Annotated in this window: 53 protein-coding genes and 4 pseudogenes (2 of these 57 cut by a window edge); 28 read left to right on the forward strand and 29 right to left on the reverse strand. The window is 47.7% G+C overall.

Translation table 11 applies throughout. From position 1 onward, the window contains the following. Positions 1–88, reverse strand: partial view of a hypothetical protein gene (locus tag AC2FC2_RS06350; protein WP_490658963.1) — the 5' portion only. 227 nt of this gene lie to the left of the window's left edge; the window shows 88 of its 315 coding nt (coding positions 1–88); the start codon lies at positions 86–88; its stop codon lies beyond the left edge, outside the window. 258 nt (positions 89–346) lie between these two features. Here AC2FC2_RS06350 and AC2FC2_RS06355 point away from each other — a divergent pair, with 258 nt between their 5' ends. The 11 genes from AC2FC2_RS06355 to yjiA all read left to right on the forward strand — a co-directional run bounded on the left by AC2FC2_RS06355 (position 347) and on the right by yjiA (position 13,375). Next, positions 347–1,726 (forward strand): glutamine synthetase family protein, encoded by a 1,380-nt coding sequence (locus AC2FC2_RS06355; RefSeq protein WP_490658964.1) that lies wholly within the window; start codon positions 347–349, stop codon positions 1,724–1,726. A gap of 91 nt (positions 1,727–1,817) precedes the next feature. After that, positions 1,818–2,357, forward strand: coding sequence for a GNAT family N-acetyltransferase (locus AC2FC2_RS06360; protein WP_490658965.1), 540 nt, complete (start codon positions 1,818–1,820; stop codon positions 2,355–2,357). 14 nt (positions 2,358–2,371) lie between these two features. Beyond that, positions 2,372–3,082: a trehalose-6-phosphate synthase gene (locus AC2FC2_RS06365; protein WP_209634729.1), complete on the forward strand. Its 711-nt coding sequence runs from the start codon at positions 2,372–2,374 to the stop codon at positions 3,080–3,082. Between the two features lie 530 nt (positions 3,083–3,612). Further along, positions 3,613–5,334 carry an ABC transporter permease gene (locus tag AC2FC2_RS06370; RefSeq protein ID WP_265555853.1) on the forward strand — a complete coding sequence of 574 codons (1,722 nt, stop codon included), beginning with the start codon at positions 3,613–3,615 and terminating at the stop codon, positions 5,332–5,334. 11 nt (positions 5,335–5,345) lie between these two features. Beyond that, a complete protein-coding gene (locus AC2FC2_RS06375; protein WP_490658966.1) occupies positions 5,346–6,137 on the forward strand; it encodes an ABC transporter ATP-binding protein in 792 nt (263 codons plus the stop codon). Positions 6,138–6,814: 677 nt separating this feature from the next. Further along, positions 6,815–7,597: an ABC transporter ATP-binding protein gene (locus AC2FC2_RS06380; RefSeq protein WP_490658967.1), complete on the forward strand. Its 783-nt coding sequence runs from the start codon at positions 6,815–6,817 to the stop codon at positions 7,595–7,597. Positions 7,598–7,710: 113 nt separating this feature from the next. Continuing rightward, positions 7,711–8,403, forward strand: coding sequence for an MgtC/SapB family protein (locus AC2FC2_RS06385; RefSeq protein WP_209634702.1), 693 nt, complete (start codon positions 7,711–7,713; stop codon positions 8,401–8,403). 59 nt (positions 8,404–8,462) lie between these two features. Further along, complete coding sequence (locus AC2FC2_RS06390) at positions 8,463–9,347, forward strand: LysR family transcriptional regulator (protein WP_490658968.1); 885 nt, start codon at positions 8,463–8,465, stop codon at positions 9,345–9,347. Between the two features lie 379 nt (positions 9,348–9,726). Further along, a complete protein-coding gene (locus tag AC2FC2_RS06395; RefSeq protein WP_490658969.1) occupies positions 9,727–11,907 on the forward strand; it encodes a carbon starvation CstA family protein in 2,181 nt (726 codons plus the stop codon). Between the two features lie 286 nt (positions 11,908–12,193). Then, positions 12,194–12,397 (forward strand): YbdD/YjiX family protein, encoded by a 204-nt coding sequence (locus AC2FC2_RS06400; protein ID WP_004953088.1) that lies wholly within the window; start codon positions 12,194–12,196, stop codon positions 12,395–12,397. Between the two features lie 15 nt (positions 12,398–12,412). Then, positions 12,413–13,375: a GTPase gene (gene yjiA / locus AC2FC2_RS06405; RefSeq protein WP_490658970.1), complete on the forward strand. Its 963-nt coding sequence runs from the start codon at positions 12,413–12,415 to the stop codon at positions 13,373–13,375. Between the two features lie 50 nt (positions 13,376–13,425). Here the strand turns inward: yjiA and AC2FC2_RS06410 are convergent, their stop codons facing one another. Further along, a complete protein-coding gene (locus AC2FC2_RS06410) occupies positions 13,426–14,448 on the reverse strand; it encodes a LacI family DNA-binding transcriptional regulator (RefSeq protein WP_490658971.1) in 1,023 nt (340 codons plus the stop codon). A 285-nt stretch (positions 14,449–14,733) separates the two neighbouring features. Between AC2FC2_RS06410 and ascF the strand changes: the two genes are divergently transcribed. From ascF to AC2FC2_RS06435, 5 genes and pseudogenes are all read left to right on the forward strand, one after another. Beyond that, the gene (gene ascF / locus AC2FC2_RS06415; protein WP_490658972.1) at positions 14,734–16,179 is read left to right on the forward strand and encodes a PTS cellobiose/arbutin/salicin transporter subunit IIBC; all 1,446 of its coding nucleotides are present in this window, start codon (positions 14,734–14,736) and stop codon (positions 16,177–16,179) included. A gap of 223 nt (positions 16,180–16,402) precedes the next feature. Then, a complete protein-coding gene (locus AC2FC2_RS06420; protein WP_490658973.1) occupies positions 16,403–17,833 on the forward strand; it encodes a 6-phospho-beta-glucosidase in 1,431 nt (476 codons plus the stop codon). Positions 17,834–18,051: 218 nt separating this feature from the next. Then, a pseudogene (locus tag AC2FC2_RS06425) lies at positions 18,052–18,102 on the forward strand (hypothetical protein); the annotation flags it as partial. 84 nt (positions 18,103–18,186) lie between these two features. Next, positions 18,187–18,495 carry a hypothetical protein gene (locus AC2FC2_RS06430; protein WP_490659030.1) on the forward strand — a complete coding sequence of 103 codons (309 nt, stop codon included), beginning with the start codon at positions 18,187–18,189 and terminating at the stop codon, positions 18,493–18,495. A 254-nt stretch (positions 18,496–18,749) separates the two neighbouring features. Further along, positions 18,750–19,868, forward strand: a complete 1,119-nt coding sequence (locus AC2FC2_RS06435) for an HNH endonuclease (protein WP_490658974.1) — start codon at positions 18,750–18,752, stop codon at positions 19,866–19,868. Positions 19,869–19,928: 60 nt separating this feature from the next. On the opposite strand, the gene AC2FC2_RS06440 is transcribed toward AC2FC2_RS06435, so the two are convergent. The 19 genes and pseudogenes from AC2FC2_RS06440 to AC2FC2_RS06530 form a co-directional block, all read right to left on the reverse strand. Continuing rightward, positions 19,929–21,215 (reverse strand): McrC family protein, encoded by a 1,287-nt coding sequence (locus AC2FC2_RS06440; protein ID WP_490658975.1) that lies wholly within the window; start codon positions 21,213–21,215, stop codon positions 19,929–19,931. After that, entirely contained in the window at positions 21,208–23,283 is a 2,076-nt protein-coding gene (locus AC2FC2_RS06445) for an McrB family protein (protein ID WP_490659031.1), read from the reverse strand. Before AC2FC2_RS06445 ends, AC2FC2_RS06440 begins: the two co-directional genes overlap by 8 nt. Positions 23,284–23,398: 115 nt before the next feature. Beyond that, positions 23,399–23,625: pseudogene (locus AC2FC2_RS06450) on the reverse strand (hypothetical protein); the annotation flags it as partial. Continuing rightward, positions 23,580–23,876 (reverse strand): helix-turn-helix transcriptional regulator, encoded by a 297-nt coding sequence (locus tag AC2FC2_RS06455; protein WP_490658976.1) that lies wholly within the window; start codon positions 23,874–23,876, stop codon positions 23,580–23,582. The pseudogene AC2FC2_RS06450 and the gene AC2FC2_RS06455, both read right to left, overlap by 46 nt. A gap of 207 nt (positions 23,877–24,083) precedes the next feature. Next, entirely contained in the window at positions 24,084–24,719 is a 636-nt protein-coding gene (locus AC2FC2_RS06460; protein WP_012005022.1) for a carbonic anhydrase, read from the reverse strand. Between the two features lie 288 nt (positions 24,720–25,007). Beyond that, complete coding sequence (locus AC2FC2_RS06465; RefSeq protein WP_490658977.1) at positions 25,008–25,283, reverse strand: type II toxin-antitoxin system RelE/ParE family toxin; 276 nt, start codon at positions 25,281–25,283, stop codon at positions 25,008–25,010. A 3-nt stretch (positions 25,284–25,286) separates the two neighbouring features. Beyond that, positions 25,287–25,535: a CopG family ribbon-helix-helix protein gene (locus AC2FC2_RS06470; protein ID WP_490658978.1), complete on the reverse strand. Its 249-nt coding sequence runs from the start codon at positions 25,533–25,535 to the stop codon at positions 25,287–25,289. Between the two features lie 76 nt (positions 25,536–25,611). After that, a pseudogene (locus tag AC2FC2_RS06475) lies at positions 25,612–25,757 on the reverse strand (DUF4942 domain-containing protein); the annotation flags it as partial. Between the two features lie 410 nt (positions 25,758–26,167). Beyond that, positions 26,168–27,220 (reverse strand): hypothetical protein, encoded by a 1,053-nt coding sequence (locus tag AC2FC2_RS06480; protein WP_490658979.1) that lies wholly within the window; start codon positions 27,218–27,220, stop codon positions 26,168–26,170. Then, positions 27,217–28,923 carry an AAA family ATPase gene (locus tag AC2FC2_RS06485; protein ID WP_490658980.1) on the reverse strand — a complete coding sequence of 569 codons (1,707 nt, stop codon included), beginning with the start codon at positions 28,921–28,923 and terminating at the stop codon, positions 27,217–27,219. The genes AC2FC2_RS06480 and AC2FC2_RS06485 overlap by 4 nt, the downstream gene beginning before the upstream one ends. A 443-nt stretch (positions 28,924–29,366) precedes the next feature. Then, positions 29,367–29,686: pseudogene (locus AC2FC2_RS06490) on the reverse strand (TA system toxin CbtA family protein). A 35-nt stretch (positions 29,687–29,721) separates the two neighbouring features. After that, complete coding sequence (locus AC2FC2_RS06495) at positions 29,722–30,042, reverse strand: type IV toxin-antitoxin system YeeU family antitoxin (protein ID WP_490658981.1); 321 nt, start codon at positions 30,040–30,042, stop codon at positions 29,722–29,724. After that, on the reverse strand, positions 30,039–30,509 hold the full coding sequence (gene radC / locus AC2FC2_RS06500) for a RadC family protein (protein ID WP_490658982.1): 471 nt from the start codon (positions 30,507–30,509) through the stop codon (positions 30,039–30,041). Before radC ends, AC2FC2_RS06495 begins: the two co-directional genes overlap by 4 nt. Positions 30,510–30,574: 65 nt before the next feature. Continuing rightward, positions 30,575–31,393: a DUF932 domain-containing protein gene (locus AC2FC2_RS06505; protein WP_232959594.1), complete on the reverse strand. Its 819-nt coding sequence runs from the start codon at positions 31,391–31,393 to the stop codon at positions 30,575–30,577. Between the two features lie 88 nt (positions 31,394–31,481). Further along, positions 31,482–31,970: a hypothetical protein gene (locus tag AC2FC2_RS06510; RefSeq protein WP_232959596.1), complete on the reverse strand. Its 489-nt coding sequence runs from the start codon at positions 31,968–31,970 to the stop codon at positions 31,482–31,484. Positions 31,971–32,001: 31 nt separating this feature from the next. After that, positions 32,002–32,175, reverse strand: a complete 174-nt coding sequence (locus AC2FC2_RS06515) for a hypothetical protein (protein ID WP_196230737.1) — start codon at positions 32,173–32,175, stop codon at positions 32,002–32,004. A 16-nt stretch (positions 32,176–32,191) separates the two neighbouring features. Beyond that, on the reverse strand, positions 32,192–33,058 hold the full coding sequence (locus tag AC2FC2_RS06520; protein WP_232959597.1) for a hypothetical protein: 867 nt from the start codon (positions 33,056–33,058) through the stop codon (positions 32,192–32,194). Between the two features lie 139 nt (positions 33,059–33,197). After that, positions 33,198–33,632 (reverse strand): hypothetical protein, encoded by a 435-nt coding sequence (locus tag AC2FC2_RS06525; RefSeq protein ID WP_490658983.1) that lies wholly within the window; start codon positions 33,630–33,632, stop codon positions 33,198–33,200. Between the two features lie 348 nt (positions 33,633–33,980). Next, positions 33,981–35,288 (reverse strand): hypothetical protein, encoded by a 1,308-nt coding sequence (locus AC2FC2_RS06530; RefSeq protein ID WP_490658984.1) that lies wholly within the window; start codon positions 35,286–35,288, stop codon positions 33,981–33,983. A gap of 396 nt (positions 35,289–35,684) precedes the next feature. On the opposite strand from AC2FC2_RS06530, the gene AC2FC2_RS06535 reads away from it, so the two are divergent. The 9 genes from AC2FC2_RS06535 (at position 35,685) to AC2FC2_RS06575 (ending at position 43,198) form a co-directional block, all read left to right on the forward strand. Further along, positions 35,685–35,888 (forward strand): helix-turn-helix transcriptional regulator, encoded by a 204-nt coding sequence (locus AC2FC2_RS06535; RefSeq protein ID WP_490658985.1) that lies wholly within the window; start codon positions 35,685–35,687, stop codon positions 35,886–35,888. A gap of 456 nt (positions 35,889–36,344) precedes the next feature. After that, entirely contained in the window at positions 36,345–37,373 is a 1,029-nt protein-coding gene (locus AC2FC2_RS06540) for a YagK/YfjJ domain-containing protein (RefSeq protein WP_490658986.1), read from the forward strand. A gap of 318 nt (positions 37,374–37,691) precedes the next feature. Continuing rightward, positions 37,692–37,862 carry a putative zinc ribbon protein gene (locus AC2FC2_RS06545; protein WP_197759439.1) on the forward strand — a complete coding sequence of 57 codons (171 nt, stop codon included), beginning with the start codon at positions 37,692–37,694 and terminating at the stop codon, positions 37,860–37,862. Between the two features lie 186 nt (positions 37,863–38,048). After that, a complete protein-coding gene (locus tag AC2FC2_RS06550) occupies positions 38,049–38,882 on the forward strand; it encodes a TerY-P anti-phage system-associated VWA domain-containing protein (RefSeq protein ID WP_038421297.1) in 834 nt (277 codons plus the stop codon). A gap of 7 nt (positions 38,883–38,889) precedes the next feature. After that, complete coding sequence (locus AC2FC2_RS06555) at positions 38,890–39,609, forward strand: TerY-P anti-phage system serine/threonine phosphatase (RefSeq protein WP_105322969.1); 720 nt, start codon at positions 38,890–38,892, stop codon at positions 39,607–39,609. A gap of 14 nt (positions 39,610–39,623) precedes the next feature. Continuing rightward, on the forward strand, positions 39,624–41,327 hold the full coding sequence (locus AC2FC2_RS06560) for a TerY-P anti-phage system serine/threonine kinase (protein ID WP_029739294.1): 1,704 nt from the start codon (positions 39,624–39,626) through the stop codon (positions 41,325–41,327). 66 nt (positions 41,328–41,393) lie between these two features. Next, the gene (locus AC2FC2_RS06565; RefSeq protein WP_038421300.1) at positions 41,394–41,936 is read left to right on the forward strand and encodes a hypothetical protein; all 543 of its coding nucleotides are present in this window, start codon (positions 41,394–41,396) and stop codon (positions 41,934–41,936) included. Next, positions 41,933–42,205, forward strand: a complete 273-nt coding sequence (locus tag AC2FC2_RS06570; protein ID WP_167324790.1) for a hypothetical protein — start codon at positions 41,933–41,935, stop codon at positions 42,203–42,205. Before AC2FC2_RS06565 ends, AC2FC2_RS06570 begins: the two co-directional genes overlap by 4 nt. Positions 42,206–42,232: 27 nt before the next feature. Then, on the forward strand, positions 42,233–43,198 hold the full coding sequence (locus AC2FC2_RS06575) for a hypothetical protein (protein WP_490658987.1): 966 nt from the start codon (positions 42,233–42,235) through the stop codon (positions 43,196–43,198). 208 nt (positions 43,199–43,406) lie between these two features. Here AC2FC2_RS06575 and AC2FC2_RS06580 read toward each other — a convergent pair whose 3' ends face one another. The 8 genes from AC2FC2_RS06580 to AC2FC2_RS06615 all read right to left on the reverse strand — a co-directional run bounded on the left by AC2FC2_RS06580 (position 43,407) and on the right by AC2FC2_RS06615 (position 56,411). Continuing rightward, positions 43,407–44,657, reverse strand: a complete 1,251-nt coding sequence (locus tag AC2FC2_RS06580; protein ID WP_490658988.1) for a GIY-YIG nuclease family protein — start codon at positions 44,655–44,657, stop codon at positions 43,407–43,409. Between the two features lies 1 nt (position 44,658). Further along, positions 44,659–46,668 carry a DEAD/DEAH box helicase gene (locus tag AC2FC2_RS06585; protein WP_207391086.1) on the reverse strand — a complete coding sequence of 670 codons (2,010 nt, stop codon included), beginning with the start codon at positions 46,666–46,668 and terminating at the stop codon, positions 44,659–44,661. 66 nt (positions 46,669–46,734) lie between these two features. Continuing rightward, on the reverse strand, positions 46,735–49,407 hold the full coding sequence (locus AC2FC2_RS06590) for a DNA methyltransferase (protein ID WP_131693419.1): 2,673 nt from the start codon (positions 49,405–49,407) through the stop codon (positions 46,735–46,737). Positions 49,408–49,603: 196 nt separating this feature from the next. Beyond that, positions 49,604–51,541, reverse strand: a complete 1,938-nt coding sequence (locus tag AC2FC2_RS06595) for an ATP-binding protein (RefSeq protein ID WP_131693420.1) — start codon at positions 51,539–51,541, stop codon at positions 49,604–49,606. Beyond that, entirely contained in the window at positions 51,534–53,444 is a 1,911-nt protein-coding gene (locus AC2FC2_RS06600) for a DUF262 domain-containing protein (protein WP_490659032.1), read from the reverse strand. Before AC2FC2_RS06600 ends, AC2FC2_RS06595 begins: the two co-directional genes overlap by 8 nt. Positions 53,445–53,599: 155 nt before the next feature. After that, on the reverse strand, positions 53,600–54,859 hold the full coding sequence (locus AC2FC2_RS06605; protein WP_490658989.1) for a tyrosine-type recombinase/integrase: 1,260 nt from the start codon (positions 54,857–54,859) through the stop codon (positions 53,600–53,602). A 388-nt stretch (positions 54,860–55,247) separates the two neighbouring features. Continuing rightward, positions 55,248–55,589, reverse strand: coding sequence for a YecR family lipoprotein (gene yecR / locus AC2FC2_RS06610; RefSeq protein WP_209634526.1), 342 nt, complete (start codon positions 55,587–55,589; stop codon positions 55,248–55,250). A gap of 153 nt (positions 55,590–55,742) precedes the next feature. After that, a complete protein-coding gene (locus AC2FC2_RS06615) occupies positions 55,743–56,411 on the reverse strand; it encodes a recombinase family protein (RefSeq protein ID WP_209634524.1) in 669 nt (222 codons plus the stop codon). Between the two features lie 156 nt (positions 56,412–56,567). Here AC2FC2_RS06615 and AC2FC2_RS06620 point away from each other — a divergent pair, with 156 nt between their 5' ends. The 3 genes in view from AC2FC2_RS06620 to AC2FC2_RS06630 are tightly spaced (at most 12 nt apart) and all read left to right on the forward strand, a layout consistent with a single transcriptional unit that may run on beyond the window. After that, the gene (locus AC2FC2_RS06620; protein WP_245209811.1) at positions 56,568–57,050 is read left to right on the forward strand and encodes a hypothetical protein; all 483 of its coding nucleotides are present in this window, start codon (positions 56,568–56,570) and stop codon (positions 57,048–57,050) included. A 12-nt stretch (positions 57,051–57,062) separates the two neighbouring features. Next, the gene (locus AC2FC2_RS06625) at positions 57,063–57,392 is read left to right on the forward strand and encodes a hypothetical protein (RefSeq protein WP_129934102.1); all 330 of its coding nucleotides are present in this window, start codon (positions 57,063–57,065) and stop codon (positions 57,390–57,392) included. A 10-nt stretch (positions 57,393–57,402) separates the two neighbouring features. Continuing rightward, positions 57,403–57,671, forward strand: the beginning of a protein-coding gene (locus AC2FC2_RS06630) for a hypothetical protein (RefSeq protein WP_209634523.1). Its footprint extends 661 nt past the window's final position; only the first 269 of its 930 coding nucleotides appear in the window; it begins with the start codon at positions 57,403–57,405; its stop codon lies beyond the right edge, outside the window.

The raw sequence follows: 57,671 nt of genomic DNA on the forward strand, positions 1-57,671 counted from the left end.
TGTCGCCGTTGGCCCAGGCGGCTTCGGACGACGCCGTCGCGTTGAAGGCCGTAATGGCGGCGACAAACACAATAAAGACTCTGAACATGGATATCTCTCCTGAATAAGGGGGTCACCCGCAGTATATGCAGCCATTTATTATTCAGCCATCAGACCCAAGCCGATTATTTACAGCTTTTTTATTCCAGACATAAATAACGTTACGGCGTTTTTACAGACAGTTTTCAGGGGCACGGATAACATCATTACATCGCCGATATGGCCTCACGAGACGGATGCCTCATGTGTTTATCCCCTGCCCTGATGATGATTTCCCCCACTGTTTTTATTAAATCCGGGGGCCACCATGTATTCTAATATTATTGGCTTTAACCCGTTGCTGGCGGAAATACCTGCCTCGCAGGCGCGTTCATTCCGCAAAGACGTCGAGCAGTATTTACAGCGTTATCCAGATACCGAACACGTCGATATTTATCTTAACGATCTGAACGGCCAATTCCGTGGCAAGCGGCTGCCGGTCGCCGAATTGTTCGCGCTGGATAAGGGCTGTTATTTCCCGCTGTCGATCTACGCCATGGATCTTGCTGGCCAGATGATTGAAGAAAGCGGGCTGGGCCAGCAGGCGGGCGAACCCGACCGGCTGTGCCTGCCGGTACCCGGCACGCTACGGCCCTGTGCCCGCGATCCGCAGCACCACGCACAACTGCTGCTAACCATGAAAAATACCGACGGCGACGCCTGCGAACTTGAACCGCGCGTGGTGCTGCAACAGGTACTCAAACGTCTGCAGGCCAAGGGGTATTACCCTGTGGTCGCGGCAGAGTTGGAGTTTTATCTGCATGACCCGCTGCAACAGCCTGCCGGCGCCAGCCAGTGCCCAACGCAGAGTTTTTCTGTCGATGCACCAGAGCGCCACCATGCGCTGCTCAATGACATCGAACATCAGGCCCGATTACAAGCGCTGCCGCTAACCGGCATCGTCGCCGAGGCGGCCTCCGGCCAATATGAGCTGAACCTGCACCACAGCGCACGAGTGCTGGAAGCCTGCGACCAGGTGCTGGCGTTGAAGCGCCTCACCCGCCAGATAGCAGAGAAACACCACCAGCACGCCTGCTTTATGGCAAAACCCTGTGCGCAGGCAGCGGGCAGCGGTTTGCATTTTCATATCAGCCTGCAAGACGAACAGGGCAACAATCTGCTGGCCAGCGCGCCGGGCGCGCTGAGTACCACCATGACGCAGGTGATCGCCGGAATGCTAGCGCTAATGCCGGCTTCAATGGCGATACTCGCGCCAAACATCAACGCGTTTCGTCGTTTCCGTCCGGGCATGCATGTGCCATTACGCGCGTCATGGGGGCACAACAACCGCACGGTAGCGTTGCGCCTGCCCTGTGCCGACAGTGCCAACCAACGCATCGAATACCGGCTTGCCGGTGCCGACGCCAACCCTTATCTGGCGGTAGCGGTAATGCTGAGCGGCATGCTGTACGGGCTGGAACATGCGCTGCCACTGCCCCCGCCAGCCTGTGGCAACGGTTATGAAAATGACGACGCGGCAGTGCTGCCGCTCAGCCAGCAGGAAGCGTTGACCCTATTCCAACAATGTCCGGGGCTGCGCGACAGCCTTGGTCCGGCATTTACTGCGCTGTGGCACACCTGCAAGACCGCAGAACTGCGCCGCTTTGAAGGGCAGGTCACCGCAGCGGAAGTGAGCTGGATGCTTTAACGGCATGCTGCGCCCACGTTAGCCGGAATATCCCCAATGAACCACCATGCCGTCGGCCTAAACACGACGTGTACCGGGAAAGAGGACCACCATGAAATATCAGCAATATTCCGCATTGGCTGAAAATACCGAACAACCCATCGTGTTAGATCATGGGCACGTATTTATCTGGCATAAAGGCGCTTTTCATATCAGCACCGATCGCCAGCGGCTGGACATGGATTTTATTCATCGTTTTCTCAGCCATTCACATTGGGCGCAGGATATCGACCGCACTACGCTGGAAAACGCCCTTCGCCACAGCCTGTGTTTTGGCCTGTACCGCAAAAACCGTCAACTCGGCTTTGCCCGATTGATCACAGACCACGCCACCTTCGCCTACCTGAGCGATGTGTTCATCACCGCCGAATACCGCGGTAATGGGCTGGGCTTGTGGCTGGTGCAAAGCTGCCTGGACCACCCGCTGATGGCCGGATTGCGCCGCATCATGCTCTATACCAGCCAGGCGCCTTGGCTGTATGCCCGGGCGGGTCTTGAGCCTGTCAACCAGCCGGACCGGGTGTGGACGCTTACCCGGCCTGATATCTATCAGCAACCCGGCACGCTTCACACCGCCCCGTCCGTACACTAAACAAGGAACGCACCATGTCTCGTTTGGTTTTGATCTCGAATAAACAGTGTGACAGCAAGGATCTGGCCTGCGCCACCCAGGCCTTATCGCCTGACACCACCAGTGATGACAGTCAAGGGTTGTGGCTGGGCTGGAACGGCGACGTGCAAAATTTTGGCGCAGCAACGCGCCGCCCGATCAGCTATCAGCACCGCAGCGGCTATGAACAGGTGACCTTTCCGCTGTCTACCGAGGAGTTTCACTTTCACTATCAGGGCTACTATCACGATGGCCTGTGGCCGGTGTTCCACAACCGCCCGGAGAAAGCGCATTTCACGCCGGAGAACTACTGCGCGTACCGACAACTCAACCAGCATTTCGCCGATATAGCCTGCGAATATGTGTGCCCAAACGACATCATCTGCATTGATGATTACCAACTGCTGCCCTGCGGCCAGGCGCTGAAAGAACAGGGGTTGCTGAACCCCTGCGCATTTTTCTTCCATTTACCCTTCCCGTCGGCGACGTTGCTCAGGCAGATCCCCGAGCATCACGGTTTAATCGAGTCGCTGCTTTTCTATGATCTGATCGGCTTTCAGGCACTCGACGATCGCAACAACTTCCTCAATTATCTGGCCAACGACTATCCGGTAGAAATGCTGCCTGATGACCAGTGGCAGGTTAACGGGCACATCTTCACTGCTGGCATCTTCCCGGCCGGGATTAACACCCGAAAACTCTATTAATCTTTGCCTTCCGCGGCGTACTGACTTTTCGTGAAAGCCGCCTTCCATTCTGCGTATATACCGCTGAGATGAATATCAGCGGTATACCCGTCACTTATATTTAATTAATGAATACATCCGTTATAAAATGAATTTTCATCCTGTTACATATATATTATAAAAATATACGACACTCAATTGATTTCCATTAACTAAAAACCTTACCCTCTCCCTGTATTTTTCCATCAAGGGAGGGCCAATGGACGATGACATATTTAATGTCAGCCTAAGGCTATTGAGTATCTTTCAGTAATGCCCTCTACGCTGCATTCTGAAAGAAGCAGAATGCGGCAGACACTCGGTTTTTCATCGATGACATCCTACTATGCCAATGATTTAAAACTGATAAATTGCCCATCAAACGCCCCAAAAGCGGATCGTCCACGACTAAAAAAACACAATAAAAATGGCTACAGCCGTCTTTCTCTCCCAGCAATGGCGTATTCACCATGTCAAAAACCGGATTTTTGGGAAAATAAAGGGTCTGCATTATGCAAAATAACCAGGGTATATCTATTTTTAAGAAGTACTATTTAAACGACATTATCGTCATCGCCATCGGGATGTTATTTATAGCCTTCTTCATCCGAGCCTGGGGTGATATGCACAGTGGATTTAATGAGAAGAATACCCCGGCAATGAGTCTCGATGCCTGGAACCTTTTTTATTATTCGCTGAGAACCAGCATGCGTTTTATCATCGGCATGGCCTGGTCATTACTGTTTTCTATCGTCTTTGCGGTACTGGCAGCCCGCTATGTCCCCCTCCGCCGGGTGATCCTGCCCTTCGTCAACTTTATGGAGTCAGTCCCCCTGGTGGGTTTCTTAACCTTCACCACGGTGTATTTCCTCAATCTCTATCCGCACAGCGTAATGGGATTGGAATGTACCGCCATCTTTGCGGTATTCACCGGCCAGGCCTGGAACATGATGTTAACGCTGTATCAGACATTACGCATCATTCCGCATGAGTTGGATGAGGCCGCACGCAGCTTTAATTACAACCCATGGCAGCGCTTCTGGCGACTGGAGTTTATTTATTCGGTCCCAGGACTGCTATGGAATGCCATGGTCTCGCAATCCGCCGCTTGGTTTGCCTTGGTCGCGTCTGAAGCGATCCCGGTTGGCGATCGTTCTATTGCATTGCCCGGCGTAGGTTCCTATATCGCCGAGGCGCTGGCGCAACAGAACATTCAGGCCATCTTGTTTGCAGTGATCGCCTTGGCTGCCAACATTGTCGTATTGGATCAACTGATTTTCCGTCCGCTGGTACGTTATACCTCACGCTTCAAATACGAAGACGTTACCGCCACTCGGGCGGAAGGCGGCTCATGGTTTTACAACTGCCTGACTTTCTCTTATGTCGGAGCGGCATTCAGCGGAACGCTGCGTGTGCTGGCAGATCTCTGGCTGTTCAAATTACCGCGGGTTTGGTACGCGCTGGGTTTACATCATCTGTTTCGTATTGTCGCCAAAGGCAATTGGCTGTGGCGCAGTCTCTGGTATCTCGCGGTGGTGATGGCTTGCGTTTGGTTTGGCTATCAACTGTGGGAATACTTCCCTAAACAGTATTTCAGCATGCTGCCAGAGTGGATGCTGTTGACCACGGCCCGCGTCGTGACGGCCATGCTGTTAAGCATCGTCATTTTCACACCGCTGGGGGTGTGGATCGGCATGAATCCACGACGGGTGAAGTTCTTTCAACCGATCATCCAGATCCTGGCGGCCATCCCGCCCAATATTTTCTATCCGCTGATCGCTGCCTTCATCGCTATTTATCATCAGGATCTCGGCTGGTGGGCCATTCCCATGATCATGTTGGGCACACAGTGGTACGTGCTATTTAACGTAATAGCTGGCGTATCGGCCATCCCTACGCAGATTACCGAAGTCAGCAAAACCTTTCGCCTACGAAACGTCAACTGGTGGCGTTATTACATGCTGCCGGCGATTTTCCCCTACATCGTAACAGGCATCATTTCCGCCGCCGGTGGCGCCTGGAACAGTGCGATTGCTGCTGAGGTGATTCAGTGGGGTAGCACCACCCTCAGTACGACCGGTTTGGGCGCATTCATTTCTGTGGTGACTGATGCAGGCAAAAACCCAGAATCCGCATTGGGTTGTACCGCCATGATCGCGCTGGTGGCGCTGTGCATCATTTTCGTCTGGCAGCCACTGTACCGACTGGCAGAAACCAAATTCAAATACGATTGATGAGGTAAGACATGGAAACTCAAAACGTTATTCTCCAGGCTACGCAGGTGACTAAAACCTTCATCGGTGAAAATGGCCGGCCAAAAACCGTGTTGAAGAAGGTTAACCTGACCGTTCATGAGGGAGAGTTTGTCACTATCCTGGGCCAGTCCGGCTCGGGGAAATCCACCCTGCTGCGCATATTGGCCGGGTTACTCTTCCCCGACAGTGGAACACTCAGCCTGGAAAACGTCCCTCTCAAAGGCCCGGATGAAAGTATCAGTATGGTATTTCAATCATATGCACTTTATCCCTGGCTAACCGTTTACGACAACATCGCTTTTGGCCTACTGGCACAGAGTTTGCCCCCACAAGCGATCGCTGAAAAAATCGGAGGACTGCTGAAGTTGATTGGCCTGACAGGCTATGAACAAGCCAGGCCACGTGAATTGTCCGGCGGTATGCGCCAACGCGTCGGCTTTGCCCGGGCATTGGCCGTGGAGCCCAAAGTATTGTTGCTGGATGAGCCATTCTCTTCTCTCGACATTTTTACCGCGCTTAAACTGCGTCAGGATCTCATGGCGCTGTGGATAGCAAAAAGAATCAGCACCCGCGCCATGGTGATGGTGACGCATGACGTTGAAGAAGCGGTGATGATGTCCAACCGGGTGATCATCCTGGATGCATCCCGTCGACAAATAGCCGATCAATTCACCATCACTGTCCCGCCCCCACAGCGCAATCGGCAAAATATGCGTCTTATTACTGAAGAGATTACGGACTGCCTGTATAAAAAAATCGCGGTATCGCAAGCGTCATCGTAATCCGCCATGTTTATCACTGGCTCAGGATGGGATGATGTACCTACGCTGAGGCTTTGCAATTACTCGTAAACAAGCATGAGGGGGAACACATCAAATCGGTTCCCCATAATAATCCTGAATAACGCTGCCATTATTATTTCCAATTCCGTTTACCTACGGTTTATATTTCAAATAATTGATGGCAATATTCATTTATGAACCAATCTGGTTTACATCCCGTTTAAACAAAACAGGTTCCCTCTCATGCATTAATATTAAATTACATTTTGACTAGACAAAACGACTTCGCACCGTTGAACAATGCACGCTATTACGGTTATTATCCTCCCATGAAAAATAACGAGGAAATTATATGGACGGCGACGGTTCGTTGTTTAATGGTTTGTTGAATTTGCTGAAGGACCAGGAGCAATAGTCATCATATTGCGTCCTGAAAGTGTCAGGATGTGAGTCCGTTACACCCCCTTTTCGCTTTTCCCTTCGGTTTTTTGCTTAAGCTTTCCTGGCTCTGCAGGATGCTTATGCCCTGTCAGCACCCCATAAAACGCCTTTTTTATTAACAGTCCGACAAGCGGTCCGGCATGTTTTCGCCTGCAATTATGGCATTCATGTTCACACCCCATTTACGGGCAATATTCTATGCACATACTTTTTAATAGATTAAAAAAGGGTATTTCATGATCAATAAAAAAAGTCTGCTAACGCTCAATAACGTCAGCAAGAGTTTTCAGCTTGCCGGAAAGAAAAGTCATTTAGTCTTGAGTGAAATAAACTTTAAGATTTACGATAATGAAATCGTCAGTATATTGGGCAAGTCCGGTTCGGGAAAATCTACCCTGTTGCGCATTATTTCCGGTCTCATCAAGCCAGATTTAGGCACCGTCATGATCGGAGAAAAAAAGGTTTCGGGGCCTAATCCACAGATCAATATGGTATTCCAGACCTTTGCCATTTTCCCTTGGCTGACCGTTGACCAAAATATCGCTTTCGGCCTGCAGGCTCAGGATCTCCCGCAGCAAGTGATCGAAACCCAGACCCTGAAAATGTTGGATCTGGTCGGCCTGACCCCCTATCGCGATGCTTACCCACGAGAACTTTCCGGCGGTATGCGCCAACGTGTGGGTTTTGCCCGTGCGCTGGCGGTAGAACCCATGTTGCTACTGTTGGATGAGCCCTTTTCTTCGCTGGATATTTTTACCGGCGAAAATCTGCGTCGCGATCTGCTGCAGATCTGGATGACTCGGCAAATAAAAACCCGCTCTATGGTGTTGGTAACTCACAGCGTAGAGGAGGCGGTGATGATGTCGGACCGCATTGTCCTGTTAGGATCTGAACCCGGCACCCTTAAAGGCTATTACCACATCAGGTTACGTCGCGAAGAGAGAACCCGCCAAGGAATGCAAGCACTGACAGAGGAAATCAGTGAGGCACTCAGCCAGCAAATCGCCAGTGCACATTAACCGGTAACCGCGGCTTGGCAGGTGTCCTGCCTGCCGTATTAACTACCTGTTTATCAAGAATTACCCCCCGATGGGTGGTTCATGATAAGCGGATAATACATTGAGTATTTATCATGCATTTCATTCATACATTACTGACGCTGTTTACTGCGTCCGGGTTAGGTGCCGTCATTGGCTACGAAAGGCAATTCCGCCAGCGCACCGCAGGGTTGCGCACCAATACCCTGGTGGCAACCAGCGCGGCAATCTTCGTACATCTGGCTATGACGATTGACGGCAGCGGCGGCGCGGTACGGGTTATTTCCTATGTGGTTTCTGGCGTTGGCTTTCTCGGCGCTGGGGCAATCATGAAAGAAGGAATGAATATCCGAGGTTTGAATACCGCAGCCACACTGTGGGGTTCCGCCGCGGTCGGTGCCTGTGCCGGCTGCGCCCTGTATGGCGATGCGCTGGCTGCCACCCTGTATGTATTGGCAGCCAATACCTTGTTGCGCCCTATCGTCAATATGGTGAATAAGCAGCCGTTCAACGACGTTAACGGTGAGTCCACCTACCAAATCTGCGTGATCGCCTTCGAACACGAACAGCGCGATGCCTTAGCCAAATTCAAAAAGGTGCTACAGGCAGAAAGTTGCTTCATCTCGCATCTGGATATTGAGCCCTTCGGTGATGACGACGTAGAAATTACCGCCACGCTGATGCCTGCTTCCGTCACCACCCTGGTGCTAGACCGGACTATCAATAAATTGCTGGGCGACAGCATGATGAAACAGGCCTACTACAGCCGCATCGCCGGCTCCGGTTAACGCAGGACAGGGTCTTTTCCTCCTTGCCATGCCTTATTCTCCGAATAGAGAGATTTACCATGAAGAATATGCCGAAATTTTCTCATCTGACTATTTTCAAAGAAATTGTTTCCTGTGGAAGTTTACTTGAAACGTCAAAAAAACTGGGCATTTCACAGCCTACGCTTAGCCGTATAATCAAAGAACTGGAAGCGAACATTGGCTCTCGCCTGCTGGAGCGCAGCAATCGCGGCGTACGCCTGACTGCGGTTGGAGAGGTCTTCTATCAAAAGATAGATCGGGTCACTAATCAACTGAGAAATGCGATTGATGAACTGCGGGGAATGAGCAGCTCGGGGGAGAAATACCTGCGGTTGGGTATGAGCATTGACCCCTTGTTGTGTTATCTCGGGGAGGCGATCGACAGCTTTAACCAACGCTACCCTCACACCAGAGTGACCCTGGTTGAAGACTCGCCAGAGGGGCTGATTGCTAAACTCAGAAACAGCGAGCTGGATTTGGTGCTATGCAGCCTGAGCAACAACACGACCTGCGCAGACTTGGCCATGCAGGCGCTCACCCGCGAGCATTTCTCCCTCTATCAAAACGGGGATAAAGCGACGGCCACGCTACCGCTAGCCGAAGCCAAATGGGTGGTACCGCGTTCATGTTCAGTAGGCCACGCCACCATTAAGGACATCGCCAGCCAGTACACACCGAACGGGAACATCGTGGAGACCGATTCCTTTTTGGCTACCTGGTGTCTGGTCAAACAACAGGGCTATCTTGCACTGCTAAGCGACCGGGTTGTCGCGCAATATGCGCCACAGTTGAACCTGAAAAAGATGCCCGCGGAAGAGATCGACATCAGTGCACAATTTTATATCTTCACCCGCAATGAGCCGGTAATGTCCCCACTCAGTACCGCATTCATCGATATCCTGCAGGCCATACAACCCGCCTGAAAGACTCAGCCCACTGACGCTCCGTGTTCATCTCGTTGTCGTCGGTGGCGCCCAACCGCTCACCCCTGTTTTTTGACCGCTTACCGCCCCTATAGCACCGCTGACTGAAATTCGCATGTCTTCCCCAGCCCCAACCCGCAATGATGAGCTGTTCCTAAACTCGTCATACTTCAAGTTGCATCATTGTTGGCTACGATGCTCACCCGAATCACTTACTTATGTAAGCTCATCGGGCCTCACTCCCTTGCCGCCTCGATGCCACTCGAATTATTTAGAGTTCATACCCGACCGTTATTCGCACCCAGGCCGCGTGCCTGAAACATCTTATAAGCGGATTAACTCACTCATTTTTTTGCAGATTTTAACTAAGGACATCTCAATGAACCGAGAGGGGATTTTAAAACACATACCCTGGATGCTGCTGGGGATACTCGGCGCGTCCTGCCTGGGCGTAGTTGCACTGCGCCGCGGCGAACACATCAGCGCCTTGTGGATCATCGTCGCTTCGGTGGCGGTGTATCTGGTGGCATACCGTTATTACAGCCTGTACATCGCCACCAAGGTGATGAAGCTGGACGCCTTCCGTGCGACGCCGGCCGTGGTCAACAACGACGGCCTGAACTACGTCCCGACCAACAAGAACGTGCTGTTCGGCCACCACTTCGCCGCCATTGCCGGTGCCGGCCCGCTGGTCGGCCCGGTGCTCGCTGCGCAGGTCGGCTACCTGCCCGGCACGCTATGGCTGCTGGGTGGCGTGGTGCTGGCGGGGGCGGTACAGGACTTTATGGTGCTGTTCATCTCCTCACGCCGCAACGGCGCATCGCTCGGTGAGATCATCAAAAAGGAAATGGGCCCGGTGCCGGGCACCATCGCGCTGTTTGGCTGCTTCCTGATTATGATCATCATCCTGGCGGTGCTGGCCCTGATCGTGGTGAAAGCGCTGGCGGAAAGCCCATGGGGCGTGTTCACCGTCTGCGCCACCGTGCCAATTGCCCTGTTTATGGGCGTCTATATGCGCTTCCTGCGCCCGGGTCGGGTGGGTGAAGTGTCGGTCATTGGTATCGTGCTGCTGGTGGCATCCATCTGGTTCGGCGGCGTCATCGCCCATGACCCGTACTGGGGCCCGGCGCTGACCTTTAAAGACACCACCATCACCTTTACGCTGATTGGTTATGCGTTCGTTTCCGCCCTGCTGCCGGTATGGCTGATCCTGGCACCGCGCGACTATCTGGCGACCTTCCTGAAAATTGGCGTGATCGTCGGGCTGGCGATTGGCATCGTGATCCTCAACCCTGAGCTGAAAATGCCGGCGGTGACCCAGTTTATCGACGGCACTGGCCCGGTGTGGAAAGGCTCGGTGTTCCCGTTCCTGTTCATTACCATCGCCTGTGGCGCCGTGTCCGGCTTCCATGCGCTGATCGCCTCCGGCACCACGCCAAAGCTGTTGGCCAATGAGAAAGACGCACGCTTTATCGGTTACGGCGCGATGCTGATGGAGTCCTTCGTTGCCATCATGGCATTGGTCGCCGCTTCCATCATCGAACCTGGCCTGTACTTCGCCATGAACACCCCACCGGCAGCACTGGGCATCACCATGCCAGACCTGCACCGTTTGGGGACCGAAGATGCGCCGATGATCATGGCGTCACTGCGTGATGTGAGTGCCCATGCGGCAGCGACCGTCAGTTCCTGGGGCTTTGTCATCAGCCCGGAACAGATCCTGCAGACCGCCAAAGACATTGGCGAACCTTCCATACTGAACCGCGCCGGTGGCGCGCCAACGCTGGCAGTAGGTATCGCCCACGTGTTCCACCAGATCATCCCTGGTGCCAACATGGGCTTCTGGTACCACTTCGGTATTCTGTTTGAAGCGCTGTTCATCCTGACCGCACTGGACGCAGGTACCCGTTCCGGCCGCTTTATGCTGCAGGACTTGCTGGGCAACTTTGCGCCATTCCTGAAAAAAACCGACTCACTGGTGGCCGGGATTGTCGGCACCGCGGGCTGCGTCGGCCTGTGGGGTTACCTGCTGTATCAAGGGGTGGTCGATCCGCTCGGCGGCGTGAAGAGCCTGTGGCCGCTGTTCGGCATCTCCAACCAGATGTTGGCTGCCGTCGCCTTGGTGCTGGGCACCGTAGTGTTGATTAAGATGAAGCGCACCCAATACATCTGGGTCACCGTGCTACCGGCGGTGTGGCTGCTGATTTGTACCACCTACGCGCTGGGCCTGAAGCTGTTCAGCGACAACCCGCAGCTGGAAGGTTTCTTCTTCCAAGCCGGTGAGTACAAGCGCAAAATCGCCGAAGGCGGTGCCGAGCTGACCGCCCAGCAGGTGGCAAACATGAACCATATCGTGGTGAACAACTACACCAACGCCGGGCTGAGCATTCTGTTCCTGCTGGTGGTGTACAGCATCATCTTCTACGGGGTGAAAACCGCCATGGCGGCGCACAAAAACCCGAACCGCAGCGACCAGGAAACGCCGTACGTGCCGGTGCCCGAAGAAACGCCCTCCCACGGCGTAACTGAGGGGGACGTCAAAGTTTCACCACAGCATTAATGGTGATTTAACGGATACCCTGCATATATCCTTCATCTTTCAAGTCGCAGGGGTGTTGGCTGCCTTCGCTCACCCCAGTCACTTGGTAGACCAAGCTCCTGGGGCTTCGCTCAGTTGCCGCCTACCTGCAACTTGAAATCTATTGGATATAATGAGATCTATACCTTAAATACGTAGAGTTGCCTCGCGGCGGCAAGCCGGTGAGTCTGCGTAGTCAACAAAGAGGCAGCTTCAAGTATGGCGGGTCTATTATGCAGGGTATTTTCATCAACGAGGGAAAGGAATTATGTTCGGTAATCTCGGCCAAGCGGGGAAATATCTCGGGCAGGCGGCGCGCATGTTGGTCGGCGTGCCTGACTACGATACCTACGTCCAGCATATGAAAGACAACCACCCGGACAAGCCGGTGATGACCTATAAAGAGTTTTTCCGCGAACGCCAGCAGGCCCGCTACGGTGGGGACGGTAAAGGCGGTATGCGCTGTTGTTAGTTAAAAGGATCCGCAATGAAACCCATCGCAGTCACCATTCTGACCGGCTTTTTGGGTGCCGGTAAAACCACCCTGCTCCGCCATATTCTCAACGCCGAACACGGCTACAAGATTGCCGTGATTGAAAACGAGTTCGGCGAAGTGCCGATCGACAACGCCTTGATTGGCGATCGCGCCAGCCGCATCACTACCCTGAGCAACGGCTGCATCTGCTGCAGCAAATCCAACGAGCTGGCAGACGCACTGCTCGACTTGCTGGACGGCGTAGACAGCGGCCAACTGGAGTTCGATCGGCTGATCATTGAATGCACCGGTATGGCCGACCCCGGCCCGATCACCCAGACCTTTTTCTCACATGAGATCCTCTGCGAACGCTTCCTGCTCGACGGCATCATCACGCTGGTGGACGCCGCACATGCCGATCAACAACTCAGCCAGTTCAGCATCGCACAGGCGCAGGTGGGCTACGCCGACCGCATTCTGCTGACCAAAACCGACGTGGCACCGGACTGCGAAGCGCTGATACAACGCCTACAGCAGATGAATGCCCGCGCACCGGTGTATAAAGTGACGCACGGCGATATCGATCTTGGCGTATTGTTCGACATCGAAGGCTTTGTGCTGAACGACAAGCTGACCCTGACGCCGCCTGCCCCGCTGTTCCGCCGCATCCCGCAGGCGCAGAACAACATTACGTCGATTGTGGTGTACCACGAGCAACCGCTGGAACTGATGCAGATATCCGAAGTGATGGAGGGCCTGCTGCTGGAATACGCCGACAGCCTGCTGCGTTATAAGGGGATTTTGTCGATCAAGGACGAGCCGCGCCGCCTACTGTTCCAGGGCGTGCAACGGCTGTATAACGCCGACTGGGACCGCGAGTGGCTGCCAGAGGAAGAGCGCCGCAGCACCCTGGTGTTTATCGGTGTGGATTTGCCGGAGGAGACGATCCGCCAGCGGTTTGCCGACCTGACATAACCTTAAGTTCATCAGGCTGCGCCTTTGCTCGCGCAGCCCATTTCTGCCCCTTACCCCTTCTGAAAATACGGCCCCGCCGCTACAGAATCCCGCAGGATCAGGCTCGCCGGGAAGGCCGGGCGTTTGCTCAGCTCGCCGCCATCCAGCATCGACACCAGCCGATTGATGGTTTCCTTGATCATGTCGGTCACCGGCATTTTCATGCTGGAGAGCGAGGGAATGGTATAAGGTGCCAGCGGGATGTCATCAAAACCTATCACCGACACAGCGGACGGCACCGGGATTTGGCATTCGGTTAAGCGCTTAATCGCGCCGATGGCCATCTCGTCGTTGCTGGCAACAATGGCGCTGAACGTGCAGCCGCTAGCCAGCAGCGCATCGACCGCCGCCATGCCGCTTTGCGCATTCCACTTGCCTTCGACAATCAGAGCGCTATCGACCGCGATACCCCGCTCCGCCAACGCGGCTTTATAGCCGGAAAGCCGCTCCAGCCCGGTAGGTGAATCCAGCGAACCGGTGATAAAGGCAATATCGCGGTGCCCCTGTTCGATCAGGTGCCTGACCGCCGTCGCGCTGGTGGCGTGCTGATCGCTGAAGATGCAGTAGCTGTCGTTCAGCCTTAACCGGCGATTGATGACCAGAATCGGCTGTTTATGCTGGGAAATGATCGCGTCCATCTCCGCAATCGACAGAAAGCGCGGGTAGATGATCACGCCGTCACAGCGCAAATCCAGCAGGAATTGAATGGCGGCCTTTTCCTCTTCGGCGGTGTGCTTGCCGTCCGCCAGGATCAGTTGGCGGCCGTGCTCTTCCATAATGCGCGCCGACTGAAACATCAGCTCGCTGAAGTAGTTGCCACTGTACAGCGTGTTGGTGACCACCAGCCCGATGGTCTGGGTAGTTTTGGTGGCGAGATTGCGCGCCAACAGGTTGGGCCGGTAGCCGGTCTCGGCAATGGCTTTCTCTACCTGTTCGCGCTTTTCCGGGCCGACATAGCCGCTGCCGGACAGCACGCGGGACACCGTCGCTTTCGACACGCCCGCCCTTTTAGCCACCTCAAGTATTGTTGCCATCTCTGCGCCGTCAAAATCCAGGGTTCAGCGCAGTCTACCCAAGACGCCCCCCGTTTGAAATCTTTTCACGCCTGCCGCTGCCGTCCCCTTCGGCCTTAAAGTGACCAGGTTCACGAAACGAAAAACCCAAAAATCATAATTCTTGCCAGATCAAAAACAGATCAGCATGATTTTGTGAAACCGGTTTCTTGTGGGCGTTTCATTGAGATGGAACGGCGGATCGCCCAGGCAGTAAAAGTGAGCCTTTGGGCAATCCGAATTCATATCTGAAGAGACGACAACCTTATGCCGAAGAACTACGCAGAGATCTCACCCGCCATCGTGAATGCGTTGGGCGGTCTCAGCAACATCGACGCCGTTACGCACTGCATGACCCGCTTGCGATTCGTGGTGAAAGACAAGGCACTGATCGACACGCCAAAGCTCAAAGCGATTAGCGGCGTGATGGGCGTGGTGCACAGCGGCGAGCAGTGCCAGGTGATCATCGGTAATGAGGTGTCAAAAGCCTACCAGGCGGTGCTGGCGCTCGGCCTACCGGGTAACGCCCCCGCCGCCGTGCCGGCAAAGCGCAAAATCACCCTGAAAGGCATCGGCGCCGGCATTCTCGACGCGCTGGTGGGCACCATGTCGCCGTTGATCCCCGCCATTATCGGCGGTTCGATGGTGAAACTGCTGGCAATGATGCTGGATATGGCCGGGGTGTTCGACAAAGGCTCGTCGACCCTGATCATCCTCAACGTGATTGGCGATGGGGCGTTCTTCTTCCTGCCGGTGATGGTCGCCGCCTCTGCGGCGCTGAAATTCAAAACCAACATGTCGCTGGCGATCGCCATTGCCGGGGTGCTGCTGCACCCTAACTTTATCGACCTGATGGCCAAGGCGGCGCAGGGCCAGGCGGTGGAGTTCGCTTACATTCCGGTGACGGCGGTGAAATACACCTACACGGTGATCCCCGCGCTGGTGATGACCTGGATTTTGTCGTACATCGAGCGCTGGGTAGACCGCATCACCCCGGCGGTGACCAAAAACTTCCTTAAGCCGATGCTGATTGTGCTGATCGCCGCGCCGATCGCGATTGTGTTGATTGGCCCGCTCGGCATCTGGATCGGCAGCGGTATTTCGGCGCTGGTGTACACCGTGCACGGCTATTTGGGCTGGCTTTCCGTCGCCATTATGGGGGCGATCTGGCCGCTGCTGGTGATGACCGGCATGCACCGCGTCTTCACCCCGACCATTATTCAGACCATCGCCGAGACCGGCAAAGAGGGCATGGTGATGCCGTCAGAGATTGGCGCCAACCTGTCGCTCGGCGGTTCTTCGCTAGCCGTGGCGTTCAAAACCAAGAACCGCGAACTGCGCCAGACCGCCTTGGCCGCCGCCGCCTCCGCCATTGTGGCGGGCATTTCCGAACCGGCGCTGTACGGCGTGGCGGTGCGGCTTAAACGCCCGCTGATCGCCAGCCTGATCAGCGGCTTTGTCTGCGGTGCCGTCGCCGGTATCGGCGGGCTGGCCAGCCATTCGATGGCGTCGCCCGGCCTGTTCACCAGCGTGCAGTTCTTTGACCCGACGAACCCGATGAGCATTGTCTGGGTCGGCGGCGTAATGGTGCTTTCCGTGGTGCTGTCGTTCGTGCTCACGCTGCTGTTGGGCTTTGAAGACATTCCGGAAAGCGAAGCCTCGCCAACGGCGGCCACTGCGCCTGCGGCGAATACCGCTAACGTTGTCCATTAACGCACTATTTTTATACCCTAAATAATTGGAGTTGCATCACGGCGGCAAGGCCGTACATCCCCAGGAGCTTAGTCAACTAAGTGACTGGGGTGTGCGACAAATCTGTCAGGAACAGATTTGAACGCTGTTTGCAGCGGCCCCGAAGGGGCAAGAGCCACGGATGGGTCTTGTAACGCAGCCAACACAGAGGCAGCTTCAAGTATGACGGGTAATTGAGGATTACATGTCTGATTCAACATTCCCGCAAGGGTTCTTATGGGGCGGCGCCCTGGCCGCCAACCAGTCGGAGGGGGGTTATCGCGAGGGCGGCAAAGGGCTGACCACGGTTGACATGATCCCGCATGGCCCCAACCGCATGCCGGTGAAGCTGGGCCTGGAGAAGCGCTTTAGCCTGCGCGAAGACGAGTTTTACCCCAGCCACGACGCCATTGATTTTTACCATCGCTACCGCGACGACATTGCGCTGATGGCGGAGATGGGCTTCACCGTGTTCCGCACCTCCATCGCCTGGAGCCGGATTTACCCGAACGGCGACGAGCTGACGCCTAACCCGGAGGGCATCGCCTTCTACCGCAGCCTGTTCGAAGAATGCCGTAAATACGGCATCGAGCCGCTGGTGACGCTGTGCCATTTCGACGTGCCGATGCACCTGGTGACCGAATACGGCTCCTGGCGCAGCCGCAAAATGGTGGAATTTTTCACCCGCTATGCCCGCACCTGCTTTGAAGCCTTCGACGGGCTGGTGAAGTATTGGCTCACCTTCAACGAGATCAACATTGTGCTGCACAGCCCGTTTTCCGGGGCAGGATTGGTGTTTGAAGCAGGCGAGAACCCGGAGCAGGTAAAATACCAGGCCATACACCACGAACTGGTGGCCAGCGCCCTGGCGACGCGCATTGCGCATGAAGTGAACCCTGCCAACCAAGTGGGCTGCATGCTGGCCGGCGGCAATTTCTACCCCTGGTCCAGCAAGCCGGAAGACGTGTGGGCCGCGCTGGAGAAAGACCGTGAGAACCTGTTCTTTATCGACGTGCAGGCCCGTGGTGCCTACCCTGCTTACTCTGCCCGGGTGTTCCGCGAGAAAGGCGTGAGCATCGTAATGGAGGAAGGCGATGCCGAGATCCTGAAGAACACCGTCGATTTTGTCTCCTTCAGCTATTACGCCTCGCGCTGCGCGTCTGCCGACATGAACGACAGCAACAGCAGCGCCGCCAACGTGGTGAAATCCCTGACCAACCCGCATATCCCGCGCAGCGACTGGGGATGGGGCATCGACCCACTGGGTTTGCGCATCACCATGAACATGATGTACGACCGTTACCAAAAGCCGCTGTTCCTAGTGGAAAACGGCCTGGGCGCCCACGACGAGTTCAATGCCGACGACGAGATAGTGGACGATTACCGCATCAGCTACCTGCGGGAACACATCCGTGCCATGGCCGACGCCATCGCCGACGGCGTGCCGGTGATCGGCTACACCACCTGGGGCTGCATTGACCTGGTGGCGGCCTCGACCGGGGAAATGAGCAAGCGCTACGGCTTTGTTTACGTCGACCGCGACGACAGCGGCAACGGCACCCTTGCCCGCACTCGGAAGAAATCCTTCTGGTGGTACAAGAAGGTGATTGCCAGTAATGGGGCGGATTTGGGGTGATGGGTTTAGCGGCGACAAGGGCCGCTAAAGGCTATTGTTGCGAGTTGCATTCCAGATTGAGTAGTAAGCCCCTGTAATTCTATACAGGCTATTTTTTCGCCTTTTTGTCAGCGCTATAGTCTCCTGGCTGCGGCACAATCCGCAGCCGGAGTTAGCGTTCCGAACATACACTGAGCAGCATTATGTATATAATGCTGGGGCCTTGAACATCCAGAATTATGGTGGCCCAGGCGGAGGCTTCGCAAGAAGCGCCGGTTTCCTTAGTGTCCGGTAACGCTAACTCCGTTTGGGCTACCACCATGGGTTTAGCGTCTCACGTGGTAGCAACGCACCACACTAAGGAGAACGGCCACATGGAAAACATTTCCACCTCACAATCCGCCACAAACACCCTCACCCTCTACCGCCAACTGTTCAACCAACTCGATCTCAGCACCTTAGATGCAACACAGCTCCTAGACTTAGCCGCCCTCTCAGCCGAACAGGCAGAAGGGTTATGCCACGGCCTGATGCTGTTCGGCGATCTGCTGCAAAAGAACCCGCAAACCGACGACACCCAGTGGGAACAGCTAAATCACTACCTCAACGCAACAGCTCACTTAGTACCGGCACTGTGCAACCTCTATGGCCGTGCACTGCGCGAGATGGAGTGCCAGAGCTGATAAGTTGAAATAAAAACCAAAACAAATAATAAGAACGGTATTAGTTTTGTACCGTTCTTATCACTCCGGTAAATCTCATAGATCTGACTGACATATCACGATAAACACATTCACGAAGGTAGGCATTTCCCCCGTGGCCTGGCATAGTTAACGCATTCGATAAATCGATGAGTTAACTGCTGGATAATGACGCATGGCCGCTGGCAGTACGCAAACGCATTGATCAGAATCCGTTCTGCAATGAGGGGAATGTTTTGGCTATAAAGATCGCAATGTTATCTTCGAAAGCGGCTGTTTTAAAAGCCATCGAAGAATATAACAACCAAGGTTATGATGATTTCCTTAAGAAAAATAAAATTGAAAAAATAAGAACACACAAGGTCCGTTATAATAAATCCCTATACGACATTAATGGGATAGCCACCGCAGCTTATATTCTCCAAATTGGCGAACCTTCAGATAAAGTAAAATTCAGTGTTAATCTAGAAACCGTCATCCAAGAGTTAAAAAAACTTGGCCTCGAGGTAATTGAAACGCCGCATCCTCTGGAGAAATTAGAGAAAGGTGAACTTTACAAACGTAAAGACCTCCACGACCTCTACGGCGGGCAAGAGCAAGGCGGAATATCGACACCCAAAGAATTCCCCGTGATCTTCATTTTCACCGGAGAGGCTGGCGAAACGCATGGGTACAAAGACGGATGGTCTAACGACGACCACTTCTCCTACACGGGAGAGGGGCAGAAAGGTGACATGGCGTTTACCAACGGTAATAAACATATCCGAGACCATAAAGATAATGGTAGGGATATACTTTTATTTGAATATAATAAAAAACGTACGGGCGTAAAATTTATTGGATTGTTTGAGTGCGATTCATGGAATTACACCCAATGTCTAGATACCGAAAAAAAAATGAGGCAAGGGATAGTTTTTAATTTATTCCGAGTATCTTCTGCTCAAGACGTAGACAATGACACCACTACATCAGAAGTAGACCAAAAGAAAGAAACGCTCGAGCAGCTACGCGCCAAGGCCATAAAATCATCCATGATGACGAGCCGGCGCAAAGAGAGCGATAGCAAACAATCTTGGTTCGAACGCAGCGAAGACGTGAAAAAATACGTACTTCAACGCGCCAATGGCATCTGTGAATCCTGCGAGCAGCCAGCCCCCTTCCAGAAAAAGAATGGCGATCCTTATCTAGAACCCCACCACACAAAACGCCTCGCCGATGAAGGCCCCGACCACCCTCAGTGGGTTGGTGCTATCTGCCCTACCTGCCACCGTCGGATACACAGTGGGGCTGACGGAAAAGCGCTGAACCAGACTTTGATGGTGAAGTTGGAGCTGAAAGAAGCGAGTTTTAAATAGCTATCGTTTAAAAACTATCCGTGTAGGAATACTTCGAGGGTGGTGTTTAAAGAGAGGGGTCTAGACAAAAGGACTGTCTTTTCCCCACATCATCCTCTGCCCACGCTTTGCGGTGATCCGATAAGGTACCACCCATAACCGCAATGTCTTTGAGAATGCAAAGTGCTGCGGTATCGGATGGTTGAAGTCATCGTGTGCTGGGTAGATCAAATACATGTCACCGTCGCCACCAAGATATTTTTGGCCGTATGCAAACATTTGATAAAAATCAGATTGTGCGATGCCATAGAGAGATTGTTCCTGAGAGTTGTTATTAATCAACTTCCATTTAGTATCCAGCACCATCTTAGTTTTTACCGGGTGGCGTGACTGAATCAACAAATCTGGGCGCAGCTTAAAGCAATCCCTCTCACCATGTTTAACCAATGAGTAGCTCGCAGCCTGCAGCTTTAATTTGAAGCCGTGTGGGAGTTCATCAGTAAGAGTCTGTGCGACAAAAGATTCAAACACCGCCTCCATAGGGAACAACAGCGATAAGGCTTTAGCATCCCCTTGCAAAGCACTCGGGCTCATTCCGTGCAAAATCAATTGCGCCCATGCAAGCGGCTCATGGTAATGAGCCATACCGCGATCCAGGCGCAGGCTCGATATATCCCCATCAATATCTCGGCTAAACGGAACGCCATCAAAAGCAAAGCGCATTTCCTGCAGCCAGCGCTGATTCTCTGATGACAGACTAAGACCGCCTAGTTTATGAAGTGCTGAGTGTAAGAGCCTATTGGCGACAAAGTCGGGCAAGTAGTCATCGTAATCGACACAGAATTTATGACGATCCACAACGTTATGTCGCAACTGAGCGGAAAGCATCAGTTTGCCTTTCATGAAGGGTAAATTACCCTGTTCATTCACATAGTCTGAGCGCAGACCCTGTTTAAGCAGTTGGCTAACGCTGTGCAAAAACTGGTTGATGAAAATCTCCAGTAAAGGCATTCGTTGTGCATGAACGGCAGCCTGCTGGGTTTGGATATGCCTAAACCCTGACAAATGGCTCAGCATAGTCAGCAATGTTGCTCGTGCATGCCCATGCGAAAGGTTTTTGCCTATCTTGGGCAGAACTTCAAGCTGCAGACCAAAGGGGGTATAAAGTATCCCGGCGTAATTTTGTACTTGCAGCAACCTGCACCCAGAGCGTGAGGTGAGTTTGAGCAGTTGGCTCCCCTTCTCGCTGGTTAAGCTAAGCGATTCTAAATAATTGAATACCTCATGAGGGAGAGGAACAGCACCGGCCGGCGTTTCTTTTTCAACACCTAACAGGTCATACTCAAAAACAGAGATCACCTCACCCATTTTGCGCAGCCTGTGTAGCAGGGACGGCCTCTTCGGGTTGATAAATTGCACGGTAAGCCTGGGGCATATTCCAGACTTCTTGCTCAAAAGCCTTAAGTTCGTAGACTGTTGATTGCTGCCCGTGACGCCGTAAACCATGGTCAGCACCAAACAGCATGTCTAGATCGTCGGTTTGCTCAATGACAAACTGTAGGCTGTCGTCTTGCTTCTGATTATCTGCCAACACCAACCGGATCTTGTTCCAATCGTCGAAGAAATATTCCTGCAATAACGGAATGATCTTTTTCTGGAATGCCGCCTTCAGCTGTTTAAACGCCTTCTCTTCATCCTTCGCATCGCAGGCTTTTTTTACCGGCATAAAGAACGCATGCCCTAACGTATGCTCGCGATCGTAAAGCGCCTCGATTCGGCTATTAAGTTTCTCTAATAACGATTCAAGCTCAATGCCTTTTACTTTGGCGCCACTGAGTAACGAGAGATCTGGCATCATCTCGACAAAATCGAAGCGTCGGCGTAATGCAGTGTCCATCAGCGCTAATGAGCGGTCTGCGGTATTCATTGCCCCAATAATATCGACGTTGCCAGGCACACTGAATGTCTGGCCGCTATAGGACAGTTGCAGGCTCATCGCATTGCTCATCCCAGCGCGCTTATCGATTTCAATCAGCGAAATCAGCTCACCGAAAATCTTTGAGATATTGCCACGGTTAATCTCATCAATAAAAATGGCATAGCGGTGTGCCGGATCGGCATTAGCCCGCTGGCATAAACGCATGAAAATGCCGGGCTCAATGGGATAAGAGATATTGCCGCCCTCATCGGCCCGAGCCCGCATCCCTTCGATAAACTCTTCGTAACCATAAGACTGATGGAAGGTAACTACGGCAAACCGCTGAATGGCCTCTGCGGTTTGCGGGCCTTGCTTTAACTCATCATAGAGTGAAACAAGATCTTCCACTTGCTCTAGCTGCGACTTAACCAGGAACCACTCACTCTCGGCCGTTTTATTAAAAATCGTAGGCTCACGACGATTTTTATATTCAACCGTGGTGGATTCCGGCACGGTAAAAGATTGCAGTGTGGCCCAAGCCGTTTGCGATAAATTACTGCTGCGACCATTCAATAAGGCTTTACGTTGGAACCACGGGTGCTCAGTCAGTTGGCGAACTTTGGCGCGTTTATTCAGATCCAACAAGACCAGCGTTATCACCTGCATCCAGTTAAGCGATTCAAGGCGGGAATCTAGCCAGGCATCATAATCGGCGGGAGCAGCCTGCGTGGTGTACTCCTTCATTTTTTGCTGCAAGATGAAGGTCTTCCCGGTTCCCGGGGGGCCAAAGTAGATCATATTGACGGGTGAATGCTGCGGTATCGCCACGCTCACCACGTCATTGCTCACCGTGACGGCGCTGCTCACCATTTTCTCTTGTTTTTGCTCGCTGTCACGCTCACGCAGCAGTTCATAGAGATGCCAGATCGCCATGTTCACATAGTAAGGATCCGCATCTGGCAGTTGCCCGTTAATCGCGCCCTTCAACTCATGGTTTTTCTGCAGCCAATCGCCAGCAAGCGTCAGGCCAAGCGAAAATTGCTCATTTATAAACATCGCGGCTTTGGTAAACGCATTCTCGTCTACCGTGCTGGTGCAAGTTTCTGGGGTAAAAGCCGCAAAGACACGATTCCTCAAGCTCCAATACATCCGCTTGAGCTGCCCAGTCTCTTTGGCTTGCTGCAAGGCGGCTTCTACATATTGGTAAGTTTGTTCGTCGGGTTGACGATGAATACGCTCGGTCAGTTCTCTGAGTAGCGGCAGGCTTTGTTGGAACTCAGCCAACGACGGAACACCCTGTCGGATACTGGCAATACCGTTATCACGCTCATACCAAAGCCGTTTAACCAGATCATCCGTCTCCGGCTCCGAGAATGTCTGGGTTTGTTGAAGCAGTGCCGTAAACTCGCGGTAACGGTGATTCCATTCTGAATGGGTGTAATCTTTGTATTCGGCCAGTGAGTTAATCAATTCACTGAGAGTCAGCTTACCTGCTTCAACATCGGCAACGATATCCATCACGATAGTTCCTGTACGGTGACATTATTATTTGAAAGAAAACCGGTACTGTTACTACAAAACTACGACAGCCAAGACATTAACATCAAGGCTGCTAGCCACTGCCTAATCATTCTCAAGCGCCTTTCAGCATATCAAACACCACGCGGGCAAACCCTGGGCGAGCTCTGGGTTGGACAGATACTGCACCATCATTTCATGCTGCGCTTCATTGCTGTCCATGACCGCATCATCGATGGCTTTTGGGAAATCCCCCAGCATGGCTTGCTCACGGGTATTGTTGGCAATCTGCGTCATCACCGCTGTTCCCGCCTGACGGGTGAGTTTATATCTTCGGCAGAAGTCTCCTCGGTTTCACATCCCGGAGAGGTAAGCTCTGATGAAAACACCATTTCAATACCCAGCACATTAAACACCCTAAACAGACGTTCCAGGCTGGCTGATGTCGGGTTTGACTCCATGCGTGCATAGGTCTGCTGGGTGACGCCCAGCCTCTCAGAGACGTCTTTTTGCGTCAGACCTTTTGCCTTACGAAAACCCACCAGTAAAGGACGTAGCTGGCTTAGTGTTTTTAACGGATAGACGGTATTCATAGATAGCGGCTCGATGCCTCATCGCTGTGTACAGATTATAAGCTGTATGGTTCACATTGCACCCCGTAGGCTGTAAATGCAAAATACAGCTTATAGGGTGTTTTATCATAAATACAGCCTAAAGACTGTTAGCTTAGCTAAATTTATCCCATAAAAAATCCACGCCGGAGCGTGGATTCAATGTCATAGCCAAGGCCAGATATCACGTTATTCGAAGTGAACGGCGGGGTTATCTGCCAGTGACACGAAATTCTTCGTATTTTTATCCAGCGTGCGGATCTCGCCACTTTCAATGTCGTATACCCAGCCGTGCAGGCGCAGGCCGTTGTTGCGCAAGCCCACGGCAACAGACGGGTGAGTCTTAATGTTATTTAGCTGGGCGATGACGTTCTCTTCGACCATAGCATTAACTTTGTCGATTTCGTTATCCCAGGTTTTCTTCTCTACCACCGCTTTTGCCGCGTCCGCGTAGTGCAGCCAGTGGGCTACAGCAGGCATCGGGTCAAGGCACTGACAAGAGGCTATCGCCTTCATGGCGCCGCAGTTCGAGTGCCCGCAAATCACGATATCCGTGACGCCGAGTGCCACTACCGCGTATTCGATGGTCGCCGACACCCCGCCCGGTTCCGGGCCAAAGGAAGGAACGATGTTGCCTGCGTTACGGATAACGAAAAGCTGCCCCGGATCTTGCTGAGTCACAAGCTCGGGCACCAGGCGGCTATCAGAACACGAAATAAAAAGCGCTTTAGGGTTCTGGCTGGAGGCAAGGCTGCGGAAGAGTTCCTTACGCTGAGGGAAAATCTCTTTCTGGAAGCTGAGGAAACCTTCAATGATATGTTGCATAACACGCTCTCTGGATCGGTAGTATCGATAACATGATAATCATCACTCCCGGTTAGTCCAGCATCTCTTTGGCGGATGAGCATGAAGACACTGTGGAGCACCCTGCAAAGTAATAATGTAGAGGTGCAGCAATCCGTTGATGGATAAGTCTGGGTAAGGTAGGAAAAACTCGCGGGGCTGGATTTCAGGCACAAAAAACTACCTTTCGGTGGCTTCTGCAAAGAGTAAAAAACACATAAATGCGTTTCCCATCAGCAAGCAATACTCACTAATGAGAAGAGCGGCTCTTCATCGTTCTTCTTTTGTATGCCAGAGATCAACGATGTAAAGAGAAGCGTCGCGGAGTTCGTAGTGAACTTCGTAGTCATCGAATAATACTTTTCGAACTTCCCGAGGTTCATAGCGACTCTGCTGTACGCCAATTGCCGGGTGTGCTGTAAGAGCGGTGCTGCCAATGATCAAACGATCTAAAACGTCATCGGCATGCTGGCGGCTGTACTGAAGGGCAAAACGGTAGATACGTTCCAGGTCATCCTGAGCTTTAAGCGTCCAGTAAATTTCCATTTATCAGGTTTTCTTTAAACGATTGGCGAAATCCATCATGTCCGAATGACTCACTACACGACCGGCATCCACATCAGCAAGACCGGCCTGGATGCTCTGGTGACGCCGTTCACTTTCGGCCAGCATACGGGTCAACGCTTCCTTAATAATCCAGCTTTTAGAACGATCCAACTCTATAGCCAGATTTTCGACAGCAGCTGCCAACTCAACGGGTATCTGTGCGCTGATGGTTTGTTTAGTAAGCGAACCCATAGGGACTACCTCGTTCAATAACAGTTAATAACTCCTATTAACCTTAACATGCTCCTGCTTATAAAAACATCACCGCTCATTTTGCTGGTAGCATCTCAAGGTCGTGGTTCGCCACGATCTCGTTCATCTTCTCTACCGGATCCAGGCGTTTAAACGTGATGTGCCCACTCCCCACTTTCGGAAAATCAGGTCGTCGTCAACCATCTGCTTATGCAGGTTATCAGGAGATGTACGTTGAAGTCGGTTGACCTTGAGAGAGTTAATTTGGTGGGAAGGGGAATCCATACTGAATCGCAGGCACAAAAAAACCACCTTTCGTTGGCTTCTTGTTCACGCTGTACTAATGGTCAAGGCCGGACTCGCCAAATCAACTTAACAATCTGAATTTTATAGATATAAAAACATAAAAATATTTTTATATACTCAAATATATGCTCAATGCATTAATTCACAATCACACATACTGCTGAACTTGAAAAAAACAAAAGATCCGGATAATGTCCTTTTGGAAAAACATATCTTCGATAAGTACACACTTACCCCTTAGAAATTAGATTATAAATCTAATATGTCTATTAAGTTACTTAAAGACACTATAAATCATATAATCGAAGGCATACGAAAAATTAACATCATTTCAATACGATAGCGTTTACGTCAAACATTTTAACGACATCTCGTTGAATTTTGCTAAATGGACAAGTGAGTATCCCCTCCTTTTTAAAAATTACTCCAAAGTCTAATAACCTGTCCATCAACAGTTCAAACTCCTTACTTCCCATCGCCTCCACCTTTAAAAGGTGGGTATTTTTCTCTAATATCTCAACAAGTTTTGGTAACCTAGCCAAATTAACGTTAGCTTCATATCTAGCTTGCAACTCCAGATCTGAATATAGTAAATCAGAAATATCAGAATTTTTTTTCAATTTCACGCTTTTTATTTTTTCATTAGACAACACCCCATGATTTAGCATGAAGGAATATAAGCTATCAAAGCAACGATGATAAGGATGAATATGTGACCTTACAGTGAAGTTTTTTCCCCCCTTGTATGTTTGATTACATGTCTTACACGATGGTATATGGTTATAAAAAGAAAGAGCCAAGTATGGGTACAAATGTTTAGGATAAAAATGATCGATATCGAAAAGCAACCTTGATTCTCCTCTTTGTTTTTGCTCATTTCTTACAATTTTTACAAGTCCTTCATTACAATAAGGGCAAGTAGCCTCTTGGAAATGTAGTGATTTATATCTAATGAAACAGTGTGGTTTTTTACGATAAGAAGTATAATCAAAAACATTGTTCAGCAAATAAACACCAAACGCAGTCATTTTTTCATTACAAACCAAATCATCGCTGTTTAGAATCGAATTTACCTCATCAACTATAGCATCAAATTGCTCAGGCTTCGCTTTAATTATCCTCTCTAAATTCCCATCCATAGCTAAATAATCTGAAAAGTTCTTATGTCTTTCAGACAGTTCAGCCCCATTTTTATTTATATACTCTTTTTTTCTAACCACGCATTGCAGCTTGCCGACATTTTGGATAAGACTATTTTTTTTAAAGGAATTATCTTTTTCCCTAGGATTTAAATCATTCCACATTTTTCTTACGGTATCATTCAAAAGACCGTCTACATCATTAGAGAACATAGACAAATGCATAAATATATTTATCATCTTAAATTAATCCTTTTATTTATATAATGAAGAATCAATTCATTTCCAATTATTTTCTCTGATACTTTCAACTCATTTAGTTCATCATCAGTAATGAATTCCTTATCTAAAATCCCCGTTATTTTATTAATATATTTTGATGAGATACTGCCTGTTCTCTGTCTATTCATTCCGAACAAATAACTATATATATCATAAATATTCGCTCCGAATGTTTGGTTTCGAGAATGAAGCCCTCCTCCGCAAGAAGTTAGTCTTCGCGTATTAGAGTTTTCATTGCCTAAGACTGAAATACACTGGACAGGAAGATCTGTAACCAAAATTGGAGAATGAGTAGTAATAATTATCTGCACTTTGCCACCTGATATTTTTGGCAAGCAAGTAACAAGTCGCTCAATGAATTCAATTTGCCATTGCGGGTGTAAATAAAGATCACCTTCATCAATACATATTAAAACGCCCTCTTTATCTGAATAATTATTTTGGTTATTTGATAACGCTCCCCAAATAGAACTAAATAAATTTAAGTATGCTCTTTGACCTGAACTTATTCCTGACCATGATATAGAACTATATCGTAATGACGTTATAATAAAGGCAATTCTTTCATACCACCATGGCGCAGTTTTATCAAAATCAATTGAGAAAATACTTCGCTGTCCCTTTATGGTATCATCTATTTCCATGCCCATCTCTTGAAATAAATGCTCCAGACTTAACAACACATCAAAGATTTCATCATATGTAAATGAATCATTCCATTGTTGAAATTTCAAACTGTAATTGCTATCAATTTTTTTTAATTCACCAATAACATCATTTATATTTAAATCATTATTCAATGAAGTATTTAATATATTATCTAAAGCAATTAAAAAATCATTTTTAGAACAATTAGTTGATGTATTAAGGCCAATGGAACTATCAATTGACACCAAAAACATTAAAAAAGAAATTTTTATATTTAAACAAATTATCTCTAATCCATTTTTTATCTTATGTCGTTTCCTGCTTTCCTGAAAGAAATCATTAAGATTTTTAAGGCACTTATCTTCAATGGAGTCTACATTTCTAAATCTCTGTCTCATTTGGTTTTTTGGAGTACGTTCCACTTTAATATCTAACTTCCTTGGCAACTCCAATTCCAACTTGCTAAACTCTATAGACTTTATAAATCGCACATCACTGATAATATCAACATCAAGAGATGTGCGATTCATTGCCATTGTTCGTGGGTTGTTCTTATTATTCACAGATACATCAGATACATTTTTACCAAGGTCAAGATAGTTTTTATCAAAAACATTTGAGAAAAATATCACATGCAAGTCATTAAGTTCTTTATGGTCATACTTCCTTTGCAGACTAAAAAAAACATCAATGTTTTTTTCAAACGACGAGATATATCTTAGCTGATTGTTTTTTTCATATATAACAATATAATCCCCATTAATTTTATCTTTCGATTTAAGGGTTAAGCAAATTAACTCAAGAGTGTTAGTCTTACCAGCCCCGTTAATTCCAAGGATACCAGTAATGTCAGAAACATTCTCTCCAAAGATATCATTTGGTAATGCATCATTATTTTCCCTCCATAAAGAATGAGTGTCATGGTTATAAGTATATGTATAATCACTTGATAAATTAACATCGTAATTTATAAGATTTTTGAATTTTGCAACCCATACAAAACACACTTTCATAGAACAACCTCTGAAGAACAATTCAAGTAGAACTGCTATACAATGAGCTATCTTTAAGGAATGATAGCATCCTCACTCTAAAAAATATAACCACAAAACTTATGCAGGGCTCATTTTTCAAACAGTGACTAAAGTGAAACTAGATTCTCATCGACAACCTGCGCCCATTTAGCCCTAGATTTTGGGTCTAGGAGGTCATTAGCATCAAGCTGCTGGATTAAGTTGCCCTATCAGCTTCAATGCACTATCACAACCAGTAACAATGCTCTCGATGCTGACCGAAAGGATGAGTTCATTATGTTCCGTCAACACGTCGGGTTCTGTTTGCATCATTAATCGTCCATAAAAGCAAACACGCCTGCCGGGAATGGCAGGCGCATTATGCAATGAATAAAATGAGTGGAAAGTGCAGAGGTAAAAATCTGGAAAGAGGCTCGAGGAATTTAATTATTCATTAATCCGGTAGCACGTTTTGCCCTGAGAATATCAGTAGCGGTAAGAAACGGTGTCTGTTCCTGCCAGCTAAATCCTTTGCGGTCGATGCATACCAGTTCATAGCGATCCACCAGGAAATTTACCGCATCAGCCAGCGTTATTCCCGCCTCGATATGCTCCAAGATTGCTGCCTCGGAATGAAGGGGGGGTCGTTTAGCGTGAGACCGTAATGGTGTTCCAGCAGATACGATAGCAATTGCTGCCATACCTGGACGGGCGACAGGCGTGGCGAAACCGGCACCGTCGCCGGTACAGTTGAAATTTGCATGAGTGAAGTCCTGGTAAAAGAAGAGGAAAGAAGTGTTACTGAGCTGGATAAATTGAAATGTAAACGTAGCCGCAACTGGCACGGGTATCAGCGACACATTTTAATCCGGCAAGGTGAACCTTCACCTGATGTTGCCGACGAGGATTGAGCTCGCCGGAACACAGCATATTTTCCAGGTGTTCTAGTAGTAGAGGGAAAACCTGTTCGAGTTTTTGTAACTGCTCGGGGGTGAAACTTCCGGCAAAAGCGGCTCTGTCGGCCAGATAATGCAACCTGTTGCCTTCCTGAACCAGCCTGGCGCCAAATCGTGGTGAAATATCGGGTTGGAGCCCCCATTCATGGAGTGTTGATTTCATAATAAGCCACACTCTGCAAAAGAAACTACTTCGCTACCCACAACGAGATGATCCAGCACCCGCACCTCAACCAGTGCCAGCGCTTTCATCACCCGCTGAGTGATGTGTTTATCCTGCAGGCTGATTTCTGTCGTACCAGACGGGTGGTTGTGCGCCAGAATGACCGCAGCGGCATTATGCTTCAGGGCCGATTTCACCACTTCGCGGGGATGCACCTCAGTATGGCTGAGCGTGCCGGTAAACAGTGTTTCTCGTCCCAGCAGGCAATGTTGATTATCGAGATACAGCACAATAAACACTTCACGCTCCTGATGAGCCATATATAGCTGAAGCCAGGTTTTGGTGAAACTTGTAGAGGTAAATGCCTCACCGGGCTTACGCTGATATTTCTCAACAAGTCGTAATGCCCGTCTAATAACGCGTTGCTCGTTGGCCGGAAATATCGTAGATAAGTTGGACACAGACATAATGGTTCCTTAAAACAAAAGGCCCCGCTGGTTTATTAGCAGGGCCTGAAGAATGATAAAAAGTTTCAAGAAGCGAGATGCAACATATTCTCGGCCATCACCCACAGAGCACGATTGAGCTTCACATCGCCGTCGATACCGTTTACCGCACGGGTATGAGCGCGCTTGCCGCTGGTCGTGCGCCCCGAAAGGCCACCTTTAATCAGGTTTTCCTGAATACGCTGGTAAGTGGTCCATAGATCGTTACTCTCGTCCTGCCAGCGGCGTGGCGTAAGTATCTGCGATTCCTTCACCGGTTGATGCTCTTCACCAAAGCGATAGGTTAATGCTGCTTTCGCCATCGCCTGCTGAGCAGGTGGCGGTAACAAAAGTGACTGCATCGCATCACGCTTTTCTTCCACCCGGTCAAACACACCGAGCACTTCGTAAGCCCCTTCAATCACCTTCTCAACGACATTACCTTTATGCGGCACCCGAACTTCTCCGAATGACTGGCCGCAGACCAGTCCGTTTGTACAGACGCCACGAAACAGCCCCGGCAGCATCTGGTAGCTCGATGAGCCGTCATGGCTGTTAAGCAGAATGATTTCCGGTACCTGTTGTCCGGTCAGTTGCCCGGCACGACGCAGGCGCAGCATGTGTTTCGTATGTTCTCGTTTGCTCTGGTCGCGGACTCTGGTCTGGCAGGCAAAGAACGGTTCAAACCCTTCGCGCTGCAGACTTTCGAGGATGGTGATGGTCGGGATGTAGGTATAGCGGTCGGAGCGTGATTCATGTTTATCACTCCCGAACACGCTGGGTACATGCGCCATCAGCTCTTCGTGGGTGAGCGGACGGTCACGGCGTATCTGGTTAATGCGGCCAAAGCGGCTGGCTAATCTCATGATAGATTCCTTATTCGGTCGGCATAAATGAAAAAGGCCATATCCTTTCGGAGATATGGCCTGTGATTGCAGTGGAAGCTAATTATCGTTAAGTGTCGGGTGCACCTTCATGCTGTGTTTTTGCAGTAACCTCCGAAACCGCGCCAGCACTCATTGCATCATGGTGGGCAGGAAGTACGGTGATGCTGAGCCTGTCATTACGGTATTGCTGCAGTTGCGCCAGCAATGGCTTCTTACGAGAGTGCAGATAGGTCCGGCACACCTCCCGGCTGACGGCCAGCCTGACCGCTGCCGGTAGCAGCTCATAGGCCTTTTCAAAAACAGCATCCACAAACGCATCATCGCTGAGCCTGTTCTCGGCCAGATTTAGTAGCCCGTGTATCACGATGCTTTCCAGGATCTGTCTGGATTTCGATACTTTGCTGTCGCTGACGGACTCCCCCAACTCAGGGAGGGAATTTGTCGCGCCTACCTCAGTGAGGTCCTCATTGCCTGTTTCTGGCGATTTTCCTCTGTGACGGGAAAAATGCATTTTGCTTTTCAGCCCACTCAGTTTCCCTTTTATCGTGTCAGTCATGGGATTGGCATCCTGTGATTTGTAATGAGGCTCAGGCCAGCGAGGCCAGTTTTTTTAGACCCTTAATCAGGCTCAGCGTGGTCAGACTGGCCCCGAGCGTCTGAACCAGCACCGACTGGCTGCGCATCATCGTGACCCCGGCAACACTCAGAACCAGCGGCCAGGTAAGGTCAGGGTGTTCAGTTTTTCGCGTTTCTTTTTTCACGATTTATGCCCTTGTGTCAGTAACACGCTCCGTATGCTCCGGTGCAGACCCATTTGCCGTTTTTGAGCGACTGGGTATAGAACGAGCCAACGGGCCGGGCCATCACAGTACGAGAGTGTGGGGTATCAAATGTCACTTCCAGTGTCCCTGACTCACCAGTGTCTGTCTTAAAATGCGCCACCATCTTTTTGCTGCCGGGTGAAGCATCAATGCCAGTAATCGCGCTACAGCGCCCCGGCGTGCCGGAATCCAGACGAACAGACTCGTTCGCCATGGCGCAGCCATTAGCCCTGAGTTCATCAACGTTGCTCGTCTCTCCCACTGGCTTTCTGGAAGCACGGAAGCGAACAGCATCGTTACGAATAGTCGGGTCATCTCCCTGCAGGGATAAATACACCGGACAGTCTGCATCCCCCACGCGACAGGCTTTTTGCACCACATCACGATGGACCCAGCCGCTGAAGCCGATGTATGCAGCCCCCACTTCATCCTGACACCAGGTCCTGTCCATCGTCACCTTACGGGTACTGTTGGGTACAGTGACGGTAGTCATTAAGCAGGTCACAGCCTTTACCGCCTGACCGTCATCGCGTATGGCAGACTGACTGCGGTCTGAAGGATAAAAAGGCGCAATTCCCACCCTGTCATAGCCCTCTTTCTGAAGGGCGTTCACCGTGAGCGCATCGCGCATATTTCCCTGCTGAGCGGTATTGAGTAAAGCGGCAGTTTTGTCATTGACCGCCTTCAGGGCATTGCCGCCCTGAGGAGTCAGAAAGAAGGTGTAACGTTGCGGATGAACCTCACCATACACATCCAGTGCAAATGACATGGAAGGTAGCATCAGCAGGGTCAGACTCAGAAGTAATGTAATAATATTGCGCACAGCAATCCCCTCGTATTGATAAATGAAGTAGTGAAAGCAAGTTGTCGGTAGATTCCGGCTGGAGTCCGTCACAGCGGCATAACGGCCTGTACAGGTATTCAGCACGCCGCAGCGTTAAGACTGTTTTTGAAAAAGAGATTCAGCGACTGACGCAGTCCTGCCAGGTGACGTCCTGCAGCGCTTCCCGGAGCCCGGCAGTTTTGAAGGATTTTGAGAGATTCTGTCCCATGGAAGTGACTGTGACCTGACCACGGTCACCGGAGTTCTTCAGGGCCATAAAAGCGGCTTCACCCAGTGAATACGTTTTTGAATCGATATTCAGTCCCGGCTCTGCGAGGCCGGTTTCAGAGGACACACGGTAATCTTCAGTCGGTACGCTATAAGCAAGGGCCAGATGCCCGCCAGTACAGGTAAGCGTGAGGCGCTCGTTGCTGGCATTGTCTGTGTTAATTTCAAATTCCATCGCACTGATGGTGCCGAACCAGCTTCCCCATTGCTGGTCCAGGATGACGGCGTGCGAAGCGGTATTGAATACTGCAGCACTGAAAAGCAAGGCAGAGGGCGACTTCAGCATAGTTGTTCCTTACTGAGTGTTTTATAAATGAAAAATGGCCTTTTGCTGTACAAAAGGCCATCTGATCGTATGCGTTTGAGAGGGGACGGGATAATCGTTAATACAGATCAGTTTTAAGAAATTGATCGTTATTATCTATTGTCAAAACGATCAATAGAGAATTATCAATAGTCAATAACTATCACAATTTGGGTGTCGATCGGTACAACAGATCAATGCACAAAAGCCACACCAGTAATACATACTGGCGCGACTTCATATGAGTGATATAGGAGTGAAAAGATCTGGAATGCAATGGTGTAATAAATTTTATTATCGATACAAAACTAATATCCGGAAATGTAATCCTTAATAAGGAAAATCCATGAATGGTTTATTGTTATTTTTGTTTGCATCATCAACAGAAGGTGATGTCTGGTTTTGTTCACACACTTCCCTGAGTGTTTCCGCGAGTGTTTTTTCACTAGGTAATTCTCCAATGGATGGAATTTGGCTGGCAGTGAGATCAGTATCGCCTGCCTCTGTCGTTTCAGGTGATAGCGTTGATTTTTTCATGATTCGATACTTCTTCCTGAAATGTACGCCTTCCCATGCTTTATTAAAGCGCTTTAAAAAACCAGAGTCTTTATGATACCAACATGTGTAGAGACAGCGAATTATGAGGCGTTTCTCAGCATTGCTGGACGGTTTAAGATATTGCATCAAAGTGATAGTATTTATGCTTGCTGAATCTTCACTTATATGTTTAAGAGAACTGTGAGTGGCATAATCGTTATAACTGACAGAAGATGGGCAATGTCGAGCGAGCTCAGTTAATGTTGATATCGGGTACTGCTGTGACATCTGTTGAGTAACCTGAGTCAATGTGACTATATGCGGTGTTTGCTTATTATCTTGAGCACCCATTTCGCCACTGCTGTTATGTAACGCACCCTGACTGCTATTCTCCTGTTTTTTTCTCTCTGACTCTTTATTTTCCTTCCTTTTTTTTGCACCTGCTTTTATGTTGGCTCTGTCTTTTTGAAGATACTTCCATGCCCACTCACATTTTTCTTTTTCTTTCTTGGTTAAAGGAAATACATCCTTGTAGTTATACAATCGATACCATTCGGCCCTTATGGCATTCAGCAGCTCCATTTTCCCCTTTAAGCTGGAATCACAGCGATCAAAGAAATCAGTGATAGTGAGGAGTCGTTCTGTGTGGCTTGCCGGATACTGAATAAGATCGAGGTGATCGTAAGTTAATATTGCTGGTACGAATGGAGAGCCATAATCACTTACATCAAAAGAAGTAAAACCAGCCGGAAGCATTTTGATGTCTATTGTTCTTATTGCAAGCCAGACATAATAACAAGCATCCTGGCATTTTTTGAACCAAGCGAAATCACGTGAAGGAATGAAATTTTCAGTAATATGCCCCCGACTGGCTCTACCGAATGTATTGGCTATATCCGGATGATAAAAGGAACGCACTGCAGAGTTAATGACTTTGGATGCTCTCTTAATGTCCAGAGAATATAAATAGCTTATATTTATCGCATTAACAACCGGCTTCAGTTGATAATTTAGCAGGGCAGATTCATTTTTGTATAACCATCGATAAAACCTTAATTCCCTTTCGTTTTTTAGCTTCACATCTGACTTGTTTCCGTTCATTCAATCCCTCTTCTGTACCATACCGTCTTCCCCCTTCTGCCCGAACCCTCAGGGTGTTTCGTAGGGGAGCTCATAGCGTTAATCATAGCAAATACATAGGGAAAAACGTAGGTGCAAAATCACTCACAATCACTATGAATACTGGTTTTTTTCAAGAAAAATCAAAAAAAACACTTTCCCGATAGTACTCAACCAAAGTGCCTGCTACAAGCATGAGAAACACTCCCAAAAAGCAGAGCGGAAAGGCTCCAGGGTAGCTATACAACCAGGGTCCAGGTTTAAACTCTATTACGCCCCTCCTCCGCCGGACAAAAAAAGTAAAATCGTACATCTGTGACCTATCCATTTGAAAGGATGCCGCCCGGCGTCCTCCTGATACACTCATTTGGAGAAGTCATGAACGAGATTGATATTTATAAAGACCGGTTCGTTGATATGCTTTTCATTACTGAACTGACTGGCCAGTCAGATAAGTGGTTTTATAAATTAATACAGGAAGGAAAGTTCCCCAAACCGATTAAGTTTGGGCGTAACTCTCGCTGGACTGAACGTGAAGTCAAAGAGTGGCTGGAAGAAAGAATAAAGAGTTCCAGACAGTAAACCAGCCGTAAGAAGATGCATAATAAAGAACACTAACTTTATACTGCATTTTTACCTAACCGCCCCTTTAGGCATAAGGGTTTAGATAAAATTTTATTGCCGCTATTTATATTATTGCATTTAAGTATCACTTACGGAATACAAATATCCGTCTATAATCAGACCTGATTAACCAACCATTAATTACGTATTATTCAAACAAAGTGATAAGCTATTTGATAATCATCAGCTCACAGTTACCCTACTAAAGGTTAACAGATACAATATCACTCAGTGATTATGCATAACTAATTCTACACCGTACTCCATCTAACTTATTAACTATCAGATACCCCTACCCCATTAAACCTGCCATAAAGCAGTACCGTATAAGTACAGAGATATCTGTAGGTCATTTCCATCATCCAATTATTGCCTGCCAGCGATTACTGGCAGGCACCTTTACGAGTATTTACGATGAATTTACCTGATAACGTTTTATCATCACATGCTGACATCTACATTGATAATGATCAGCTGAATCTGGTTATTACTACCGACCACGAATCAAGAGACCAGATAGAATCTCTCGATAACTGTCTTAAAAATCTGAGCAAAGATTCTTCATTACCTTTTACTGTCATGTTTAATCTCACTGATTATAAGCAGAATGAAGGTGCTATATGGCTGCTGGATGCACTACGCTATCTGGAAATACTGGAGAAGGCTTACCTGAATAACCGTGAAGTCAATCCCCGTATCGCACTGTTTCGTCGATTGCTCAATCAAACCGATTTAGGTCTCCGTGTTCGCAACGGGAAAATATTATCATCAGACCCAATAACAACAGCTGAGTTGCTGAACAAGCTTACACAGGATTATCGCTCAGCCGTTCACCAACCTGATTTCAAAAAAGCATACAAAAAATATAAACGGACTTCGGTGAAAAACCTTAAAGGTGCATGGAATTATCTCCGTCATCTGCAGTCCCGCTATTCGCGTCTTCTGGTATTACGGGTGGATTTATCCTGGAATGATGAACATAAATCAGCGATCACCGCTGATATGGCCCGTGCATGCCGTCAGAAGCTACTTCGTAACATTAAAAAGAATCCTCTGTTTCGCCATGTGCTCGGGACTGTATGGAAACTTGAGTATGCCCCTTCCCGACAGTTTCACTATCACATGCTCTTTGTGCTGAATGGTCACAAGACACAGCAGGACGTCAACCTGGCCCGGGCATTCGGTGAATATTGGAAAAACACTATCACTGAAGGCAAAGGACATTATTACAACTGTAATGCTCACAAGGATCGTTATACCGAGTGCGGTATAGGCAAGCTGGAGCGTGGGAATACATCAATGGAAAACGGGTTGCTTAAGGCAGTCAGCTATCTGACAAAGATTGATACCTGCGCGCGTCTGGTACTCCCGGGGAATGCCAGGACCTTTGGTCGGGGTGAAATCAAAGTGCTGAGGACAAGAAAGAAACAGCGCAGGTCTTAATACTAATCTTTTCTGCACACCCTATTTAACCCTACAAAGCCAGCGCACCACGTTGGCTTTTTTTATGTTCCGGAGCTGATTATGTACCATTTTGTTTTTGCCCCTGATGCCGCCACCAGACGAGGGGAATGGGTAACACCGGAGACTGTCGAGCAGAAGGATTATGACTCGCTGTTCTGTGTCAGTTGTAAACTGAAAATTGGCGTTCATGTCGAGCCACTGACGAGTGTGAAGAGTTTTGTTCACCAACCAAGGGAGATTCAACACCTCAAGCATTTAAAGGCTTGCAGATACAACCGAAGAGTCAAAACCTCTGATATGCCAAAAGCTCCAGGGCAAGATTTCCCCTCCTTCACAAAGCTTCGGTTGCGTCAGGCCACAGTGGTACGGAACTGGCACTGTGTCTGGTGCCAGCTTTGCTGGCATGGCGAAAAATGCTGTCCGCTATGCAAAGACTGGATATATGCCATTAGTTGTCGTGATGAATGAAGCGGCTAAATACATTAATGATAATTATATTTTAATTCATTAAAATCAGTAATATATAAATATAAAAGTTGTGAAATGTGATATTCGTCAAAGCATGTCAAAAAGTTTTGACTGTCCTTTGGGCATCATTCGCAATTGTCTAACAACTTGATAGGATAGGAACAATCTCAAAAAGGAAAAAGACATATGGCATACGAAGCTCAAATCAGCCGTACTAATCCAGCAGCATTTCTTTTCGTCGTCGATCAATCAGGTTCAATGTCCGACAAAATGTCTTCCGGCCGAAGCAAGGCTGAGTTTGTCGCCGATGCTCTTAATCGAACTTTAATGAACCTAATCACTCGCTGCACCAAGTCTGAAGGCGTACGTGATTATTTCGAAATTGGTGTTTTGGGTTATGGCGGTCAAGGGATTTCTAATGGTTTCTCTGGTTCACTGGGAGGACAAGTCCTCAATCCAATTTCTGCTCTCGAACAGAATCCAGCCAGAGTAGAAGATCGCAAACGGAAGATGGATGATGGAGCTGGTGGAATCATCGAGACAGCAATTAAGTTTCCAGTATGGTTCGATCCTATTGCTAGTGGCGGCACGCCTATGCGTGAAGCCCTGACCAGAGCCGCCGAAGAGTTGGTGACTTGGTGTGATGCCCATCCGGATTGCTATCCTCCGACTATCCTGCATGTGACTGACGGCGAATCAAACGACGGTGACCCGGAAGAGATTGCCAATCATCTACGACAAATTCGCACCAATGACGGTGAAGTTCTGATTCTTAATATCCATGTCAGTTCTCTCGGAAATGATCCAATCAGATTCCCCTCCTCAGACACTGGCTTACCGGATGCCTACGCTAAACTGCTTTTCCGTATGTCCAGCCCTCTTCCGGAACATCTGGTGCGTTTCGCGCAGGAAAAAGGTCATACGGTTGGTATAGAATCTCGTGGATTCATGTTCAATGCTGAGGCTGCCGAACTCGTCGATTTCTTCGACATCGGAACCCGCGCTTCTCAGTTGCGTTGATTCAGCAATGAAACTGGAGTTCTTAGGGACAGTTCCGAAAGATCCTGAATACCCTAAGGCGAATGAAGATAAATTTGCCTTCTCCGAAGATGGGAGAAGGTTGGCGCTATGTGATGGCGCGAGTGAGTCCTTCAACTCAAAGTTATGGGCCGATCTTCTTGCTCGTAAATTTACTGCAGATCCGAAAGTAAATCCTGAATGGGTAGCATCTGCTTTAGCGGAATATTCTGCCACGCATGACTTCCCTTCTATGTCCTGGTCCCAGCAAGCGGCATTCGAAAGAGGTAGTTTTGCGACGCTAATAGGTGTAGAGGAATTTGAAGAGCATCAGGCGGTAGAGATTCTTGCTATTGGAGATAGCATCACCATGTTGGTTGATTGCGGGAAACTCATTTGCGCATGGCCTTTCGATAATCCAGAAAAATTTAATGAGCGGCCAACACTGCTTGCTACGCTGTACGCTCATAACGATTTCGTCGGTGGAAGCACTTTCTGGACACAGCATGGGAAAACTTTTTACCTTGAAAAACTCACCCAACCCAAACTCCTCTGTATGACAGATGCGCTCGGCGAATGGGCACTGAAACAAGCGCTGGCTGAGGATTCTGGTTTTATCGAATTACTTTCGCTGCAAACTGAAGAAGAGCTTGCAGAGTTAGTTCTGAGAGAGCGTGCAGCAAAACGTATGCATATCGACGACTCAACGCTGCTTGTACTATCGTTTTAACGCGGAAAGTAAAGATGCCTTACCCATCTCTTGAACAATACAACCAAGCGTTTCAGCTACATAGTAAGCTGCTAATCGATCCTGAATTGAAATCTGGTACCGTTGCCACGACAGGGTTGGGTCTCCCCCTAGCCATCAGCGGTGGCTTTGCACTGACCTATACAATCAAATCAGGCGCTAAGAAATACGCCGTTCGTTGCTTTCATAGAGAGTCAAAAGCCTTAGAACGCCGTTATGAGGCTATATCTAAGAAAATTTCAAGCCTTCGCTCGCCCTACTTTCTCGATTTCCAGTTTCAGCCCCAAGGGGTCAAAGTCGAAGGAATATCATACCCTATCGTCAAAATGGCATGGGCCAAGGGAGAGACGCTAGGAGAGTTCCTTGAGGTCAACAGGCGTTCTGCACAAGCAATAGCGAAACTATCTGCATCGATTGAATCACTTGCCGCCTACCTTGAAAAAGAAAAAATTGCACATGGTGATTTCCAGACTGGAAACCTGATGGTTTCCGACGGAGGTGCAACCGTCCAGTTAATCGACTATGACGGCATGTTCGTTGATGAGATTAAGACATTAGGAAGCTCGGAGTTGGGGCATGTCAATTTTCAGCATCCCCGTCGTAAAGCAACGAATCCGTTCAATCACACCTTGGATCGTTTCTCACTAATTTCACTCTGGCTGGCTCTTAAAGCCTTGCAAATCGATCCGTCCATTTGGGATAAATCAAATTCGGAACTGGATGCAATCATTTTTCGAGCTAATGACTTTGTAGACCCCGGTTCATCTTCCATCTTAGGGATGCTATCGGGAATTCAACAGCTTTCCACCCATGTAAAGAATTTTGCCGCAGTCTGCGCTTCAGCGATGGAAAAAACGCCTTCCCTCGGTGACTTCATTGCAAGTAAAAACATTCCCATATCGCTAGCTTCGATCAGTATGAATGGGGATATTCCAGCCAGCAGACTGAAACCCGGTTATATCGGTGCCTACACCGTCCTGTCAGCCTTGGATTACAGTGCTTGCCTTCAGCGAGTTGGTGATAAAGTTGAAGTTATCGGGAAGATTATTGACGTCAAACTCAATAAGACCCGAAATGGCAAACCATATATCTTTGTTAACTTCGGAGATTGGCGCGGTAATATCTTTAAAATATCAATATGGAGTGAAGGCATTAGCGCTTTACCTTCAAAACCTAATGCCTCATGGGTCGGGAAATGGATTAGTGTAATCGGTCTTATGGAACCGCCCTACGTCAGTGGGAAATACAAATATTCACATATATCAATAACAGTTACGACCATCGGGCAAATGACCGTTCTTTCAGAAACAGATGCCCGTTGGCGCCTTGCTGGACCAAACGATAGTCGACAAATATCAACTTCTACTAGCAGCAATCAGGAAGCCTTGGAGCGCATTAAGGGTAAGAGCACTACTTCAACTCCTAAGCCTGTGAGCACTAACGCCACAACTGCAAACCAGGCAATCCTCAACAAGTTACGGGCTTCTACTCAAACTGTAGCACCAGCAAGAGCGCAAACTCAGCATGTAGTACCTAATAAATCATCAACGCATTATGTAGCACCGACGAGAACATCAGCTTCACAGCCGGTATCACCAGCTCAAAGCATTCCGAGTAAGACAGTTACTTCAAATCAACAGACTTCTAAGACAAATATAATCATAAAGATTTTCAAATGGCTTTCGAGATTGCTGCATTAATCAGCAAGACGGGCGATCTGCATATCACGATGCTTGTTTCCTAACTATCGAAAAATGAGGTAAAAAATGGACGCAGAGAAAATTCAGTCAGATATAGATGCTCTTTTAACATATATGAACGATGACATGGAGAACCTCGGAGAGACGATCAAAACTGTTTCATTTGGATTTGATATGGACCAGAACGATCGCATTGCTATTGACGAGCGGCTTCACTGGTCTGAAGAGTATTTGTTCAAAATCATCAACATCTGCCATTCCCGTTCTCTTCTACGTAAGGACTATGGAGATTTTGAACATGTATCCCTGACAGAAGAAGGCCAGAGCAGGGCTATATCAGTCAAACATGGGAAAAATCGTTCTTACGAGTTAGGAGCCAGCATGCAAATCGCGACGCTAAATGTTCATGGGCCAGCACAAGTTGGTAACGGTAATACGCAAAACATTCACAATGTATTTAATCAATTACTTCAGCAGATCGAGAAATCCTCCGCTTCTGATGAAGAAAAACAGGAAGCTAAAAACCGCTTGGCTAAATTTTTGGAACATCCTTTGGTTGGCTCTATTGTCGGAGGTCTTGCTGGTTCTCTTCCAGGTCTAATGGGATGATGGAGGATCTTAAAAAAACGATCCGACTGCGCTGTGCATTCTGCCGCTCGGAACAGTTCGCCTTACCTTACGAGGGTTACGCCCCCCCAAGTCATAGCGTTGTCGTTTGTGCCAACTGTGGGAGGGAAAACGACGTCACATCTCTGCTCATCGTTGCTAAATCGAAAGGGATGGAAATAGCTGAGGATTATGCTGATGAACTAGTTGAACAGATGAAGAAAAATCTGGTTAAAACCTTTAAAAACAGTCATTTCATAAAGATAAAGTGATTTTACCAAAAACATCATGGAGGAGAAATGTCAAAGACCAAAGTACTTTTTGCTTATTGCCATGAGTTAGAAAGATGTGTATCCATTGATGAAGCAAGAACAGAATTCTTTTCAAGAAAGCCGAACGACAGACAACGATTCACTTTCTCCTGCAGCGATCAAAACTGCAGCGTCACCATTAGTGGCGTTAACTATCATGTCAAAGCGGAAGACGGGAAAAAATTCAAGGTTGCACATTTTCGTTCTCCACATCCCCACCATCAGGGATGTGAATGGATGCAATTTACTGAGGAAAAGGATCAGGTCCGTCAGCCTGATGAGACAGAGGCTGATTACAACGAAAGAAAAGCTTGGCAGAAGCTAAATGATTTTATCAATTGCTTCGATCCTTGTACTGATGATGAAGATCCTGAGCAAAAGAAATCAGGACAGCTTACAGCACGTTCACAGGTAAACAATCCCGTCAAAGGCGATGATTTGTCTAGCGATCGAGCTCTCAAGTGGAGCCGTTATACACGAACTAACCAGCTACAGCGGCTGGTAGACACCTGGCAAGAAGCCAAGGAAACTCTTACATACGACGAGTTCAGAGCATTAAGGTTAAGAGTCAAAAACTATGGGAAGGTTTATTTCTATAAATATATAACGCATATTCAGAAAGGGCTAACAAACCAATACGCTGGTGTCATTTTCGGCGGTGGCTCTTTAGTTAAACGCTATGGTCGTGGTTTTCTCATTCACTTCTTCGATAAACATGACGATAAACCCATTCGTCTATATATCGATAAGAACCTTATGGATAAAGGGCGGTTCGGCCATTATGTTGAAGAAATTTTGGCAACAGAAAATGTGAGATATTTTCGTATCTTTTTGTTAAACCCAGATGTCTCTGAAAGAAAAGATCGCGCTGGCAAACCCGTTATCAACCTTGAAATATCAAGCCTGCGACAATTGGCGATTTACTACGAGCTTAACCATTCAAAAGAGGGTTAACCTAAATTAACTTATGCAGAGGATCAATTTTATTATTACAGGCTTGAGATGGTTAGGTTTATCTGCAGCAGAATGCGTTCAGACCTTCATAAACAGCAGCGCAGTGATACTCTGCAATTTATGAAGACCTGTTCAGGATAATCACTTACATCTAAAATAGCTGCAATGACTATTTTTGATATAAACATTAATTACACAATCATAATTATCAACGTTTCGCTACAATCTTGCCTGTTGTGTTATCCAAACGATATTGCGAAATAGTACCATCCACAATATATTGGATTACAGCCTGTACTGTAGCCAGAGGGACATGAAACCATTCTTTCGGTGTATAAACCTGTCCAGTATGACTTTTGAGTGTAATATTAAGGCGACGCGTTGCTAGAAAGCCATGTACTAAGGCTTCAAGTTTTTGTGCATTTAAATTGAAACATTGGCTGGTGGCTACAATTCTGACAGGTGCCTCAAGAAAAGTACGGTCTTTTTCAGAATTTTTGATTCGCTGTTCTACAGTCGTTTCAGTAAAACCAATTTTGTATAAATTTTGTTTATAAGGTATGAGCGCTGGATCTTTACTCTTAGTTGCAAGTATATAAACTAAACCAGATGGAACAGAAACATCTGAAGGTATCAGTTTCTGACCATTGAGTTGCACTTTTCGCCCTTCTTTGTCCCTCACTAAGCCATGAGTTAAGGACTGATAGAGCATATTCATTTCAGTGCCGTTTTCAAATATCAGGTGTAAACGCGCATTATAAGTACTGTATTCACGCAGACGCTCACCAGCACTATGCACGTAGCCAACCACGCCGTTAAGAACAAAAAAGTCGCCTTCGCTAATTTTCAACTTGTGCGTAAAACGTTCCAGGGAAAAAATGCCATTTTTTAAACCACCCCGTAATTGAAGAAAATGAGGCTCAAACCGCTGGAAATCGGGGCAAGGCTGCCGCTGAGCAATTTCATCGGGTTGCTCTTTTCTATCAACCGAAACATGCGTAATACTGAAAATATCAGGCTCATCGAAATTTAATAGTTCGTCATCGTCATCTGCAAATATGTCTTCCAATGAGGTAACAAGTTCTGATTTATTGATATAAGCGGGTGATTCAGACTCTGCGGCCAAGTTGGTATGTATATAGTCCGAACTATTTGATTCAAGTAAGTTATAGAAATCTATGGATCTTAGTTGTAAACACAGGTCCGGGTTCTCTTTAATACTCTTTAAGCGCCTTGCAAGGCGCTTTTCATCAAGAGATACCGTATTTCCTTCAGTTGGAAGCCGACCATGCTGTTCGTAATACGCTACGATTTCTGAAAATTGATTACCATACAGATTAACTAAGCCAGATTTGGGTTTTAGCGGTTGCACGTCAAGCAGGTCGAATTCATCGTCCTCTGAAATGATGCTATTCAATGTCGATTTACCAGACAGGTGATTAGTCGATAAACGGATCATATTACTGTCCCTTTTTTGCCATCTGTTGCTGTTTCATCTTACGTATAAACGCTAAAGCTTCCGCATACCGTACTTCAATCGGGTCACTTGAGTTCAACGATGGTTCTTGTCCGTGCTCTTTTTTGAATTGTTTAATCTTCGGCCAAAGGATTACAGCTTCCTCTTCAGAAACTTGAGATTTACTGGCACTGACAGCCTCCTGAATGGTTTTCAGCATAGGAGCCGTAACCGATTTAGAGAGGATCTCATAAGCGCCATGAAATGGATTAATAGAATCAATCAGATCTATATCAAGATTGTCTATGCAAAGGAACTTCTCGCCCATTTTAAGAAACTGTTTTCCAACAACGCTTGAACTGGATTCCATCCCAGAATTATCTCCCATGTCTATTACGGCATCAGGTGGCAGGTCTTCACCCTCGAACAATCCACCTTGCTGAGTAATTAGCATACTTTGTAGGATACCCTGCCTTATTTGTTCTTGTTCTTCTTCAGTCAAGTCAGGGTAAAGAGTTTGAATCACTGCAGGCAATGCCACCTGAGTGATAGTCTCAGAAGGTGTGGTTTCACTGATTGCTTCTTTTACCGTTTGTTCGTTAGCCATTAACGTGGCCATAATCTCATTCTTGTCGCCATTAAGAATGTCGAGCACTTTTTGAGATACAGGTGTGCTTGATGAATCGTCAACTAATAAGGTATTCGGCGGTAGTGGTTTTCCGTCCCATTGCGAACGAGGTTTGAACTGGATACTGGGGGCAAGAATCTGTTCCATTAATAACGAGGTCGTAATCGCTTTTAGCATGTTGTTGACCGATGATTTCACATCATCATCCTGCGCATCTGGCTGGGCAATTAAGTTGGTGAACTGCGCATGTTTTTTGCCAATACAATCGCGTGTGGCACGGCCAATAATCTGTACAATTTCTGTTAACGAACTACGGTAACCGATGGTCAAAACATGTTCACAGAATGGCCAATCAAAACCTTCTTTGGCCATACCCAACGCGATGATGATGTCTATGTCATCGGCAGTTTTGATATTACGCAGATAGGCTTGGATTTTTGGCCTTTCAATGGGGTTATCATCGACCAGATTAGCTAATTTAAGCAAACGTCCATCTTTAGCCTCAATATGGTATACACCTGTGGCCGAGTCACGTTTTAACACATTTCCCAAAACATCCAGAATAGCATCTACTTCTCCATGCTTATCCTTAGTGGATTCACCAGAGTTAACATTTGGAATATGAATTATAGTTTTCTTACTGGCATCAAGAACTGAGGGTAAAGCTTCGATGTAAGGACCTTGGTAAAAGTGATAGCCAATACCCAAGGATTTCAAGTATTGGTAACCGTTTAGCTGCTCATAGTAGGTATAAGTAACCTTTGTGAACAATGCTTCATCTTCGGCCAACAAGATAGGCACCGTATCGCCCCGAAAGTAAGAGCCAGTCATAGCGATAATGTGCGCACTTGATTTTTTCATCAAATCATCTATGAGGCTACCCAAGCGGTTATCACCGTCGGCTGAAACATGGTGGAACTCATCAATAGCTACAAGACAATTATCAAAATCAGTCACTGCTAATTTTTCAAAAGCAAAACGCAAGGTTGCGTGAGTACACACAAGAATCTTGTCATAACTGGTCATAAACCGCTGGAAAGCTTTGACCTTACCCGACTCACCTCCATCTACGCATAGGTTATTTTCCGGTTTAACAATCCAGTCAGCGAAAAAACCATATTCACTGAGCTTAGTATCTTGAAATGAACCCCCGATAGATTTTTCCGGGACCGCGACTATCACCTTGCGCAAATTCTGATGTTCCAGCTTATCCAAGCCAAGAAACATAAGTGCACGCGATTTTCCACACGCCGGTGGGGCTTTGATCAAAAGATACTGGCTACCACGCTCAGCAAAAGCACGGGCTTGCATTTCACGCATACCCATTGAGTTAAGGCTAGAACTTTGACCTGTTTGACCATACTCGACATGTAAAAGATTATTCATCATAAGTCCTTAAATTTACTAAATACTTTTAGCTATTGTGAATTCATAACATCCGCAAACTTAGTATCACTTTTGAGCTAATTTTTCATAGCGGGCTAACAGATAGCTTAACCGGTCGGCAGCATCTTTAAATGGGCGCTCCCGATAAAGCCTATCGACTGCTTTATCAAGTGCTTGATGTGCAGTTAGTAACTCAGATGGCATCTTGTCAGGATCATATAGCTCAGCCAAGGTCTGGCCAGGGAATTCCTCACGAGTCAGAATGACTTCCTCAGCTAATATTTCAATCTCTTTGCGTTGAGCATTGGTAACATCTGGCCAAGGAAAAGTGTTATACACTACTTTATTGCCATAGCTGTATCGGCTCTCTAGCCGCATTGAAACTAACCGCATCCAATCGTTATGAATGATTGAAGTCAGAATTCCAAACTCGTAAAGTGATCCTTCAGGAAGGATAAAATTCTTGTTAGTACTAATTACATCCCCGCAAAAAAAACCAATTGGTATATACGTCCTACGCTCAGATGATACACCCGGAACAAGAATGTAACTCTTTGGGTTGTTTATATCTCTGAACTGATGAGGTCTACATGCTAATTTTTGAACGCTTTTGTCAGAGTTACGTTTTCTTACCTCTGCTACTTTATTGACTCGTTCAAGGACTAATGGCATAGACTTTAAATCATCAGGGGTTGCATCAACAAGCCACAGACACCAGCGCTCTTTTGAATTTAAAAACTCCTCTGCACCCATGACTTTTTTTATCCATTTAGATGCTTGGGGCTCATGCTTTAAAATTTCATCATATTCTTGTCTATTTAAAAGCAGATGCCCTCCTTCGTACGGCATATTTCCTCGAACCATAGGAAGCACTTCTTTAGAAATAGGCTTACTTTGCGGCGCTACAACGAGAGTATTTCCTTCTATTAAGTATGGGCTGATATTGTTCACTAACCTACTATGCCACTCCCCTTCGACGAATTGATAGAGACGATGCATTTTGGATTGGCTGGATAGCCCTACAATGATTACATGCACGGCAGCTTTGTCACGTGCATTATTCGCCCAAGTAAATGTTGGATAAGCGAGATGGATGTTTAGCCCAAGTTTAAAAAGTGATGGCCACAATATTGCTACTTGCTCTCCCTGGCAGATGGAATTTGTTGCCACTAATGCTAATTCAGCTTTACTATTACAAATATATTGGGCACCTTTCCAAAACCATGAAGCAACATAATCAAGAGTTCCTAAAGGTCCAAAGTTACTGAACACAAGTTGCATGTCCATTTTTTGCTCCTCAGACCGCCCCTGAGTGCCTAAAAATGGCGGATTGCCGATGACATACACTTCATCGTCAGTTTCTTTAGGGCAGATATTACTCCAGTTAAGTCGCAAGCTATTGCCACTTTTGATATTTCCACTCTCACGCAAAGGCAATGCAGGTGGAGCAAAACCAAACGCTTGTTCCCACTGGCTGTTTAATTGATGTTCGGCCAGCCAGAGGGATAACCGTGCTATTTCGCAAGCGAAGTCGTCAATTTCGATACCATAAAATTGTGAAAGATGTAGCCCACTCATCGAAAAACCTTGTGGTTCCAGTTCTTTAAGGGCATCAATGATTTTCATCTCTAACTTGCGTAGTTCTTTGTAAGATACGATTAGGAAATTACCTGAACCACATGCAGGATCAAATATCTTTATTTCGGACAAACGAACTAGTAGAGCCTTTAAACCCTTCGCGCTACGACATTGTTTATTAAGTTCATTTTCCAAAGGATCTAGAAATAAAGGTTTTATTACCTTCATGATATTGCTATATGACGTGTAATGCTGCCCCAAACGACTACGTTGCTCGACGTCAATCACCGCCTGGAACATACTTCCGAAAATATCAGGGTTTATTTCACTCCAGTCCATCGTGCCACATTCAAGCAGCATCTTACGGCCTTTTTTTCCTAGTTCTGGAATAGGCTCGTCAGTGGAAAAAAGCCCACCATTTACATAGGGAAAAGCCGCTAAGTGAGTAGGTATCTTTTGTCGTGGCAGGCTATTTGGAGCTGCCTTAAGAACGGTGAATAATTGATACAGGAATGTATCTAGATCACTACCATCCTCCTCGGTGTAACTCTTGATGGCAGAGGTGAACTGAGCTGGTTCAAAAATACCTGTATCTTCGGCGAAAAGACAGAATAACAAACGTGTCAGGAAGACGTTAAGCGCATGAATATCTTCTGGTTTACTGAGATCATTGTGAACACGAATGAGATCAAACAGCTTGCCCATCTTCTCTGCAGCTTTAACATCTGCTGGGTTCTCACTACTTATAATTGCCTTTTCTAAACCAGCTAAAGGTAAGAAAAAGCCATAGTTGCTATAAAGTTCATCTAGCTCAATATCGAGTCTCTCTTTACTACATGTATCCCACGCTAAAAATCGAACATAATCAGTAACTAATACAAAACGTATCTTGTTTTTCGCTATGACTGGATCAGTGATACGTCGCTCAAAAGCCTCATCAAGGTCTTCTTTGTCATTGAGGCTTTGAAAATAGAGTTTATTTTTCAAACCAACATGACCGGCTTCCTTTGCGATATTACGGCTACTACCTTGTCGAACCTGTGTGATCGTTGCTTTAGGAAAGTCAAAGGCTGCCATAAAACCATAAATGAACTCATCACGGTCCAATTCACGGGTAAGTTGCTCGAGTTGTTCAAATATTTTTGCCTGATTAACGGCCATCAGTAATCCTTTAGGGTATGTCAGCTTTTTAATAACAGTTGTAATGGGTTAAAAAAATGCAGAAGGTCTAAACCTTAAAGGTGCTCAACCTTGTAAGGCAGCATATTAACCTCAGCGACGCCAACCCTCAGCGATGAACAAGCTCCATAGTGTAGATATAATTTGTCCGCTGAGGTGAAGTAAATTCTTTTCATGCTTATTTGAATTTCAAGCCTGACTGAACGGGTTGACATAACACTCGATTGATAAGGTCATCTGTAGATGTGCTTTCGTACCTGTCTGCCAAAACATGGCGTAGTTTCATCAATCGTGCATTAGCTGTTCCAACCAAAGAACCGAAAGTCGTAGCGCGAACTCTCCCATACGGATTGCGTTCTCCATCACCAACAACTTTCTCACGGGCAACACCAGCCGCAACCTTTTGCCCAACGACCCAAGCGTTAATAAATGGTGTTCCTGTTATCAAACCTGATGCTGCAATGTCCTGTACATAGCCATCAGCTTGATTCACCTCTTTTCTTGTGAGCTCAAATCCGCCTTTCTTCAGTTCAATTACCAAAACCTGTTGCATTTGAACAAGAGACACATCTACTGGATCAAATGACTCGATGCCAGTCATTTGCCACGTTGTTTTTTCAGGCAAAACTACAATATCAGGACGATTGCGCTCGTTTATAAATTGAGCACCAGGGCTTTTGAATAGTTCGCGGGCTACAGATTGTAATGTCATATTCGAGCAATATTCCTGCGATTCGAATTCAGGACCAAACAACCAACGAGAACGTAAAATCAATGGATGTAGAGTGTGTAACTCATCCGTATCAGGATCATCAGCCAAACGCTGAATTGTTTCTACCACGCTGAGTCGACTGTCAATTTCATCAAGGACCCGCAACGCGTCCTTGACTGTCCATTCAGCCAGTAACCGATCTAAACCCTCTATATCGTCGTGCTGCAAAGTAGCAAGCTTTTCCAGTAATGCGGCTCCGCTCTTGGTCTTTTCAAGATGAATAAGCGCCTTAACTGCTGTGGCAAGAAATTCTGGGGAGACAGTCGGATGCTCTTGAGCTACCGCTGTAGTGAATTCAGCCACTCCCAAGCGGGCCCCCTGACCCAAGGTTGCTAACTCTGAGCGGTTTTGCATCAGAGCATCCTCTGATGTAATTTCAGTAAATTCCACAGCAAGCCTTTGTGCAACATCACGAATGTGCTCAGCGGTAGCCTGATATAACTCATTTACAGAATCAGTGGGACAAAAAGCGGTCCAGTCTTGTTCAACATCAGATTCGAAACCTTCTGTATCAACGATAACCTTGTAACGCCGGGCAAAGCGTGTACGGCCGTCGAAATTGGCTATCTGTCCAACAGCCCATGACGGGGTCCCAACTAATCTGTGCTGTACCCAAAATGCAATTCCTTGGTGCAAAGAAGAATGATTCAGACGAGTTGAGTCGATGACAATCACTTTGGCATGACGTCCTGCACTGAGGCACAAGGTCTCTTCACTTATTCGCCCATCAATCTCAGTAAAGGGTCGTAACTTGCCATTAACACGCACCTCGAATTCAGGATCGTGGATGAAGCGGGCGGATAATACAGTGAGTATTTCATCGGCATCTGGCAGTTTGCGTGTTACCTGTACCTGCAATCGTGTACCGGAGCCTATGTGTTTCTCCTCAGTCTCACTACGACACACGAAAGGACTAGAACCAGCTCCGGTGCCAACAACGAAGGTTGCCAAAATACCATCGCGCCATGTTTTCACTTCGTATTCGTCAGCAAAACAAAGCAAGCCATGGCGACCAATGCCATTGCGACCGTAAGCCTTTCGCGGGCGGGCAGTTCGTCCGGTAGGGAACTCTACATTGAAACCTTGATACTTCTCGCGGGTGTAGCGCAAAGTCATCCAGCGCTTTTTAAATTGCTCCGGGGTCATACCATGACCATCGTCTGTCACAGTCAATATTCCACCTATTTCGGTAGGTAAAACCAAGTCTACTCGTGACGCTCCGGCATCCCAGGCGTTAGCAACTAACTCTGTTAAAGCGACCTGTGGAACATGTGCTACCTGCCCAAGTTCCCGTAGCAGGTAATCGTCCTCAAAAAGCGAGTTCTGTAGTGGTTGCTCAGACATGGGCGGCCTCACATAAACGATTCGGTGACCAAATTAATTCTACCAATCCCGCAATCAGTTTCCGGCGTACCTGTTGCTCCGCTTTATCGAATACCTCAGCGAATTTGAAAGGCAGCTCATATTTGGTAGAAAACTGCTGAAACTGTGGCTGATGTTCGTAAACACTGGAGTCCAAACTTGCGGCAAAGAAGTTCTGTTTGGCATAGTGCACCCGCTTCAGGGGAAACGGTTTGTCCTGCAGGCTCCGGTTAACATCTGCTGGTAAGAGTAAAAGTGACGCAACATGATTGCGCCAATCTTGAAATTCCTGCTCAGTACTGAACTGATCTTTCACGATTTCGTAATCATCAGCCCAGATATGTTCGATGTCGAATGGGTTCTTGAGAGTACGGTCCACCAATCGATCAAATGTCTCAGTACGCCCTGCGCCGATCTCAGTTGCTTCTGTCAGTCGTGCTAGCAAATGGTAGATATAACGGCGACTGAATTGATTGAGCCCTAAACCATCAATACCCGTGCGTCCTTTTACTGCGTAGCCGGAGAACGTAACATCATCATCTGCCAACTTATTCTGGAGGATAGCTACCAACTCCGATAGCGGTTTACGCCTGATCTCCCGGCACAATAACCACATAGCGTAAGACACACTTGAGTATCCAACCCGGACATAATTCACTACTCGACGCATCAACCAGATGTCCAAATAAGTAGCTGTGACCGCCAGTTTGCGGTCCACTGTCTCGTCGTCGTCAGTTTCTATCAACGATGCCAGGAGCACCGTATTCTGCCAAGTAAAATCATTGTGAGCGTTGTAGTAGACCGCTCGTAGCTTCGGTGTGTAATGCTTGCTGCTGTTTAGGATACGTCGGTACGCTTTGGCAAAAAATGGAAAGCTTACAGCCATCATGTTCTGATTTTCCTGAGCTTTACCCAAACCCAGGCGAGAGTTGTTTTCTCGCACCCAGCGGTGAAAGACTGAACCGATCAACTCCCAATCTTTATCGACCGATCCCGCCTTACGTTCACGGATACTTTCTGCGTACTGTGCCCGTAACCACGCCTTAATACAGTTGGCATCTCGCTCCGGTTCGTGCTCCCCTCCCCAGGAGATCAATTCCAGGACTTGCTGTTTCCAGATTTGATTGGCCTGTAGTCGCGCATCCTGTTCTTCAATCGGAGCCAATAAATATGCCTTCAACATATCTACCGGACTAAGCGGCTTACCCCTATCATTCATCGTTTCAAAAATGGCGTAAGCATAACTGTCGTTATCAGTGGCAATCTCTATCAAACCTACCCGTGTCAACAACCAGTAGATGAAATGCGGCAATGCATTTCCTATCTCTGCCATCAAGTCGTTTGCTTCAATATCGCTATAACGGGCGTACATGGTTTGTATGGATTCATCCTTACCATCCGGATTGAACGCTTCCCCCTTGAATAGGGCATTGATAACAGGAAGTCGCTCAGAGATGTCGAGGTTGAACTTAGGGTTACCGAGGTTGTCACTGAAAATAAGTGGGGCTAAGGTTTGGGCTACCGGCAGCCTCTGTTCCTCGGCAGATCGGTACAGGCAAATCAGCAACAATGTCAAAGAGGTGACTCGCTGCTGGCCATCTATCAAGTAATTTTTGTTGCTGCGTTTGCTGACAATGATAGAACCAAGAAAATACTCTCCATAGTTACTAATAGCGCTGGTTTCATCACCCTGCTTGTAGTAGTTAAAGAATTTCCCCTGAAGATCAGACAGTAGCTCGTCAATGTTCTCCTTCTCCCACTTGTACTCACGCTGATACTCATCGATAGAAAAGGATTGGCTTTGCAGCAACTGCTGTACGTTACGGTAGTGGGGGGTGATTGTGCTCATATCAGACGAAACCGTACTAATGATTAATTGCTGTATTATGCCCTGCTCGCGGAGCAGTGTCTTTGACCCTTGTTCAAAATCAGTGCGTTGCAAAATCTGCAGTGGCACAGCTGAGTCAATAACTTGCAAACACCAAAATTAGCAAAAAAAATAAGGCATGCCTGAGGCGCGCCTTATAGAAACCCTTTTAATCAGCCCTTATTCAACTTAGCAAAATCAAACGGACTAACCCCCTTATCCCGATTCGCATCCAGATAATCCGCCCACCACTGCACCATCAGCCTGCGCTCCCCTAGATGCTCGGCCTTATGGATATAAGCCGCACGCACAGAGTTACGTTCCTGGTGACTCATCTGCCGCTCTACCGCATCCTTCGACCACAATCCAGACTCAATCAATGAACTACAAGCCATTGTTCTAAAACCGTGACCGCAAACTTCAACTTTCGTATCGTAGCCCATCACACGCAAAGCCTTGTTAACCGTGTTCTCACTCATCGGCTTACGAGGATCATGATCGCCAACGAAAATTAGCTCGCGATTCCCACTCATACTTTTGATCTTTTCCAGAATCAATAGAGCTTGCCGGGATAAAGGAACAAGATGAGGAGTCCGCATTTTCGATCCCCGATGTGAATGCTTCACACCTTCTAACGGTTCACGCTCCCCAGGAATCGTCCACATAGCATTTTCAAAATCGACTTCTGACCAGCGAGCAAAACGTAACTCACTAGATCGAATGAAGACTAACAACGTCAGCTCGACAGCTAAGCGTGTTAGTGGTCTGCCGGTATATGTGTCGATACGATGAAGTAGTTCAGGAATACGATTAAGTTCTAGCGCAGCACGATGCTGTCGTTTAGCTGTTGCAACCGCTCCAGCGATCTCTTGTGCGGGGTTGTAATCGATTAAACCACTTTGCACGGCAAATCGCATAATTGCTGTAGTTCGTTGTTGTAGACGCGCCGCCACTTCAAGACGTCCAGACATCTCTACGGCTTTAATGGGAATAAGTAAATCTCTGGTTTTTAGCTCAGCGATATTCCGCTTACCAATCGCATCGAACAGATTATCTTCCAAGCTTTTAAGAACACGGCCACTGTGCGACTCAGACCACTTTTGATTGCTGGCGTGCCAGTCTCTGGCAACAGATTCAAAAGTTATGATCTCTTTAGCCTGTTCTTCTTTTACTGCACGCTTATGCTCACGAGGATCGACACCGGCAGCAACAAGCCTCCTGGCCTCTTCCCTCTTTTGACGAGCATCAGCTAGTGACGTTTCGGGGTAAACACCAAAAGCCATAAGGTGTTGTTTACCGCCAAAGCGGAAACGAAAGCGCCAATATTTGGAGCCGTTAGGGTGTATTAGCAAAAACATGCCATCGCCATCTACTAGCGAGTATTCCTTTGCTTCAGGTTTTGCCGAACGCACCTTGGTATCAGTCAGGGCCATGATGGTATTCCTTCCATATGCTGCCGTGAGTATATAAGCATTATCGAACCAGCATATATACTCAGTTCTATACTCACAAGCATGTTGATGTGGGGTAACTCAGATTGACGTCGGTTGACTGAAAAGCGGGGCAAAGCCTTGCGGGGACTGGATTTTAGGCATAAAAAAAGACCTCAGTTGAGGTCTATTTACATACATATGGTGCCGAAGGCCGGACTCGAACCTAACACTCTGCAACCTGCTGATATCACGTAACCGCTTCGATAAAATTGTTAGTTCGTAGGAGTGCTTTGTAAGAAAGCCAGCCAATGAATAACCGGTGCAATCGCCCTGCAAGAACTGGCTTTACACTGACACTAAGCCATAAAACCAGCCCATCAAATATCACTTACTTCACATTGCCACCGACGCACTGATATTGCTTGGTGATGCTGCCATTCATTAACTGACCATACATATTTCGCTGGCCTTCAACTCGAGCATGAGGAGTTAACTCTTCCGAATGATCATAACCCCATTTGGCGCAAACTCTTGAAGCTATACCTGTAGCATCACTCCAACGAGCTTTACTACCATCATCAGTTAACGGCAAATTTTCGTTATGAACGAAGCCAACAGTAACGATGCCGCCAGCACGATCTGCATTAACAACCTCAACCGGTTTTCCAGTAGAACTTGCACAACTTGAGAGAGATATTGCTGCAACTAAAATCAAAAATGTTCCTTTCATTCTTACCTCTTATTTTTATCATTTCCCCTGAGAGGGTGCCATAATTTTATAAAAAGAAGCCAGACAGCTAAGCTGAAATAGCAAAAAAAGTATACCGTCAAAGAAATAACTTTGGAAACTAGTAGATCACAATCAATGTTGAAAATAAATGAATTATAAATCTAACCGACTAATCACCCGCTGGAGCTGCGACAAACGCCACTCGCCGCCTTTCGGGGCTGGAGTTCGAGCCATATTCAATACCTCAACCATTCTTCGTTGCGACAGCCCACGATCTTTCCAGCTTTCGATAAGCGGACGCAGATTTTCTGCGAATGTTTGTGCAACCTGTCTACGAGCTTCGGTGTTACTTTTGAGGTTAACGCTTCCTGCTGCGCCCAAAACCTTCCCTTGCTCCTTAGCAACCGCGAGAGCTGCTTTTGTTCGGGAGCTAATCTGGTCACGCTCCCATTCAGACATTACTGCATGCATCTGAATCATTACTTTGTTGGCTTGCGGCATATCTGCGGCAACAAAATCAATCCCAGTTTCCAGTAACCCGGATACAAAATGAACATTACGCGCTAACCTATCCAACTTAGCTATCAAAAGCGTCGCACCATACTTCTTACAAGCAGCAAGTGCTGCCCGTAGCTGAGGACGCTTATCAAGCGCATTTGATCCCTTACCAGTTTCGACCTCCTCAAACTCTGAGACAACAGACCCATCACCACCTTTTAAATACAACTTCACTGCTGCTCGTTGCGCCTCCAAACCTAAGCCGCTTTTTCCCTGCTGGGTAGTCGATACTCGATAGTAAGTAATGAATTTACTATTTGCCATGCTTGTGCCCTACCTGACCACATTGAAAAACGAACGTTTAATATGTAGTCACTATAACTAAAAGAACAATAGGAAGCAATTGACATCCTATGTTGTGTTAAATTTGTTTTGTATGTTATTATTTCATAAAGTTATTAATACAGAGGAGGGTAAATTGTGAGTAATAAACCTAAAATCAGGACTGCCAACCTTATTGGAACAGGTCGCACCTCGTTAAAACTTGATGAAAGCGCATGGACGGCTATCGATATGCTGGCGGCAAAACGGGGAACAGACTGGAAGGTATGGGCGCGTAGCTTGCTAAACGCTAACCCTGATGCGTCAAACAAAGCAGCTTTGCTGCGAGCTGCTCTGACAGAAGAACTAATGACTGAGCAGCTAATGGCATTCGCTGAGACAGGGCCGGTAGAAACCAATACCATTCATGAAATTATTGGTAATGGTTACTGGCGGCTCAATGACGAACAGCTTCAAATTGAGCTGGGCGGTGCAACCATCACCACCCGTGATAGTTCGTTTGTGGCATTCACATTGCTGACTGGCTATCGAAATGAGGTAATGGGTGGTGAGCCATTTGTCATTATCCAGAACAACCTACGGGATCAATTGCATCTCATGATCGCACCAACAGTTGATTAAAGGGGATAATCTATGAAAGTTAAGACTCTTTCAGCAAGCGAGACGGCATATTACTTGAGATACAAACTGGGGAATTGTCGGGTTTGGGATAACCTTTTAGCAGATATGCGGCGCGGTAAAGCATCTTACTACGGCGAGACTTTGCTACCAGTTGGTCGGATAATTGATAGTCGCCATCCTCGTCCGGTTTATCTGTTTAGTGAGATTTTTGAGTTTGTAGAAAAAGCATCCCGACTACGCCCTTTGCCAGCCAAAGCATATATGCTTTCTATCCAAGAAATTGAAATCGATTTAACCGACAAGCGACACTGGAGCACTCGCCCTCTCTCAGTGGCAATCTGAAATGCATACAATGAATCTTAATCAACAGATACCGGAAATCACCCTGAAACCTTTCAGGGCTACCGCCGTCATTGACTGGCTAGATGTGGAGATCCACACCTCGCGTCGCACGCAACATCAACACGTTCGCAAAGCACTTGCGGAGATAACTGGCATTGATCACTGGTGGGCTGGCACAATAGATGTTCAGTCGGGCAATACTGCCAATACGTTCCGCATTCGTTTACATGACGATCTCGCTAACAACTACCAGCAACTGTGCGCAACACTCGACAATTT

Source organism: Serratia sp. CoH_122_TC_1 (genome assembly GCF_058191755.1).

Bases quoted from the DNA above. Each gene is read 5' to 3' on its own strand.
- AC2FC2_RS06505 (WP_232959594.1), bottom strand. From the start codon at position 31,393: ATGAGATTAGCCAGCCGCTTTGGCCGCATTAACCAGATACGCCGTGAC.
- AC2FC2_RS06590 (WP_131693419.1), bottom strand. From the start codon at position 49,407: ATGGCCGTTAATCAGGCAAAAATATTTGAACAACTCGAGCAACTTACC.
- radC (WP_490658982.1), bottom strand. From the start codon at position 30,509: ATGTCTGTGTCCAACTTATCTACGATATTTCCGGCCAACGAGCAACGC.
- AC2FC2_RS06370 (WP_265555853.1), top strand. From the start codon at position 3,613: ATGCAAAATAACCAGGGTATATCTATTTTTAAGAAGTACTATTTAAAC.
- AC2FC2_RS06535 (WP_490658985.1), top strand. From the start codon at position 35,685: ATGAACGAGATTGATATTTATAAAGACCGGTTCGTTGATATGCTTTTC.
- AC2FC2_RS06480 (WP_490658979.1), bottom strand. From the start codon at position 27,220: ATGATAAATATATTTATGCATTTGTCTATGTTCTCTAATGATGTAGAC.
- AC2FC2_RS06385 (WP_209634702.1), top strand. From the start codon at position 7,711: ATGCATTTCATTCATACATTACTGACGCTGTTTACTGCGTCCGGGTTA.
- AC2FC2_RS06380 (WP_490658967.1), top strand. From the start codon at position 6,815: ATGATCAATAAAAAAAGTCTGCTAACGCTCAATAACGTCAGCAAGAGT.
- AC2FC2_RS06470 (WP_490658978.1), bottom strand. From the start codon at position 25,535: ATGGGTTCGCTTACTAAACAAACCATCAGCGCACAGATACCCGTTGAG.
- AC2FC2_RS06390 (WP_490658968.1), top strand. From the start codon at position 8,463: ATGAAGAATATGCCGAAATTTTCTCATCTGACTATTTTCAAAGAAATT.
- AC2FC2_RS06530 (WP_490658984.1), bottom strand. From the start codon at position 35,288: ATGAACGGAAACAAGTCAGATGTGAAGCTAAAAAACGAAAGGGAATTA.
- AC2FC2_RS06575 (WP_490658987.1), top strand. From the start codon at position 42,233: ATGTCAAAGACCAAAGTACTTTTTGCTTATTGCCATGAGTTAGAAAGA.
- AC2FC2_RS06550 (WP_038421297.1), top strand. From the start codon at position 38,049: ATGGCATACGAAGCTCAAATCAGCCGTACTAATCCAGCAGCATTTCTT.
- AC2FC2_RS06485 (WP_490658980.1), bottom strand. From the start codon at position 28,923: ATGAAAGTGTGTTTTGTATGGGTTGCAAAATTCAAAAATCTTATAAAT.
- AC2FC2_RS06410 (WP_490658971.1), bottom strand. From the start codon at position 14,448: ATGGCAACAATACTTGAGGTGGCTAAAAGGGCGGGCGTGTCGAAAGCG.
- AC2FC2_RS06595 (WP_131693420.1), bottom strand. From the start codon at position 51,541: ATGTCTGAGCAACCACTACAGAACTCGCTTTTTGAGGACGATTACCTG.
- AC2FC2_RS06420 (WP_490658973.1), top strand. From the start codon at position 16,403: ATGTCTGATTCAACATTCCCGCAAGGGTTCTTATGGGGCGGCGCCCTG.
- AC2FC2_RS06445 (WP_490659031.1), bottom strand. From the start codon at position 23,283: ATGGATATCGTTGCCGATGTTGAAGCAGGTAAGCTGACTCTCAGTGAA.
- AC2FC2_RS06365 (WP_209634729.1), top strand. From the start codon at position 2,372: ATGTCTCGTTTGGTTTTGATCTCGAATAAACAGTGTGACAGCAAGGAT.
- AC2FC2_RS06460 (WP_012005022.1), bottom strand. From the start codon at position 24,719: ATGCAACATATCATTGAAGGTTTCCTCAGCTTCCAGAAAGAGATTTTC.
- AC2FC2_RS06615 (WP_209634524.1), bottom strand. From the start codon at position 56,411: ATGGCAAATAGTAAATTCATTACTTACTATCGAGTATCGACTACCCAG.
- AC2FC2_RS06360 (WP_490658965.1), top strand. From the start codon at position 1,818: ATGAAATATCAGCAATATTCCGCATTGGCTGAAAATACCGAACAACCC.
- AC2FC2_RS06545 (WP_197759439.1), top strand. From the start codon at position 37,692: ATGCCAAAAGCTCCAGGGCAAGATTTCCCCTCCTTCACAAAGCTTCGG.
- AC2FC2_RS06395 (WP_490658969.1), top strand. From the start codon at position 9,727: ATGAACCGAGAGGGGATTTTAAAACACATACCCTGGATGCTGCTGGGG.
- AC2FC2_RS06510 (WP_232959596.1), bottom strand. From the start codon at position 31,970: ATGACTGACACGATAAAAGGGAAACTGAGTGGGCTGAAAAGCAAAATG.
- AC2FC2_RS06400 (WP_004953088.1), top strand. From the start codon at position 12,194: ATGTTCGGTAATCTCGGCCAAGCGGGGAAATATCTCGGGCAGGCGGCG.
- AC2FC2_RS06495 (WP_490658981.1), bottom strand. From the start codon at position 30,042: ATGAAATCAACACTCCATGAATGGGGGCTCCAACCCGATATTTCACCA.
- AC2FC2_RS06580 (WP_490658988.1), bottom strand. From the start codon at position 44,657: ATGATCCGTTTATCGACTAATCACCTGTCTGGTAAATCGACATTGAAT.
- AC2FC2_RS06375 (WP_490658966.1), top strand. From the start codon at position 5,346: ATGGAAACTCAAAACGTTATTCTCCAGGCTACGCAGGTGACTAAAACC.
- AC2FC2_RS06605 (WP_490658989.1), bottom strand. From the start codon at position 54,859: ATGGCCCTGACTGATACCAAGGTGCGTTCGGCAAAACCTGAAGCAAAG.
- AC2FC2_RS06560 (WP_029739294.1), top strand. From the start codon at position 39,624: ATGCCTTACCCATCTCTTGAACAATACAACCAAGCGTTTCAGCTACAT.
- AC2FC2_RS06355 (WP_490658964.1), top strand. From the start codon at position 347: ATGTATTCTAATATTATTGGCTTTAACCCGTTGCTGGCGGAAATACCT.
- AC2FC2_RS06565 (WP_038421300.1), top strand. From the start codon at position 41,394: ATGGACGCAGAGAAAATTCAGTCAGATATAGATGCTCTTTTAACATAT.
- AC2FC2_RS06525 (WP_490658983.1), bottom strand. From the start codon at position 33,632: ATGCTGAAGTCGCCCTCTGCCTTGCTTTTCAGTGCTGCAGTATTCAAT.
- ascF (WP_490658972.1), top strand. From the start codon at position 14,734: ATGCCGAAGAACTACGCAGAGATCTCACCCGCCATCGTGAATGCGTTG.
- AC2FC2_RS06570 (WP_167324790.1), top strand. From the start codon at position 41,933: ATGATGGAGGATCTTAAAAAAACGATCCGACTGCGCTGTGCATTCTGC.
- AC2FC2_RS06625 (WP_129934102.1), top strand. From the start codon at position 57,063: ATGAAAGTTAAGACTCTTTCAGCAAGCGAGACGGCATATTACTTGAGA.
- AC2FC2_RS06585 (WP_207391086.1), bottom strand. From the start codon at position 46,668: ATGAATAATCTTTTACATGTCGAGTATGGTCAAACAGGTCAAAGTTCT.
- AC2FC2_RS06555 (WP_105322969.1), top strand. From the start codon at position 38,890: ATGAAACTGGAGTTCTTAGGGACAGTTCCGAAAGATCCTGAATACCCT.
- AC2FC2_RS06455 (WP_490658976.1), bottom strand. From the start codon at position 23,876: ATGAATACCGTCTATCCGTTAAAAACACTAAGCCAGCTACGTCCTTTA.
- AC2FC2_RS06440 (WP_490658975.1), bottom strand. From the start codon at position 21,215: ATGGGTGAGGTGATCTCTGTTTTTGAGTATGACCTGTTAGGTGTTGAA.
- AC2FC2_RS06465 (WP_490658977.1), bottom strand. From the start codon at position 25,283: ATGGAAATTTACTGGACGCTTAAAGCTCAGGATGACCTGGAACGTATC.
- AC2FC2_RS06430 (WP_490659030.1), top strand. From the start codon at position 18,187: ATGGAAAACATTTCCACCTCACAATCCGCCACAAACACCCTCACCCTC.
- AC2FC2_RS06540 (WP_490658986.1), top strand. From the start codon at position 36,345: ATGAATTTACCTGATAACGTTTTATCATCACATGCTGACATCTACATT.
- yjiA (WP_490658970.1), top strand. From the start codon at position 12,413: ATGAAACCCATCGCAGTCACCATTCTGACCGGCTTTTTGGGTGCCGGT.
- yecR (WP_209634526.1), bottom strand. From the start codon at position 55,589: ATGAAAGGAACATTTTTGATTTTAGTTGCAGCAATATCTCTCTCAAGT.